Origin of the sequence: Sphingomonas sp. Leaf30 (assembly GCF_001422525.1) — a bacterium.
Classification (GTDB): domain Bacteria; phylum Pseudomonadota; class Alphaproteobacteria; order Sphingomonadales; family Sphingomonadaceae; genus Sphingomonas; species Sphingomonas aerolata.
This window is the reverse complement of the sequence record NZ_LMKZ01000001.1, coordinates 370,168-410,542: the sequence shown is the minus strand read 5'-3', so window position 1 is coordinate 410,542 and position 40,375 is coordinate 370,168. Positions and strand designations below refer to the sequence as shown.

The window sequence follows — 40,375 nt, the reverse complement described above, 5'->3', positions numbered from 1 at the left end:
GGGGGGGGGGCGAATCGGGGGCTTGCGAGAGGAGGAGGTGCCGATGGTGGGTCCGCCGGGGCTCGAACCCGGGACCTCTCGATTAAAAGTCGCTTGCTCTACCAACTGAGCTACGGACCCGTACATCGGCTGCGAGCCACTAGGGGCGCAGCCGCGGTCGGTCAACCTTGTGCGCGAGATGGCGGACGCTTTGCCCGGTCAGCGGGTCGCGCCAGCGCGGCGCGATACGCGCGAGCGGTGCCAGCACGAAGCCGCGGTCCCGATAGGCGGCGTGCGGCACGGTCAGCCCCGGCCCCCTCCAAGCACCCCCCGACCACAGGATGATGTCGAGGTCGATCACCCGCGATCCCCAGCGGCGCCCGCGACGCCGCCCGAACGCGGTCTCGATTCGCTTCAGCCGCGCGAGCAGCACGGGCGGCGAGTCGCGCGTCTCGATCAGCGCGACCGCATTGGCATAGCGCCGGATCGACGGCCCGAGCGGTGCGCTCGCGATGATCGGCGACACGGCGACGACACCGCCGACCGCGGCCAGCGCGGCGCGGATCGTCGCGGCGGGCGCGCCGTGGATCCCGCGCCGATTCGAGCCGAGCGCGATCGCATAGGTTGTCCGCTCCATCCGACCCGCCTAACGCACCGCGATGAACTTCGCACCCTCCCCGCTGCCCGAAACCGAGCCGCCGCACGACTGTCCCAATTGCCCGCGTCTCGTCGCCTTTCGCAACGAACTGCGCGCCGAATTCCCGACCTGGTGGAATGCCCCCGTCCCCGCCTTCGGCGATCCCGACGCGTGGCTCGGCATCATCGGCCTCGCCCCCGGCAAGCACGGCGCCAACCGCACCGGCCGCCCGTTCACCGGCGATTTCGCGGGGCAATTGCTCTACGATACGCTCGGCAAGTTCGGGCTGGCAGACGGCGTCTTCGCGGCGAAACCCGATGACGGGCTGAAGCTCAACGGCGCGATCATCATCAACGCGGTCAAGTGCCTGCCGCCGCAGAACAAGCCGACCCCGGAGGAAATCCGCACCTGCCGCCCGTTCGTCGAATCGCAGCTCGCCGAATTGCCCAAGGCACGGATCTTCATCGCGCTCGGCCAGATCGCGCACCAGACCAGCGTCAAGCTGCTCGGCGGACGCCTGCCCAAGGCGAAGTTCGGCCATCTCGCCGAGCATGTCATGCCCGACGGCCGCATCCTGATCGATAGCTACCACTGCTCACGCTACAACCAGAACACCCGCGTCCTGACCCCCGAGATGTTCGAAGCGGTCTTCGCACGGGCGCTGGAACTGCGGCGCAGCATCGCCGCAGCATAAGCTGCGTCAGACGTCCGCGACGAGCCGCCCGTAAAGATCGGGGCGGCGGTCGCGGAAGAAGCCGAACGCGGCGCGGTGGCGCTTGACGATGTCGAGGTCGATCGTCGCGGTGATCACGCCCTCGTCGTCGCGGCCGAGTTCGGCGAGGATATCGCCGCGCTCGTCGGCGATGAAGCTGGTGCCGTAGAAGGTCTGGCCATGCTCGACGCCGACGCGGTTGGCGGCGACGATCGGGACGACGTTGCTGACCGCATGCCCGACCATCGCACGCCGCCACAGCCGCGCGGTGTCGAGGCTGGTGTCGTGCGGCTCGCTGCCGATCGCGGTCGGGTAGAACAGGACTTCGGCGCCCATCAGCATCATCGCGCGCGCGGTCTCGGGATACCATTGGTCCCAGCAGACGCCGACGCCGAGCGTCGAGCGCCCCTGCGCGGCGGCATGCGGCCAGACCTTGAAGCCGGTATTGCCGGGGCGGAAATAGAATTTTTCCTCATAGCCCGGGCCGTCGGGGATGTGGCTCTTGCGATAGACGCCCTGCACCTCGCCGTCGGGACCGATCATCGCGAGGCTGTTATAGTGATGCGGGCCATCGGCCTCGAAGAAGCTGGTCGGGATCGTGACCTTGAGCGCCTCGGCGAGCGCCTGCATCGCGAGCACCGCCTTGTGCTCGCCGACGGGGGCGGCGTTGGCGAACAGGCCCTCGTCCTCGACACGGCAGAAATATTCGCCCTCGAACAATTCGGGCGGCAGGATCACCTGCGCGCCACGCGCCGCAGCTTCGCGGACCAGCCGCGAGACATTGGCGATGTTCTTGTCGATATCGGCAGTGAAACCGAGCTGGAGCGCGGCGACGGTGATCTCGGTCATGCGAATTCCTATAGCGTCACGCCGAAGCGCGCCGCGATTGCGACGACCGCGAGATAGAGAAGGATCGTCAGGACGCAACCGGCAGCGAGCGAAACCCAGAAGCCGACTCCGTGCCGCAACAGCGCCGGAATCAGCAGGAACATCGGCAGCGAGGGCAGCACGTACCAGAAGGTCGCCTCGGCATGCGCGGCCAGCCGGACGCGGTCGCCGGTGTCGTGCCACAGCCAGATCATGCCGAGCACCGACAGCAGCGGCAGCGACGCGACGAGCGCCCCTGCCGCCGGACTCCGCCGGGCGATGACCGCGATCAGCGCGATGATGATCCCGGACAGGACCGCGCGGACCGCGAAGGCGAGCATCAGCCGGGGATTTGCTGGCTGATGCAGTGGAAGCTGCCGCCGCCGGTCAGGATATGATCCGCACGCTGCCCGACGACCTGACGATCGGGGAAGATCGCCTGGATCGCCGCGACCGCGGCGTCGTCATTCTCCGCACCGTAGAGCGGCACGACGACGGCGGCATTGCCGATGTAGAAGTTCATGTAGCTGGCCGGGACGATCTCCTCGTCGCGCAGCACGCGGCCGGGCGACGGGATGCCGACCACCGTCAGGCCGGCACGTTCCGCATCGCGCTTCGCCAGCTGATAGACCTGCCAGTTGGGGTCGTTCTCGGCCGCCTCGGGGATCGCGACGCGGCCCTCGCCGACGAAGCGCGCGAGATTGTCGACATGGCCGTCGGTATGGTCGTTGACGAGCCCGTCGCCGAGCCACACGACCTGGCTGAAGCCGAGGTCGGACTTCAGCCGCGCCTCGATCCCCGCCTTGTCGAGGTCGGGGTTGCGGTTGCGGTTGAGCAGGCACTGCTCGGTCGTGACGACCACGCCGGTGCCGTCGCCATCGACCGCGCCGCCCTCGAGCACCCAGTCGAACGCCGCGAGCGTCTTGCCGCGGCTCTCGGCCAGACGGCGGCCGATCGTGTCGTCGCCGGGCAGGTCGTATTTGCCGCCCCAGCCGTTGAACACGAACTGGTGCGCGGTGCCGTCGCCGACGATGATCGGCGCGGTGTCGCGCAGCCAGATGTCGCCGAACGGCTCGACGACGACCTCGGCGAACGGCGCGAGCCGGCGCGCGGTGCCCGCCGACCCTTCGTCCGCGGCGACCAGGATCACCGTCTCGCCGCGGCCGTCGGCATGGACTGCGGACGCAAACGCGACGACCTCGTCACGCGCGGGTTCGAGATCGTCGAGCCACAGATCGGCATGGCTCGGAAAGCCGATCCACACGGCCTTGTGATGCGCCCATTCGGCGGGCGGGGGGAGTGTCGTCACTTACTTGGCTCCTGCGCGATCTTTGTCGCGGATGTTGCGAAATTCGGCGGTCTTGTACCAGTTGGGCCACAGCGCGGTGTCGTCGGCGAGCTTGCGGCCGAGCCCGTAATAGATCGTCAGATCCTCGACCGCACCCGACCAGTCCCATTTCGCGTCATATTCGTCCGCGGGCTTGTGATAGCGGTTGGCGACATAGTCCTCGCGCGCGGCATGGCCCGCCGCGGTGCCGCCGACGACGAGATCCTCGCCGCTGCCGCCGTCGAGCATCGGCACGCCGAGCTTGGCGAAGCTGAAATGGTCCGAGCGATAATAGCCGCCGCGTTCGGGGTTCGCCTCGACGCCGATCACGCGGCCCTGCTCAGCGACGAACGGCTTGACCAGATCCTCGATCTCCGACTTGCCCGCCCCCGTCAGCACGAAGTCCTTCACGCGGCCGTCGACGTTCAGCACGTCCATGTTCACGCCGCCGACCGTCCGCGCGAGCGGATAGACGGGATGCTCGGCATAATAACGCGAGCCGAGCAGCCCCGATTCCTCCGCGGTCACCGCGAGGAACGCGATCGAGCGCTTCGCCGGGCCGGCCTTCACATGCGCCTGTGCGAGCGCGATCAGCCCCGCGGTGCCCGTCGCATTGTCCGCCGCGCCATTGCAGATGTCGTCGCCACCCACCGCATCGCAGCGGCCGAGATGATCCCAGTGCGCCGAATACAGCACGTAATCGTTGGGTGCGGTCGTGCCCGGCAGCACGCCGATGACGTTCTTCGACGCCTGGCGCCGGATCGTGTTGGCAAAGCCGGTCGACAGCTTGATGCCGAGCGGTACCGCCCTGAAGCCCTTGACCTTGGCCGCCGCGGCGAGCGCGGCATAGTCCTTGCCCGCACTCGCAAAGACGCGTTCGGCGGCAGGCTTCTGCATCCAGCCGATGACCTGCGACTGGTCGAGATGATCGCCCTTCTCGTCGAGCTCGAGCTGCGGCCCGGTCCAGGACGACTGCACCACCGCCCAGGGATAGGCTGCGGGTTCGGTGTCATGGACGATGATCGCCGCGGCCGCGCCGTGCTTGGCCGCATTCTCGAACTTGTACGGCCAGCGGCCATACCAGGTCATTGCGCGGCCCTCGAAGGGCCCTTCGCGGCCCATTGTCTGCCAGTCGGCGTCGTTGATGAGGATGACGACGGTCTTCCCCTTCACGTCGACGCCCGCATAATCGTCCCAGCCCTTTTCGGGCGCGGTGATCCCGTAGCCGACGAACACGACGTCGCTGTTGGTCACGGTCGCGGTCGGCGCGACGCGGTAGGTGCCGGCGACCATGTCGGTACGATAGGCGAGGCTGACGGGGGCGGTACCGCCGGTGAAGACGAACGGCCGGACGTCCTTGGCGGTGATCTCGACCATCGGCACGTCCTGCGTCCAGCTGCCCTTGTTGCCGGGCTTCAGCCCCGCGGCCTTCATCTGCGCGACGAGATAGGCGACGGTCTTCGCCTCACCGGGCGTGGTCGGCGCGCGGCCTTCATAGGCGTCGGACGACAGCGTCTGGGTGACGGTCTTGAGCGTTTCGACCGAGATGGCGGGCGCGGTCTGCGCCGAGGCGGCGGTGCCGAGCAATAACAGAGACAGGATGGCAGCGCGCATAGGGATCTCCCGAGTGAATGCCGCGCGTTCTGGCAAAGCCGGACCGTGATGTCCACGCAACGAAAAAGGGCGGCCCCGGTGGGACCGCCCTTTCCTGTTCCGGACCGCGACAAGGCGGAGCCACGTCGTCGGACGTCGCCTGCGCGACGCCGGCCGGTCTCGCGTCGCTCGACTTAGCGCGAATAGAACTCGACGACGAGGTTGGGTTCCATCTTCACCGGGTAGGGCACTTCGTCGAGCGTCGGCACGCGCGTGAAGGTGACCTTGGCGGCGCCGTCGGTGGCGACATAGTCGGGGATCTCGCGCTCGGCGAGGGTCTGTGCTTCCATCACCAGCGCCATCTCCTGCGCCTTGGTGCCCAGCGTGATCTCGTCACCGACGAAGCAGCGACGCGATGCGACGTTGCACTTCACGCCGTTGACGCGGATGTGGCCGTGCGAAACGATCTGGCGGGCCGCGAAGATCGTCGGCGCGAACTTGGCGCGGTAGACGATCATGTCGAGGCGCTGCTCGAGCAGGCCGATCAGGTTCTGGCTGGTATCGCCCTTCATGCGCGCGGCTTCGAAATAGCAGGCGCGGAACTGCTTCTCGGTCACGTCACCGTAATAGCCCTTGAGCTTCTGCTTGGCGCGCAGCTGGATACCGAAGTCGCTGACCTTGCCCTTGCGGCGCTGGCCGTGCTGGCCGGGGCCGTATTCACGCTTGTTGACCGGCGACTTGGGGCGACCCCAGATGTTCTCGCCCATACGGCGATCGAGTTTGTACTTTGCGCTCTGACGCTTCGACATGATAAAACCTTTGCAAATGCAAACAACGTTGGTCCCGGTATCGCTCTGCTGGTCGTCATAGGACCCAAGGGTCCGGACAAGGCAGGGCCACCGCTTCACCGGGGTGCAGGGCCATTGCGAAGGCGGGCGCCTAGACGCCGCGCCTGCCAGAGTCAAGCTGGACAGCGTGCGGGCCGCTCGGCAAGAGGCGGCATGACTATCCTATCCGGCCCCGACTGTACCACCATGACCGAGGTCCGCGCGGGCGTCGACGCGCTCGACCGCGAGCTCGTCGCGCTGCTGGCCAGACGCTTTGCCTATATGGACGCCGCCGCGCGCATCAAGCCCGAGCGGGGGCATGTGCGCGACGAGGCGCGCAAGACGCAGGTGATCGACAATGCGCGGGCGGAGGCCGCGCGGCTGGGGCTGCCGGACGCGGCGATCGCGGATCTGTGGGAGGGGCTGGTCGAGGCGTCGATCGCGTATGAGCTGGCGGCGTTCGACCGGCGTTGAGTCTTCCCGTGCACGTCCTCTCCTACCCCGTTCGTGCTGAGCGTAGTCGAAGCACCTTCGTTTGGGGCATGCCCTTCGACTTCGCTCCGGGCGAACGGGGGGGCGGATGACCAACGGGGCCGAGGGCGATGCAACCGCCCCCTCCCCACCCCGTTCGTGCTGAGCGAAGTCGAAGCACCTTCGCGTGGGGCACACCCTTCGACTTCGCTCAGGGCGAACGGGGGGTTAGGAGAACGGGCCCGAACGAACCTCTCGCCCCCCGTCAGGCCCGCGGCTTCTTCCCCGCCAGCGACGAGAGCACGCCGCGCATCGTGCGGATTTCCTGGCTCGACCAGCCGGGCTTGGTCAGCAGCGTACGCAATGTCCGCCGGGTCGTCTGGATCTTGTCGGGCGGATAGAAGAAGCCCGCCCCCATCAGCATCGTGTCGAGCTGGCCGATCATCCCGTCGAGCTCCTCCTGCGGCGCGGGCGGCATGATCGGGTTGATCGAGGGCTGGCTGAGCTCGCGCTCCGCGGTCAGCCCCTTCGACCATTCATAGGCGACCAGGATCACCGCCTGGGCAAGGTTGAGCGAGCCGAATTCGGGGTTGATCGGCACGGTGATGATCGTCCGCGCGACCGCGACGTCGTCGGTTTCGAGGCCTGAGCGCTCGGGTCCGAACAGGATGGCGGAGCGGCCGGGCGCGGCGTGGATCTCGGTCGCGGCCTGTTCGGGGGCCACGACGGGTTTGGTGACGCCGCGCTTGCGGACCGTTGTCGCGAAGACCTGTGCGCAGTCGGCGGTGGCGGCGGCGACGCTGTCATAGACCTTGGCGTTCTGCAGGACGATGTCGGCGCCGCTCGCGGCGGGACCGGCCGACGGGTTGGGCCAGCCGTCGCGCGGGGATACGAGGCGCATCTCGACGAGCCCGAAGTTCAGCATCGCGCGCGCGGCCTTGCCGATGTTTTCGCCGAGCTGGGGGCGGACGAGGATTATGACGGGGGGCGGGGTGATTACACCATGTTCGACCGGCCGATCGGCGCGGTCTTCGGGGTCGGCTCGTCCTGGATCAATTCCTGCATCAATCATACTATTGTCCGTCACGTCGCCCAATCCACCTGTCTTATCCTGTCCCTGAAACTCGGTGCGCTCGCCCGCACCACCCCGTTCGTTCTGAGTAGGGGCTGAGCGTAGCCGAAGACCCGTATCGAAGGATTTGCGCGCGAGGAGGCGCACCGCGTCCCAGTCCCCTGCAGCAAGCGCTTCCTTCTTGGCGCGCGTCCACCCTTTCAGCTGTCGCTCAGCTTCCAAGGCTTCGCTCCGGCTAGGAAAATCCTGCGACCACATGAGCGTGACCGGGCGCCTGTTATGCGTGTAACCGGGAAGCTCGCCGCACTGGTGCTGCGCGATGCGAGGTTCGAGTTCATCGGTATGACCGATATAGTAACTGCCGTCAGAACAGCGGAGCATATAGGCGTAGAAGCTCAAACGACCTGTCCTTCGATACGGGCCTTCGCCGTGCTCAGTCCCTACTCAGGACGAACGGAAGGGAGGAGGACAGGTCGATAGGCTATAAGCGGCGTACGTTCCAGTATGCCCCACGGTGCGCGACGCAGTCCACGCGCCTATTCCGCCCGCCCGACCTCCTCGACACTCCCGGCAAACGCCTCGAAGTCCTTCGCCTCGCTGAAGTCGCGGTACACGCTGGCAAACCGGATATACGCGACCGAATCGAGCCCCTTGAGCCCGTCCATCACCATCTCGCCGATCCGCTTCGACGTGACGTCGTTCTCGCCGAGCGTCTCGAGCCGGCGCTGGATGCCGCTGACGAGCTTGTCGATCCGTCCCGGCTCGATCGCGCGTTTGCGCGTCGCGATCGAGAGCGAGCGGAGCAGCTTCTCGCGGTCGAATGGCTCCCTGCGCCCCTCGCTTTTCAGCACGAACAGTTCGCGCAGCTGGATGCGCTCGAACGTCGTGAAACGCGCGGCGCAGCCTTCGCACTGGCGCCGGCGCCGGATCGCCGCCCCGTCTTCGGTGGGGCGGCTGTCCTTGACCTGGCTGTCTTCATGTCCGCAAAAGGGGCAGCGCATTCAGACCTTCTTCTTGCCCTTGTAATAGGCATAGCCCGCACCCGCGAGCGCGCCGAAGATCGGGCCGATCACCGGCACCGGGATCGCGACGACCGCGCCGAGTGCGCTCCACTTGGCCATGCTCTTGCCGAGGCCGGGGGTCGCCTTGATGTCGTTCTGGATGTCATCGATCTTCGACATGCTCGTTATCCTTGATAGATGGGGAAGCGCGCGCACAGCGTGCGAACACGTGCCCGAACGTCCGCCTCGACCTGCGGGTCCCCATGCTCGCCCTTTTTCGCGAGCCCGTCCAGCACGTCGGCGACCATGTTGCCGATCTCGCGGAATTCGGCCGGACCGAAGCCGCGCGTGGTGCCGGCAGGGGTGCCGACGCGGATGCCGCTGGTCTTCATCGGCGGCAACGGGTCGTTGGGGATGCCGTTCTTGTTGCAGGTGATCCCTGCACGCTCGAGCGCCTCGTCCGCATCGCGACCGGTGATGCCGAGCGGGGTGAGGTCGATCAGCGCGAGATGCGTGTCGGTGCCGCCCGAGACGACGTCCGAGCCGCGCTCCTTGAGCGTCGCCGCCAGCACCTTCGCATTCTCGACGACCGCGGCGATATAGCTCTTGAAGTCGGGCTGCAGCGCCTCGCCGAACGCGACCGCCTTGGCTGCGATCACGTGCATCAGCGGCCCGCCCTGGAGCCCCGGGAACACCGCCGAGTTGATCTTCTTCGCGATGGCCTCGTCATTCGTCATGATCATGCCGCCGCGGGGTCCGCGCAGCGTCTTGTGCGTCGTGGTCGTCACGACATGCGCATGGCCGAACGGCGTCGGATGCAGCCCGGCGGCGACGATCCCGGCGAAATGCGCCATGTCGACCATGAAATAGGCGCCGACCTTGTCCGCGATCGCCCGGAAGCGCGCGAAGTCGATGACGCGCGGATAGGCCGAGCCGCCCGCGATGATCAGCTTCGGCTGATGCTCGACCGCCAGCGCCTCGACCTGGTCGTAATCGATCAGGTGCGTTGTCGCGTCGACGCCGTACTGGATCGCGTTGAACCACTTGCCCGACTGGGCGGGCTTGGCGCCGTGCGTCAGATGGCCGCCGGCGTCGAGGCTCATGCCGAGGATCGTGTCGCCGGGCTTGACCAAAGCGAGCATCACCGCGCCGTTCGCCTGCGCGCCCGAATGCGGCTGGACGTTGACGAAGCCGCAACCGAAGATCTGCTTGGCGCGCTCGATCGCGAGCGTCTCGACCGTGTCCGACGGCGCGCAGCCCTGGTAATAGCGCTTGCCCGGATAGCCTTCGGCATATTTGTTCGTGAAGACCGAACCCTGCGCCTCGAGCACCGCCTTGGAGACGATGTTCTCGCTCGCGATCAGCTCGATCTGGGTCTGCTCGCGCTCGAGCTCCGCCTCGACGCCTGCGAAGACGGCGGCATCGGCATCGGCGAGGCCGCGGGTGAAGAAGCCGTCCGGCTGGACGTCATGGAGCGTATTGGGCTGGGTGCTCATGCGGGGACCTTTGCGGAAGTCCGGTCGACGGCGGAGAGCTTGTCGACACGGTGTTGATGACGGCCGCCGGCGAAATCGGCGGACAGGAAGGCTTCGACGCACGCCTTTGCCATTTCCTCGCCGATCAGGCGGGCGCCCATCGCGATGGCATTGGCGTCGTTGTGGATCCGCGCGAGGCTCGCCGACAGCGGCTCGGAGACGAGCGCGCAGCGGCAGGCGGGATTGCGGTTGGCGGCGATCGAGATGCCGATGCCCGAGCCGCACAGCGCGATGCCGCGCTCGGCGCGACCGTCCTCGATCGCGGCGGCCAGCGCATAGCCGTAATCGGGATAATCGACGCTCGCGGTGCCCTCGGGCCCGAGATCGAGCACGTCGTGCCCGGCCTCGCGCAGCCACGCGGTCAGCACCGCTTTCAACGAAACGGCGGCGTGGTCGGACGCGATGGCGATGCGCACCTGGCGTATTCCTGTGATCGGGATCGGGTGCCCAGCCCTTTACCGAGCCGAGCCGGGATTTGCCACACCTGTTCGCGAAGGCGGCGCATAGAGCCTGACGATCCCCCGCCGCCAGGGGGGAGGATTGCAATGACCGCCCTGCCGCCTGCAAAGAGAACCCCATGAAAGCTCTCGCCCTAACCGCCGCCCTTGCCGCCTTCGCCCTCGCCGCCTGTTCCGGACCGGCGCCCGAGACGCGCGGTGACGCGAGCATGACGTCGGCGGGGGCGACCGAGACGACGCGCCCCGAAAAGGTCGTCGCAGAACCGACGCGTGACCTGTCGGGGCGGTGGATCGGCGTCGAGGGCATGATCCTCGACGTGACGCCGGCGGGCGAACCGGGGCAGTTCCGGCTCGCGATGCAGTGGGACCTCGACCACAAGGGGGTGTTCGACGCGCGCGCGGTGGGCGACACGATCGTCTTCACGCGCGACGGCGTGCGCGAGATCCTGCGGCCGACGAACGGCGACGCTACGGGTCTGAAATATCTGGCCGGCAAGACCGACTGCCTGACGGTCAAGACGGGCGAAGGCTATTGTCGCCGCGGATCAACGCGCTAGTGTCGGCCGCGTGACCCTGTCCAAGCCCCAGGCGGATGCCGCCCGCGCCCATCTCTCGAGTGTCCTGATCCGGACCGGCGAGGAAGACCGTGACGCCTTCCGCGAGCTCTATGCGCTGACCCAGGCGAAGCTTTTCGGGATCACCCTGCGTATCTGTGGCAATGCTCAAGCCGCGGAGGATGTGCTGCACGACGTCTATCTCACGATCTGGAAGCGCGCCGGCGGCTGGGAACCCGGGCGTGCGAGCCCGATCACCTGGCTGGCGACGATCGCGCGCAACCGTGCGATCGACTGGCAGCGCGCGCAGGGCGTCCGCCGCGCCTCTCCGATTGACGATGCGCCGGACATTGCCGACCCGCAGCCGAGCGCCGAGGCGCTGCTGCTCGACGACGAGGCGACGCGGCGGTTGCACACCTGCCTCGAGAGCCTCGAACAGCAGCAGCGCGACGTGATCCGGACCGCGTTTTTCGATGGCGTGACCTATGCCGAGCTCGCGCTGCGTCGCGCGGTGCCGCTCGGGACGATGAAGAGCTGGGTGCGGCGCGGGCTGGCCCGATTGAAGGATTGCCTCGGTGGCTGATCGTGATCCGCTTGCGGGCGAATTCGCCCTGGGCCTGCTCGAAGGCGACGAGCGGGCGGCGGCGGTGCGTCGCCTGCTCGCCGAACCCGGTTTCGCCGCCGATGTCGAATGGTGGCGCACACAGTTCGCGGCGCTGTTCGACCTGTGGCCCGAGCATGACGCGCCGCCGCAGCTCGCGGCGCGGGTCGAGACGAGCCTCGACGCCCTCACCCGCCAATCGGGTCGCGCGGCCGACGGCGTGACCACGCTCCGCAGCGGGGCGCGGTCGCCCTGGCCGTGGCTGGCGGCGGCGAGCAGCGCGGTCGCCGCCTGTCTGCTGCTGTTCATCGCGGTCGAGCCGCGGTCGGCGCCACCGGTGTCGCAGCCGATCCCGGCGGCGCGGCCGAGCAGCGTGCTGGTCGCGATGCTGGGCGATGCCAAGTCGCCCGTTGCCGCGGTCTACGACCCTGCGACCGGGGCGCTGCGCGTCGCGGCTGGCCCCGGCGTGCCCGATGCGCGTGTCGCGCAGCTCTGGGTGATCGGCGGCGACGGCGTGCCGCATTCGCTCGGGCTGCTTGCCGCGCGGCCGACGGTGCTGGCGCCGCGGGGCGCGGATCGCGGCCGGATCGCGCCGGGCGCGACGCTGGCGATCTCGATCGAACCGTTGGGCGGCTCGCCGACCGGGCTGCCGACCGGTCCGGTCGTCGCGACCGGCGTGGTCGCGCGGGTCTGATGGCACCCGCGCCCTCCGGTGGCATTCCGCCAATCGCGCGGCTGCTCGGGCTGTCGGGGCTGTTGCCGCAGATCGGCGCGGTCGCGCTGCTGCTCGGTAACGATCCTGCGAGCCGGTTTTCCGCGCTGGCGGTCGCCTATGCCTATGCCGCGCTAATCCTCAGCTTTCTCGGCGGGCTTTGGTGGGGGCTGGCCGCGCGTACCGAGGGGGCGCCGCGCTGGCTGTGGTTCGCGAGCGTGGCGCCGTCGCTGATCGCGCTGGTGACCGCCTGGCCGTGGATGGTCGGGCTGCGCTGGCCGGGGCCGTCGCTGGTGGTGCTCGGGATCAGCCTGATCTGCGCGCTGCTCGTCGACCGGGCGCTGGTCCGCGCGGGGATCGCGCCGCCGGGGTGGATGGCGCTGCGCGTGCCGCTGTCGCTGGGGCTCGGTGTCCTGACCCTCGCGGCGGCGGCACTATAGGGCGGTCCGGCTCAGGCGGCCTTGCGCAGGTCCAGACGGCTCCAGATCTCGACCAGCGCGTCGGTCAGTTCGCGCATCATCGCCTCGGTATGCGCGGGGCCGGGCGTGAAGCGCAGCCGCTCGGTACCGCGCGGCACGGTCGGATAGTTGATCGGCTGGACGTACACGCCGTATTCGGCGAGCAGCACGTCGCTGATCTTCTTCGCCTTGACCGGATCGCCGACCATCAGCGGCACGATATGCGTGTCGCCGATCATCACCGGCAGCCCGGCATCCTTCAGCATCGCCTTCAGCATCGCGGCCGACGCCTGCTGCCCGTCGCGCTCGACGCTCGACGCCTTCAGATGCCGCACGCTGGCGAGCACGCCCGCGACGAGCACGGGTGACAGCGAGGTCGTGAAGATGAACCCCGGCGCATAGCTGCGGATCACATCGACGATCGTGCGATCGGCGGCGATATAGCCCCCCATCACGCCGAACGCCTTGCCGAGCGTGCCCTCGAGGATCGTGATCCGATGCGCGACCTGGTCACGCTCCGAAATGCCGCCGCCGCGCGCGCCGTACATCCCGACCGCATGGACTTCGTCGCAATAGGTCAGCGCATTGTAGCGATCGGCGAGATCGCAGATCGCCGAGATCGGCGCGATGTCGCCTTCCATCGAATAGACGCTCTCGAACGCGATCAGCTTCGGCGCGCTCGGGTCCTCGGCGGCGAGCAGTTCCTCGAGATGCGCGAGGTCGTTGTGCCGGAACACGCGCTTCTCGCAGCCCGAATTGCGGATGCCCGCGATCATCGACGCGTGGTTCAGCTCGTCCGAAAAGATGATGCAGCCCGGCAGGACCTTGGCGAGCGTCGCCAGCGTCGCCTCGTTCGAGACATAGCCGCTGGTGAACAGAAGCGCCGCTTCCTTGCCGTGCAGGTCGGCGAGCTCGCCTTCCAGGTCGACATGGTAATGCGTGTTGCCGCCGATGTTGCGCGTGCCGCCGGAGCCGGCACCGACATCGTGCAGCGCCTCTTCCATCGCCGCGATCACCTTGGGATGCTGGCCCATGGCGAGATAATCGTTCGAGCACCAGACGGTGATCGGCTTGGGGCCGTTATGCCCGGCGAAGCAGCGCGCGTTCGGGAACGCGCCCTTGTTGCGCAGGATATCGATGAAGACGCGGTAGCGGCCCTCGGCATGGAGGCGGTCGATCGCCTGCGTGAAGACGCGCGAATAATCGACTCGTGGGCCCGCAATGCCGTCGGCCGTCGTGGAGACATCCGTAATCATGACCTGGGGCACTACGCCTCGCTTTCCGTCTAATCCAGCGCAATACCGTTGTTACGGTGATCGCTTTCCTCGTCCTTGTAGAACATTGCCATGCTGCGCGCATGACGCAAGCGGGCATATTGTCCCAAGCCTTGCGTCAGAGCTGCTCCATCCGGGTGAACCCGTGCCGGGCGAGTGCGGGGGCGAGCGCCTGTTCGTCGGGGCCGAGTCGCGTGAAGACCGCGACCCCTTCGCCGGCGCCGGCCCAGGACTCCCCTTGCATCAGGTGGACGATCCGGCGCGCGATGCCGGGGCCGCCATCGACGAAGCGGATGTCCCGCGTCCCGGCGGCGGCGGCCAGCTCGGGGGCGACCAGCGGAAAATGCGTGCAGGCGTTGACGATCACGTCGATCGCCTCGCCGCCGGGTTGCGCGAACAGGCCGTCGAGGACGGCGGCATAGCGGTCGGGCGCGACCGCGCGGCCGTGGAGCTTGGCCTCCGCCATCTCGACCAGCGCCGCCGAGCCGTGGCGCAGGACGGTGCAGTCGGCCGCGAACCGCGCCGCGAGATCGTCGACATAGGCCTGGCGCACCGTCGCCTCGGTGCCCAGCACGCCGATCGTCCGCGTCACCGACAGCGCGGCGGCGGGCTTGATCGCGGGGACCGTGCCGACCACCGGCAGATCGAGCGCGGCGCGCACCACCGGCAGCGCGATCGTCGACGCGGTGTTGCACGCGATCACGATCAGCCGCGGCCGATACCGTTCCGCCAGCCGCCCGAGCAGCACCGGCACGCGCGCGGCGATCTCCGCCTCGCTCTTGGTGCCATAGGGAAAGCCGGCCGAGTCGGCGGCATAGACGAACGGCGCGTCCGGCAGGGCAGCGCGCGCGGGGCCGACGATCGACAAGCCGCCGATGCCGGAATCGAAGAACAGGATGGGGCGAACGTCCATCACCGCGCCTTAGGCGGTATCGGTGGTGGGTGACAGCCTGGCGGGAGGGCCGAAGGTTGGCAGGGGTGTCGCCCGTCGCCCGCACGGCGCTTCCGCCGCCCGCGCCTTACGGTATCCGCCCCCTTCTTCCGTCATCCTGACGGAAGTCAGGATCCAGAGTTACGGGCGCCGTCCTACCTGGCTCTCGATCCTGACTTTCGTCAGGATGACGGGGTGGAGATGTCCGGGCGCGCCCCGCAACGCCCACGGACGCGGCATTTGCCGTCCGCCGCGGGTCGTTTATAGCGGGGCGGAACGGGGGAGCTTTCTTGCAGACGGACATATTCTGGGTCGCGCCGACGCTGTCGCTGGCGCTCAGCTACCTGCTGGGGTCGATCCCGTTCGGCGTCATCCTGACGCGGCTGGGCGGCGCGGGCGATCTGCGGACGATCGGATCGGGCAATATCGGCGCGACCAACGTGCTGCGGACCGGGCGCAAGGGCCTTGCCGCGGCGACACTGCTGCTCGACATGGCCAAGGGGCTGGTCGCGGTGCTGCTGGTCGCGCATCTGTTCCCCGGCAACGCGCTGCTCGCGGCGGCCGGCGCCTTTATCGGCCATTGCTACCCGGTCTGGCTGCGGTTCCGCGGCGGCAAGGGCGTCGCGACGCTGATGGGAATCGTCGTCGCGCTCCACTGGCCGCTCGGGCTGGTCTATGCGGTGGTGTGGCTCGGCCTGCTCGGCACGCTGCGGATCTCGTCGGTCGCGGGCATCGCCGCGGCGTTCAGCGCACCGCTCGCCGCCGCGCTGTTCGGGCGCACGGATCTGGTCCTGCTGCTCCTCGCGCTCGCGCTGATCGTCGGGTGGAAGCACCGCGAGAACGTCCAGCGGCTGCTCGCCGGGACCGAGCCGCGGATCGGTGGCACCAGCCGGCCGCGCGGTGGCTGACACCGCGGTCGCCAGACTTCGGCTCATCCGTACGACCGGGATCGGACCGGTCACCTATCGCCAGCTGATCGCGCGTTTCGGCAACGCGCAGGCCGCGATCGACGCGCTCCCGACGCTGGCCGCACGCGGCGGCGGGCGCGTCCCGCGGGTCGCGGACCGGACGCTGGTCGACCGCGAGATGGCGGCGACGGCGCGGCTCGGCGCCCGCTACCTCTTTGTCGACGACCCCGATTACCCCCGCCTGCTGGCCGAGACCGAGACCGCGCCGCCGGTGCTGATCCTGCGCGGCGACATCGCGCATGCGACACGGCCGTGCATCGCGATGGTCGGCGCGCGCAACGCGTCGGCCGCCGCCTGCCGCTTCGCGCGCGAACTCGCGCATGCGCTCGCCGAGGCGGGCACGACGGTCGTGTCGGGCGTCGCCCGCGGCATCGACACCGCCGCGCATGTCGGTGCGCTCGGGAAGAACGGCACGGGAACCGGATCCGGCGGCACGATCGGCGTGATCGCGAGCGGTATCGACATCGCCTATCCGCCCGACAACGCCGCGCTGCAGGACGCGATCGCCGCGCACGGCCTGTTGCTCGCCGAACAGCCGCCCGGGACCGAACCCAAGGCGCGCAACTTCCCGTCGCGCAACCGCATCATCGCAGGGCTCTCGATCGGGACGGTGGTGGTCGAGGCGGTGCCTAAATCGGGCTCGCTGATCACCGCGCGGCTCGCCGCCGAGCAGGGACGCGAGGTGATGGCAGTGCCCGGCAGCCCGCTCGATCCGCGGGCGCAGGGGTGCAATCTGCTGATCCGCGAGGGGGCGACGCTGGTCCAGTCGGCCGCGGATATTCTCGAACAGATCCGCCCGTTCGACAGCCGCTCGGTCCGCTCGCCCGTCGACGCCTATACAGGTCAGGACACCGGCGGCGGGTATCCGGACGATGCGAGCGAGGCCGACCGGCGCGCGGTCGCCGACCTGCTCGGCCCCGTCCCCGTCGGGATCGACGAACTCGTCCGCCAGTCGCACCGGGCGCCCGCGATCGTCCAGCTGATCCTGCTCGAGCTCGAACTGGCCGGCCGGCTGGAACGGCATGCGGGCGGGCGGGTCAGCCTGATCTGGGCCGGGCCCGCCGGCTAGGCGCAACGCCGGTCGTCGCCAGCGCCAGCGCGATCGCCGCACGCTGTTTCCGGGCGAGCGCGTCCGCATCGTCGCAGGCCTGCTCGATCGTCGCGATCAATCCGTCGAGCTCGCGCTGATCGTCCTCGATCAGCAGCGGCGTGGTCGTGCGCAGCGCGGCCCGGCGCAGCGTCGCGATCCGTCGCGCCAGCACCGCGCTTTTGCCTTGCGCGAGGACGAGTGCCGCGGGGGTCATGCGACGCCCGCCGGATCCAACCTGACACTGGTCAACGTCGCAGCGCGGCAGGACGCGCTTTCCCGGTCGGGGGCAGTACAGCGCGGCAGAGGGCCCTGATATGTCATGCAATCCGCCGAAATGAGCGCCGATCGATGCGATCTTACACCAACAATTAACCTGATTTGGATCAACTATCCAGCATATGCTCTATCGACATCACTTCGACCAGTCCCGGGCGGGGACGCCATCCGGCCTGCACGATCCGCGCCCGCGATCGCGCACCGCGATGCCGCCACCGCGCCCGCCCTGCCTCTGACAAACGGGCGCGGGCGCCCTATCTGGCGCACTCATGCCGACCAAGCGCCTGCTTGACGGCACCACCCGAACGCCGTCACCCTCGTACGCGTACACGTAAGGATCCCGGTTTCCCCATGCAGCTTGTCATCGTCGAATCGCCTGCCAAGGCCAAAACCATCGAGAAGTATCTCGGCAGCGACTATCGCGTGCTGGCCAGCTACGGCCATGTCCGCGACCTGCCGCCCAAGGACGGCTCGGTGGATCCCGACGATCAGTTCGCGATGACGTGGGAGAATTACGCCGACAAGTCGAAGCAGCTGAAAGCGATCACCGACCTCGCCAAGACCGCCGACCGCCTGATCCTCGCGACCGATCCGGATCGCGAGGGCGAGGCGATTTCGTGGCACGTCCGCGAAGTGCTGCGTGCGCGCAAGGCACTGCCGAAGGAGGTCGAGCGCGTCACCTTCAATGCGATCACCAAGGCGACCGTCACCGAGGCGATGAAGAACCCGCGCGAGCTCGACGATGATCTGATTGATGCGTACCGCGCCCGCCGTGCGCTCGATTACCTCGTGGGCTTCACGCTCTCGCCGGTGCTGTGGCGCAAGCTGCCCGGCGCCAAGTCCGCCGGCCGCGTCCAGTCGGTCTCGCTGCGCCTGATCGTCCAGCGCGAGCGCGAGATCGACGTCTTCAAGCCGCAGGAATATTGGTCGGTGACGGCCGAGATGGAGCATGACGGCACCGCGTTCCAGGCGCGCCTGACGCAGTTCGAGGGCAACAAGCTCGACCGGCTGTCGATCGGCAACGAGGGCGATGCGCTGCGTGCCAAGCAGGCGGTGCTCGACGGCAATTTCTCGGTCCAGACGGTCGAGACCAAGCCTGCCACGCGCAACCCGCCGCCGCCGTTCACGACCTCGACGCTGCAGCAGGAGGCGTCGCGCAAGCTCGGCTTCTCCGCCGATCACACGATGCGGATCGCGCAGGGTCTCTACGAGGACGGCGCGATCACCTATATGCGTACCGATGGCGTGCAGATGGACGGCAGCGCGATTTCAGCCGCACGCCTCGCGGTCGCGAACCGCTTCGACGCGAGCTACGTCCCCGACAAGCCGCGCCAGTACCAGTCGAAGGCGAAGAACGCGCAGGAAGCGCATGAGGCGATCCGTCCGACCGATTTCGGCAAGGACAAGGCCGGCGGCGGCGATCATGCGCGGCTCTACGACCTGATCTTCAAGCGCGCGCTTGCCAGCCAGATGGCGTCGGCGCGGATGGAACGCACGACGGTCGAGATGGCCGACGGCACGGGGCGCAACATCCTGCGCGCGACCGGTCAGGTCGTGCTCTTCCCCGGCTATCTCGCCTTGTACGAGGAAGGCGCCGACGACACGCAGGACGAGGACGCACGCCGCCTGCCGCGGATGAAGGAGGGCGATGCGCCGGCCAAGAAGAAGGTCGACGCCGAGCAGCACTTCACGCAGCCGCCGCCGCGTTTCTCGGAGGCCAGCCTCGTCAAGCGGATGGAAGAGCTCGGCATCGGTCGTCCGTCCACCTATGCGTCGATCATCAAGACGCTGAAGGACCGCGCCTATGTGCGGATCGAGAAGAACCGCTTCTTCGCCGAGGAGTCCGGGCGGCTCGTGACAGCGTTCCTCGAGCGCTTCTTCGAGAAATATGTCGGTTACGACTATACCGCGGAGCTCGAGGAGGAACTTGACGACGTGTCAGGCGGCCGCGCGCAGTGGCAGTCGGTGCTCGACGCGTTCTGGCGCGATTTCAAGCCGCGCACGTCCGAGGTGATGGAGCAGCAGCCCAGCGCGATCACCGCCGAACTCGACACCTTCCTCGCGCCCTATCTGTTCCCCGCCAAGGCGGACGGCGGCGATCCGCGGCTCTGCCCGAATTGCGGCGAGGGGCAGCTCGCGCTGCGTGGCGGCAAGTTCGGCGCGTTCATCGCCTGCTCCAACTATCCCGAGTGCAAATACACCCGCCGCTTCGCGCAGCCCGGCGGTGACGCCGAGGCGGATGCGGGTCCGTCGACGCTCGGCACGCATCCCGACACCGGCCAGCCGATCGAGCGCAAGTCGGGACGCTTCGGCCCGTATCTGCAGATCGGCGAGGGCGAGGATCGCAAGATGGCGTCGATCCCGAAGGATATCGGCGAGCTCAACCTCGAATGGGCGGTCAAGCTGCTCTCGCTCCCGCGGACGGTCGGCAACCATCCCGAGACCGGCGAGCCGATCATCGCGACGATCGGCAAGTTCGGGCCGTATCTGAAGCATCAGGGCAAATATGCGCGCCTCACCACGACCGCGGACGTGTTCGAGACGGGCATGAACGCGGCGGTCGTGAAGCTCGCCGAAGCCGCGGCCGGCGGTGGTCGCACCGCGCGCGGGGCGCAGGCGCCGCTGAAGATACTCGGCAACCATCCGCGTACCGAGGCGGAGATCAAGCTGATGGAGGGGCGTTACGGCCCCTATGTCACCGACGGCACGACGAATGCGACGCTGCCCAAGTCGATCGAGAAGGACCAGCTGACGCTGGAGGAAGCCGCCTCGCTGATCGACGCGCGGGCCGCGGCGGCGCCTGCGACGAAGAAGAAGAAGGCGCCCGCCAAGAAGCCCGCGGCGAAGAAGGCACCGGCCAAGGCCGCGGCAGCCAAGGACGGGGAGGCGAAGACGGCGCCGGTGAAGAAGGCGCCGGCAAAGAAGGCGCCGGCGAAAAAGGCCGCGCCCAAGAAGAAGGCCGCAGCGGAATGACGCCCTGATCCTCCCCCGTCAGGGGGAGGATACAGACAGAAGGCTTACGCCGCGCGGCGCTGCGTCAACTGCATCCAGTCGCGCGCGGCGCGCTGCGCCACCGCAATGTCGCGCGGGCTCATGTCCTCGGCGATCTGTGCGCGGCATTCCTGCGCCGCGTGATTGCCCGACACCGCCGCCAGGTTGAACCATTTATGCGCCTCGATCAGGTCGAGCACGACGCCCGCGGTGCCGGTCGAATACACCATCCCGAGTTCGTAAAAGGCGTGCCCGTCGCCGCGCGCGGCATCGGCGAGGCGCCGTTCGATCAGGAAATTCTTGGTCTTGAGCCTGCCAGCCATTGTCGGTCCCCGCTGTTCCTGCCGACAGACTGGACCGACTCGGCCTGCTCAATGGTTAACGGGGCATTCCGTAGGATTGCCTAGTCGACCGCGATATTGTCGATCAGCCGGGTCGTGCCCATCCGCGCCGCCGCCAGCAGGCGCCGCGGGCGGCCCGCGCCGGGCTGTTCCGCCCCCGTCTGCTCGACGAGAGTCTCGGCATCCGCGAGCGCGACATAGTCGATCGCGAAGCCCGCGCCGACCAGCGCGGTCCGGGCGTCGTCGAGCACGGCGGCGACATCCTCGCCGCGGGCGATCGCGCGCGCGGCGACGCCGAGCGCACGCGGCAGGGCGACCGCCTGTCGGCGCTGGTCGTCGTCGAGATAGATGTTGCGCGACGACATGGCGAGGCCGTCATCGTCGCGCTGCGTCGGGACGCCGACGATCTCGATCGCAAAGTCGAGATCTGTGACCATCCGGCGGATGACGGCGAGCTGCTGGAAGTCCTTTTCACCGAAATAGGCAGCATCCGCGCCGACCTGGTTGAACAGCTTGGCGACGACGGTCGCGACGCCATCGAAATGGCCGGGACGCGCGGCCCCGTCAAAGCCCTCGCTCACCCCGGCGACGCTGACGTTGGTGGCAAAGCCGTCGGGATACATGACCTCGACGCCCGGCGCCCAGAGCAGGTCGCAGCCGACCTCGGTCAGCAGCCTGATGTCCGCCATCTCGCGCCGCGGATAGCGCGCGAGATCCTCGTTCGGGCCGAACTGTTTGGGGTTCACGAAGATCGACGCGACGACCTTCGTTCCCGGGCGTTTCGCCGCCTCGATCAGCGCGACATGGCCGGCATGGAGCGCCCCCATCGTCGGGACGAGCGCGACGCGCTGGCCGGCCGCGCGGAACGCGGCGACGCTTTCGCGCAGCATATTCAGGTCCCTGACGGTGTCCACGTGAAACTCCCACTCGATAAGTACGGTCGCGGCTTCTATGAAGGGCGTCACTCACGATCAATAAGGAAACGCGCGTTGGCCACGGGCCCGGATTCCCCTCACGCTTCGACGCACGTCATCGTGTTCGCCAACGAGAAGGGCGGCACGGGCAAATCGACGACCGCGGTCCATGTCGCGATCGCGCTGGCCGCCAGGGGCGCGCGGGTCGCCTGTCTCGACCTGGACCACCGCCAGCGCACCGTCGGCCGCTATCTCGACAACCGCGCCGAGACGATCAAGCGCACCGGCTCCGCGCTGCCGATGCCGCGTCACGCGACGCTGTCGGCGCAGACCGAGGACCAGTTCGAGGATCTGTGGCATTCGCTGTGCGCGGACTCGGATTTCCTCGTCGTCGACACGCCCGGCCGCGACGATCCGTTTGCGCGCACCGCCGCCGCGCTCTCGAACACGCTGGTCACGCCGATGAACGACAGCTTCGTCGATTTCGATCTGATCGGGCAGGTCGATCCCGAAACCTTCCAGGTGACGCGGCCGAGTTTCTATTCCGAGCTGATCTGGGATGCGCGCAAGCAGCGCGCCCGCGCGGACGGGACGACGATCGACTGGGTCGTGCTGCGCAACCGCCTCCAGCATATCGAGGCGCGCAACATGCGTCGCGTCTCGGATGCGCTGGTCCAGCTGTCGAAGCGGGTCGGATTCCGGATCATCCCGGGGCTCGGCGAGCGCGTCATCTACCGCGAGATGTTCCCCGCCGGGCTGACGATGATCGATGCGAAGGAATTCGGCGGCATGGGGCTGGCACACGTCGCCGCGCGCCAGGAACTGCGCGAGATGATGGCGGCGCTGCAGCTGCCCGAGCTGGTCGCCGAAACCGCGCCGCGCGCCGCCGCGCCGTCGTCGCCCGGCCCCGTGTCGGATGTCGCTGCATGACGGACCGCACCACGGTCCGCCGCAGGGCCGCGGCGTGACGTGGATCGCCACCGCACTGCTGATCTGGCTGGCCTGGCGGTATCTGCGCCCCAAGCCGAAACAGCGCGTGGTGACCGACGAGGCGGAAGCGCGCGCGATCCTGGGGATCGACGCGTACGCGGACGCCGATGCGATCCGTGGCGCGCACCGGCGGCTGATCGCCTCGGTCCATCCCGACCGCGGCGGCTCGACCGACCTGACGCGGCGGGTGAACGCCGCGCGCGACCTGCTGCTCAAACGCACGCGATAAGCCGACACAGAGACGTATGACGCATCAGTTCGACCCCAGCGCGCTGCGCGAATATGACGTTCGCGGGATCGTCGGCAAAAGCCTTGGCCCCGCGGACGCCACCGCGATCGGCCGGGGGTTCGCGACGCGCGTGCGCGGCATCGGCGGCACCCGCGTGGCGGTCGGCTATGACGGTCGCCTGTCCTCCCCTGCGCTCGAGGCGGCGCTCGTCGCGGGGCTGGTCGCGGGCGGTGTCGACGTCGTCCGGATCGGTCTCGGCCCGTCGCCGATGCTCTATTATGTCGAGGCGACGCTAGAAGTGGATGGCGGCATCCACGTAACCGGCAGCCATAATCCCGCCGAGTATAACGGCTTCAAGATGGTATTGCGTCACGCCCCATTTTTCGGTGACGACATCCAGGATCTTGCCGCGCTTGCCGCGTCGGGCGCGTGGAGCGAAGGCGCCGGCGTGGTCACCACCGCCGACCTGCGCGACGCCTATGTCGGCCGGCTGATGGCGGGCTATGCCGGCGGCGCCTTCCGGATCGGCTGGGATACGGGCAACGGCGCCGCGGGCCCGGTGATCGAGGCGCTGGTCAAGCTCCTCCCGGGTGAGCATCATGTGATCTTCGCCGAAGTCGACGGCAATTTTCCCAATCATCATCCAGATCCTACCGAAGAATCGAACCTTGCCGATCTGAAACAGCTCGTCACGGAAAACAACCTCGACTTCGGACTGGCCTTTGACGGCGATGGCGACCGGATCGGCGCCGTCGATGCGCTGGGGCGGGTGATCTGGGGGGATCAGATCCTGTCCATCTTAATTGAGCCCGCGCTGCGCGAGCATCCCGGCGCAGCGATCGTCGCGGACGTGAAGTCATCCCAGGCGCTGTTCGACCGGATCACCGCGCTTGGCGGCAAGGCGGTGATGGCGCCGACCGGGCACAGCCTGATGAAGACCGCGATGACGCGCACCGGCGCCCCGCTCGGCGGCGAACTGAGCGGGCACCTGTTCTTCGCGGGCGACTATTACGGGTTCGACGACGCCGCCTATGCCGCGGTCCGCCTCATTCGCGCGGTGCATCTGTCGGGACAGTCGCTGACCGCGCTGCACGATGCGATGCCGGCGCTGGTCGCGACGCCCGATCTGCGCTTCCCGGTCGACGACGCGGAGAAGTTCGCGGTGGTGGACGCAGTCGTCGCACGGCTGGCGCGCGACGGCGCGGTGGTCGACCTGACCGATGGCGCGCGCGTCACCACGCCCGAGGGCTGGTGGCTGCTGCGCGCGTCGAACACGCAGGCGATGCTGACGGTGCGCGCCGAGGCACGCACCGCCGACGCGCTTGCCAGCCTGCTCGCGGCCGTCGACGCGCATCTCGCGGCCTGCGGCGTGACGCGGGCCTGATCCGCCTGCCACCCCGCGCGCGGCGATTGACTCGGGGCCGCGCTACCCTACCCTCCGCCAACATCCCAAGGAGTGCCGCGTGGAGCGACCCATCGACGAATTCCGGTCCAGCACGCGCCGCTGGCTGCTCGGCAGCTTTGCCGGCTGGGGAACGCTGCTGGCCTGCCTGGTCGGCGTGGGCTTCGTGCTGATCGGGCTGCGGTGGCTCCGGAACCGGAGCACGACCTTCGAGGTCACCGACCAGCGGCTGATCGTGAAGCGCGGCATCCTGTTCAAGACGATCGACGAGATCGAGCTCTACCGGATCAAGGACGTCCGGCTCGGCTATTCGCTGCTCAACCAGATGACCGACATCGGCACGATCGTGCTGACGTCGACCGATCGCACGACCGGCGGCGGCGAATTCGTCCTGCGCGACGTGCCGATGGCGCGCGACCGGCGCGAAGGGCTGCGCACGCTCGTCGACCGTGCGCGCCAGCGGCGCGGCGTGCGCGAGGTCGATATCGACCGGGATGGTGCATACGCGCTGGATTAGCCGCGCTTTTGTCCCCACATGGCAGTCATGGCGCCATCTTATGCAAAGCCCAAACCCCAGCCGCAGATGATCCGGGTCATCGACCTCGAGACCACCGGATCGGCTCCCCCCGCGCACGGCGTGTGCGAGATCGGCTGGCAGGACGTCGCGCTGGGCGAGGACGGGCGCTGGGAAATCTACGGCGAGGGCGGCAGTCTGCTGGTCAATCCGGGCCGGCTGATCCCGCCGGTGACGCAGGCGATCCACCATATTCTCGACGAGCATGTCGCCGATGCGCCCTGGTGGCATGATTGCGCGCGCCAAGTGCTCGATCCCTGGCCGCGACGGCTCGCGCTGGCCGCGCACCGTGCCGATTTCGAACAGAAATTCTGTACCCCCGCGCTGACCCGCGATGCCGAATGGATCTGTACCTGGAAATGCGCGCTGCGGCTGTGGCCCGATTCGCCGAGCTTCTCGAACCAGGTGCTGCGCTATTGGCGCAAGCCCGCGGGGATGGAGCATGAGCGCGGCCTGCCCGCGCATCGTGCCTTCCCCGACGCCTATGTCACCGCCTTCCATCTGCGCGACATGCTCAACGAGGCGAGCCTGGCGCAGCTGATCGAATGGTCGCGCGATCCCGGGCTCATCCCGCGCGTGCGCTATGGTCCCGACCGCGGCAAGGAATGGTCCGAACTGGATCACGAGACCCTGATGGCCTTCCTGACCGATCGCGATCCCGATATCCGCTTCACCGCCAATCATGAGATGGATCGGCGCAGTGGTGGCGGCCGTGTCGGCAAGGCAAGCGCGCAGGAACTGTTGCTTTAGAACCAATGACTTCGATAGCACCTAAGTCGTAGCGGCGTCGACGCAAGCGCTGGCCCGATCCTGCCGGGCCTGTCCCGTTGTCACCTGCCCGGTCGACAATGCCCTCAACGACTGCTCTATCCGGCCGCCGTCCGTCAGTATCGCTGGCGTAACGATAGGCGGTATCCTAGACGGGTCGCATATGGCGCGTATCAGCTTGAAACTTCCCCAGTCGGAAGGGCGCATCGCCCGCTGGCTGGTCGCGTTCATGACGCTCGGCTTCGTCGCGCTGGCCGCTGCCGCGGTCGCGATCGGCTGGATCACGGTGCGTAACGCGCGCTACACCGCCGATATTCTTCATACGCAGGACGTCCGCCAGGCGATCGCCACGTTGCAGGTCGAGATGGAGCAGTCGGAAACCGCGCGGCGCGGCTATCTTCTGACCGGCCTGCCCCTGTTCTCGACGGCCTATGAGACGACGGCCCAACGGCTCGCGCCGGCGCTGACGGCGCTGCGCTCCTCGACTCACGACAATCCACGCCAGACCGCGCGGCTCGACCTGATCGAACCGCGGGTGGGCCAGTTGCGCAGCCTGCGGACGCAGTCGATCGCGCTGGTCGACGCGGGCCGGATCGGCGAGGCGCAACGCCGGTTCGCGGTCGATGCGAGCGTCCCGCTGATGCGCAGCATCCGCTACCGGCTGCGGGCGATGGCGGCCGAGGAAGTTCGCCTGCTCGAGATCCGCAGTGACCGCCAGCAGCGGTCGAACATGCTGTTCCTGTCGGTGGCGGGCCTCGCGGCGTTGCTGCTGCTCGTCGTGGCGATCCTCGCGATCCTGGTGATCCGGCGCTACACCGCCGATCTCGGCGCGTCGCGCGACCGGCTGCATCTGCTGAACGAGACGCTCGAGGATCAGGTGGTCGAACGGACCGCGGATCTCAGCCGGGCGAATGACGAGATTCAGCGTTTCGCCTATATTGTCAGCCACGACCTGCGCTCGCCGCTCGTCAACGTGATGGGCTTCACCGCGGAGCTGGCCGAGGCCGCCGCACCGCTGGCGGCGCTGATCGATCGGGCGGAGGCGATCGCGCCGGAGATCGTCACGCCCGAGGCGCGGATCGCGGCGCGCGAGGACCTGCCCGAGGCGATCGGCTTCATCCGCGCCTCGACTCAGAAGATGGACCGGCTGATCAACGCGATCCTGAAGCTGTCGCGCGAGGGGCGGCGGTCGATCACCCCCGAACCGGTCGACCCGGCCGCCGTCGGCGACGCGATCGTCGCGTCGATTCAGCACCTGATCGACGATCGCGGCGCGACTGTGACGATCGACCGCCCCCTGCCCGCACTCGTCACCGACCGGCTCGCGCTCGAACAGATCCTGTCGAACCTGATCGAGAATGCGACCAAATATCTTCAGCCCGGACGGCCGGGCGTGATCCGGCTTGCCGGCACGCGCGAGCGCAATCGCGTGATCCTGTCGGTCATCGACAATGGCCGCGGGATCGCGCCGGGCGATCACCAGCGCGTCTTCGACCTGTTCCGCCGTGCCGGGCCGCAGGACCAGCCCGGCGAGGGCATCGGCCTCGCGCATGTCCGCGCGCTGGCTTATCGGCTGGGCGGAACGATCGACGTGGTCTCGACGCTCGGCGAAGGCGCGACCTTCCGGCTCAACCTTCCCTTCGACCTCAGGTTACAGGATCCCGTGGCATGAACGATCACAAATCCGTCGGCATCGTGATGATCGAGGACGACGAGGGCCATGCGCGCCTTATCGAGAAGAACATCCGTCGTGCGGGCATCCTCAACGATATCCGCCATTTCACCGATGGCACGACCGCGCTCGACTTCCTGTTCGATGCGGCCGACGGTCCGGCCAAGAGCGGCCCTGCGCTGATCCTGCTCGACCTCAACCTGCCCGACATGAGCGGCACCGACATCCTCGCGCGGATCAAGGCGGAGGGCAGCCCGCTCCGACGCGCGCCCGTCGTCGTGCTGACGACCACCGACGACAAGGTCGAGATCCAGCGCTGCTATGATCTCGGCTGCAACGTCTATATCACCAAGCCGGTGAATTATGAGAGCTTTGCCCAGGCGATCCGCCAGCTCGGCCTGTTCCTGTCGGTGATCCAGGTCCCCTCGGCCGAGAGTTGAATGACCGGCAAACGCGTTCTCTATATCGATGACGATGCGGGTATCCGGCGGCTGGTCGGGCGCGCGATGGAGCGTCGCGGGTATCATATGACGCTGGCCGAATCGGGCGCGGACGGCATCGCGATGGCGCGCGCCGAACCGTATGACCTGATCGCGGTCGATCATTACATGCCCGGGATGGACGGGCTCGAGACGCTGAACGTGCTGCGCGCGCTGCCCGATGCGCCGCCCGTCGTCTATGTCACCGGGTCAGACGAGGGACGGATCGCGGTCGCCGCGCTGAAGGCGGGCGCGGCCGACTATGTCGTGAAGACCGTCGGCGAGGAGTTTTTCGAGCTGCTCGATGCGGCGTTCGAACAGGTCGGCGCGCGATCGGTGCTGCAACAGGCCAAGGCCGTCGCCGAGGCCGATCTGCGCGCGACCAATGCGCGGCTCGAGGCGCTGCTCGGCGAGGTGAACCACCGCGTCGCCAATTCGCTGCAGCTGGTCTCGGCGATGGTCAGCCTGCAGGCTGGCGCGCTCACCGACCCGGCCGCGCGCGAGGCGCTTGAGGATACGCAGCGGCGGATCCAGGCGATCGCGCAGGTCCATCGCCGCCTGTATACGAGCAACGATGTCGAGAGCGTCGACATGCGCGAATATCTCGGCGCGCTGGTCGACGAACTGGCCGAGACCTGGTCGAGCGAGGCGCTGCCACGCGCGTTGCGGCTGGTCGCCGAACCGATCCGGCTGGCGACCGACCGTGCGGTGTCGCTGGGCGTCATCGTCACCGAACTGGTCACCAATGCCTGCAAATACGCCTATCCCGCGGGATCGGGCGAGGTCCGCGTGACGCTGTCGCAGACCGATGACGGCCAGTTCCTGCTGGCGGTCGAGGACGATGGCTGCGGCATGCCCGCCGATGCCACGCCCCGCGGTACGGGGCTCGGCACCAAGCTGATCCGCGCGATGGCGCAGAGCCTGCATTCGATCGTCGAATATGACCGCGCGCATCGCGGCGTGCGCGCGACGCTCCGCGCCGAGGTGCGCTGACCGCCGTCAGTTGCGAGCAGGATTGTCGATGCTGGTCCGAGCGGGCGGCTCTGGACAGCGGCGACCCGCGCTCCTATTTAGTTATCGCGATAAGCAAATAGGAGATTCAGCATGTCGGTCGATGTGAAATACAGCACCACGGCAACCGCCACTGGCGGTCGTGACGGTGAGGCACGGTCGGAGGACGGCCGGTTCGCGGTGGCCCTGTCGACGCCCAAGGAGCTTGGTGGCGCCGGTGGTGACGGAAGCAACCCGGAACAGCTATTCGCGGCGGGCTATTCGGCCTGCTTCATCGGCGCGCTGAAGGTCGCCGGACAGCAGCTGAAGGTGAAGCTGCCCGACGATGTGTCGGTGACCGCCAAGGTCGGCATCGGTCCGCGCAGTGCGGGCGGGTTCGGCATCACCACCGATCTGACCGTCGCGCTGCCGGGTCTCGACCGCGAGCAGGCGCAGAAGCTGGTCGATACCGCGCACCAGATCTGCCCCTATTCGAACGCCACGCGCGGCAATGTCGATGTCGGCCTGACGCTCGCCTGACCCACGGGGTGGCCGGCCGCGCGAGCGGCCGGCCGTTCCGTCACGCGCCTGCGGCGTCGACCTGGTCGAGATAGTCCGCATAACCCTCGGCTTCCATCGCGTCGCGCGGGACGAAGCGGAGTGCGGCCGAGTTGATGCAGTAGCGCAGCCCGCCGCGGTCGCGCGGCCCGTCCTCGAAGACATGCCCCAGATGGCTGTCCGCGCCTGCCGAGCGGACCTCGGTGCGGACCATGCCATGGCTGCGGTCATGCAGTTCGGCGACATGCGCGGGGGTGATCGGCTTGGTGAAGCTCGGCCAGCCGCAATGCGAATCAAACTTGTCGGCCGACGCGAACAGCGGTTCGCCCGAGACGATGTCGACATAGAGCCCGGGTTCGCGGGTGTTGAGATAGGATCCCGTCCCGGGCCGCTCGGTGCCGCTTTCCTGCGTGACGTAATATTGCTCGGGCGTCAGCTTGGCGAGCGCGGCGTCGGTCTTCTTATACTCTGTCATGCTGTCCTCTCACGCGGCGATCCGCGTCGGTTGGCCGGCCGGGATGCGCGAAAGCTGCGTCCGGTCAGCAGGGTGCCGACGGGATATAGGGGGCATTGGCGCTATAGGAATGGCCGCGCGACGGTGAAGGCCAGCCTGATGAGCCGGTGCCCGGGCCGCGATCTTCGCAATCCCGGGGCATGTGGCGCCCCTGCGCACGGCACGCCTTGCCAGCATTCAGCCTTTCATCTAGTATTAACCATCCAATCTCATTCCGTTTACCATGATGCGCCATGATGTACGGCGATGATCGACGACCATCCCAAGTCAAGAGCATGCATGTCCGCGTAGATCTACGTGGGAAATATTGTACATTTGTTCAGGTCTTCGCAATGCCATTGGCGTATAACTGCATCGATGAGGCGGCATGTTTTCAAGAAGCCTCTTGATGACAGATACGGCTTGACATGAGTGGCGCAAGGTATGTCCTGCTGCGCCCAGTCCTGGGAATTACCAATGGCTATCAACAACATGCGCGTCCAATTCGCGCTGGCGTCCGCGCTCGGCCTGACCGCTTTCGTCGGCCTTCCGGCATCGGCGCAGACCACCGGCACGACGATCGCCGCCAACGCTGAAGTCACCGAGAGCTGCGTGGTCACCTCGACCGCTCTGCAGTTCGGCGGCGCCGATGTGACCGATGGCGCCGCGCATGCGGGCACCGGTGGTCTGAACGTCATGTGCACGATGGACACAGGATGGACCGCAACGGCAGATATCGGCACCGGCACCGGCGCAACGATGGCCTTGCGCGGGATGACCTCGACCGCCGGGGGCGGCCAGCCGCTGAACTACGTCCTGTACAATGACAACACCACGACCAGCCCATGGGGTGATGGCACGGGCGGCACCTTGCCGATCACCGGCACCGGCGCCATTGTGCCGATCGTGCTGGCCGGCAGCATCCCGGCTGGCCAGACGGGCATACCAGCAGGAACCTATGCGGATGTCGTCCAGGTCACGGTTAACTACTAAGCTCTTCAAGCAATGCGCTTTATAAGCCTCTTGCAGACCGGTCGCCTCACGGCGGCCGGTCTTTGCATGGCCGCCGCCATCGCCCTGCCCGGCGATGCGGTCGCGAGCAACTTCCGCGTCAGCCCGGTCACGCTCACCCTGCCCGCCAACCGCCCGATCGGATCGCTGACCATCACCAATGGCGAGGATGTACCGGTATCGATCCGGGTGTCCGCCTTTCGCTGGACCCAGGTTGACGGCAAGGACGTCTATACGCCGACCGACGACCTGATCGCGTCGCCACCCATCTTCACCGCCGCGACGCGGGCGCCGCAACTCGTCCGCATCGGCGTGCGGCACCGCGTGCCCAATGCCGCCTATCGCGTGATGCTGCGGGAGATCCCCGGGCCGGCGACAGCGAACGGCGTGCGCATCGCGGTCAAGCTGAACCTGCCGCTCTATATCGTCGCCGATCCGGCCGCCAAGGCTGACGTCGCCTGGACCGCCTGGCGGCGTCCGGCCGGCGACATCGTGCTCGAGGCGCGCAACACCGGCGGCGCCATCGCGCAGGTCACCGGCATCGCACATCGGACGGGGACGGGGACGGGCGGCACATCGACCGTGTTGAGCAACGCGATGGGCGTCGTCCTGCCGCAGAGCATGCGCCAATGGGAGATCGGCAAGCACCCCGAACTCACGACCGGGACGCCGCTGACGCTCGCGATCCGCACCGCCGATGGCGAGCACGAAGTCACGGCGAATCTGGCCGCGCGCTAGTCTGGCAATCGTGCTTCTGGCCGCGGGTTCGCCCGGCATCGCTGCCGACCCCGCGCCCATCCCGGCTGCGGGGCAGGCCGCGGCGCCGGCGGACCTGCGTCTGGCGTTGCTCGCGATCCGGATCAACGGCATCGATCAGCCCGATCCGGTCTGGGTGCTGTACGATGCGGATGCGCTGTACGTCACCGGAGACGCGGCGCTCGCCTGGCGGCTGGTGCTGAAAGAGGACGATACGCGGCTGTTCGAGGGCGAGACCTATCTTCGGCTCGACACGGCGGAAGGACTCGTCGCCGGCCTCGACGATGCGACGCAGACGTTGTCGATCACCGCGCCGGCGCATTGTTCATGCCGTCGAGCGCGCTGCTGTCGGGCCGGACCGACGGGCCGATGACGCGCAGCGGGATCGGCGGCTTCCTCAATTACGACCTGTCCGCACAGACCGCGTCAGGCGCGTCCTCGCTCGACGGTCTGTTCGAGCTGGGCGCGTTCAGCGGCGCGGGGACGATGGGGACGGGCTTCATCGCTGGCACGGGGAATAGTGGCGACGGACGGCGCAGCCTCGTCAGGCTGGATACCAACTGGACGATCGACGACCCGGCGCGGCTGCGATCGCTGCGGATCGGCGACGGCGTGACGCGCGGCAGCACCGGAACCGGCGCGCTGCGGTTCGCGGGCCTTCAGCTCGCGACCAATTTCGCGACGCAGCCGGGCTATCTGACGATGGCGCTGCCGACGCTGAACGGCAGCGCGGCCGTCCCCTCGGTCGTCGACCTCTATGTCAACAACATCCTCCAGAACCGCCAGACGGTCGCGTCCGGACCGTTCGCGCTGACCGACGTCCCGGTGGTCAATGGCAGCGGCGATATCCAGCTGGTGGTGCGTGACGCGCTGGGTCGCGAGACGCGGGTGACGCAATCCTATTATGCCGCGCCGCAGATCCTCCGCCGGGGGCTGCATGATTTCTCGTACGAGATCGGCGTGTTGCGCCGCAATTTCACGCGGGCGAGCTTCGACTATGGCACGCCGATCCTGTCGGCGACGCATCGCTACGGCGTGACCGAGCGGCTGACGGTCGAGGCGCATGGCGAAACCACCCGCAAGATGCAGGCGACCAGCATGCAGGTCAGCGCCTTGTGGCCCGCGGTCGGGATCTTCTCGCTCTCGGCCGCGGGCAGCCATTCGGACCGAGGCGGCGGCGGCCTGTTCGGGATCGGGTTCGAACGCCAGACGCGCGGCCTGTCGCTGGGCGGCAATGGCGAGATCACCACCGCGGACTATGCGACGGTCGGCGATTCGACAGCCTATCGACGCGCGCGCAGCACGGTGACCGGCTTTATCGGCACGCCCACGCCCTATGGATCGGTCACCGCTTCGGTCCTGTGGCGCCGCAGCCGTGACCAGCGGGGCGATATCCTGTCGGGCAATGCCAATGCGTCGATGCGGCTCCGTCGGATCGGCGCGCTCAGCCTCAATGCGAGCCGGAGCTTTGCCGGCGCGCGCGACACGACGGTGCAGTTCCGCCTCACCGTCCCGTTCGGCCAGCGGACGAGCGCCACCGCCGGCGTGCAGCTGCGCGACGGCGAACTGGGCGCGACGACGACGCTGCAACGCAACCTCCCTTATGGAGACGGCGTCGGATACCGGCTGCAGGCGGAAACCGGGGCGATCGAGCGGCTTGATGCAGAGGTCAATGCCCAGAGCGGCATCGGCCGTATCGATGCGCAGGTGACCCGGCTGAACGGGGCGTCGGGCGGGCGGCTGCAGCTGGTCGGATCGGTCGCGACGGTCGATGGCGCGGTGTTCGCCGCACGCCGGATCGAGCAGAGCTTCGGGACCGTGCGTGTCGGCCCCTACGCCAATGTCCGCGTCTATTCGGACAACCAGCTGGTCGGCCGCACGAACGCGGCGGGCGTGCTGGTCATCCCGCGGCTGCTGCCGTTTCAGGACAATCATATCCGGATCGAGGCCGAGGACCTGCCGCTCGACGCGATCATCGACGAGACCAAGCGTACGGTGCGGCCCTATGATCGCAGCGGCGTCGCAGTACGGTTCGGCGCGCGCGCCGCAAGCGATGCGCGGCTCCGGGTGGTCGGTGCGGACGGCAACCCGCTTCCCGCCGGCACCGTGCTTCACCTGAACGGCGCGGGCGAAGCCTTTCTGCTGGCGCCCGGCGGCGACGCCTATCTGACCGGGCTGGCCACGCGCAATCGCGTATCCGCCACCTTTGCCGGCGGCGGGTGCGCTTTCGCCTTCGACTTCGTCCCCGCCGGACAGACCCAACCCGATCTCGGAACCTTCACATGCACCTCATGATCGGTCGCAGCGCGACCACCGTCGCGTTTGCGTTCCTGATACTGGCGGCGCCGGCATCGGCGGCCAGTTGCAGCGTCAGCCCGCAGCAACTGAGTCTGGGCCGCTATGATCCGTTCGCATCGGCGCCACAGGATGCCGTCACCAGCATCGCGATCAGCTGCGACGTCGAGACCAGCGTCGTCATCGCGATCGGCCCGGGCAATGGCGACTATGGCGCGCGGAGCATGACCGGCGGCGCCCAGGCGCTGCTCTACAATCTCTATATCGATCCTGCGCACTCCAGGGTCTGGGGCGACGGCACCAATGGCAGCAGCACCGTCAGCAGCACCGCGGTCGCGACCAGCACCGCGATTCCCGTCTATGCCCGCGCACCGGCCCGCCAGACGCAGCTGAAGCCGGGATCCTACAGCGACATCCTCTGGGTCAGCATCACCTATTGAACGCCCGCGACAGCCCCCTCGAACTCTTAAACTTTACCGTGTAACGCCGAATTTCATCGTCCCGGCCGCGGCACCATTTTCGGGCCCCTGGCACCGCCACCGACCGGAGCAGCCATGATCCTATACGTCATCGACGACGACAGCGGCACGCGGCGGCATCTGCAGGCCTGTCTGAAGCCGTCGGGCATCACGGTCTGGCCCTTTGCCCATGCCGACCTGTTCCTCGAGCAATTGCCGACGCTCAAGTCTGCGCCGATCCTGATCGAACTGCGGACGCCGCCGGCGCACGGCCTGGGGCTGCTCTCCGCGCTGGCGCTGCGCGACATCCGCTGGCCGGCGATCGCGATCACGGCGCGGACCGATGCGACGGTCACCGTCGAGGCGATGAAACTGGGCGCGACCGAGGTGCTCGACATGCCGCTCGAGCCCGAAACGCTGGCGGCGGCGCTGGACCGCGCGTTCGAACGGGTCGCGACGCTGGTGAACTGGACGCTGCAGCGCGGCGCGGCGCGCGCGCGTCTCGACCTGCTGACCGAGCGCGAGCGCAATGTCGTGCGCGCGATGATCGTCGGCCAGACGAACAAGGCGATCGCGCAGGCGATGGCGATCAGCCCGCGTACGGTCGAGGGGCATCGCGCGCAGGCGCTGCGCAAGCTGAACGTCAGCAGCGTGGCGGAGATGGTCTATGTCGCGGTCGATGGCGGGCTTGCCCCCCGCGAACGCTGGCTCGACACCCCCGAACTCGCGCGCAGCCTGCGTGAGGGGTCGCCGCTGGCGAACCACGTGCCACAGCTGCCCGACCCGGGCCGGTCCCGCTTCGACAATTTCGCCGCGACCTCTCCCGATGGCATTCTATGTGCGGATCATGACGGCCGGATCATCGTCTGGAACGCGGCGTGCGAGACGCTGTTCGGTTTCAGCACCGACCAGGCTCTGGGGCAGACGATCGCCATCATCGATCCGCGAGAACGGGGTAATGCCCTGAGCCTGCAGCAACTCGCGGCCCGCGGCGCGGCACATCTGGTCGGGACGACCGTCACCCTCGAGGCGACGCACCGCGGCGGGTCGAAACTGGCCGTCACCCTGTCGCTGTCGATGTGGCGCGAGGACGGCCAGACGCATTTCGGCGCGATCATCCGCAAGACCGACGCGCCACGCCTTGCCGAACCGGACTGACGCGCAGGGATCGGCCGATCCCTGCGCGTCGGTCCGGAGAAGCGAAACGCGCCCTAGACGTCGAGATTGGCGACGTTAAGCGCGTTGTCCTGGATGAACTCGCGCCGCGGTTCGACGACTTCGCCCATCAGCTGCGTGAAGATCTCGTTCGCGCTCTCGGCATTGACCGCGGTCACGCGCAGCATCGAGCGGACCGACGGATCGAGCGTGGTTTCCCACAGCTGTTCCGCGTTCATCTCGCCCAGCCCCTTGTAGCGCTGGATCGCGAGGCCCTTGCGGCCCGCGGCGAGGATCGCGTCGAGCAGATGGCTCGGGCGCGACACCTGCGTCGAGCCGCGCGTCGCGACCGCGGTGGCGGACCCGATCACGCCGGCACCGGTCTCTGCGGCGTCTTCCGCCTCGGGCTCGTCGGCGTGCGCCGCCTTGCTCGCGGGGACGAGGTTCGAGGTGCGCGCATAGCTGTCCGACTGCTCGGCCGACAAAGCGTGCAGCTTGCGCGCCTCGGCCGAAACGAGGAAGCTCGCCTCGATGATGTGGTGATCGGTCACCCCGCGCCACGCACGCTGGAAATGGATGCCGCCATCCTGCGTCAGCTCGGCGGTCCAGCGCGCATCGCCGTCGTCGAGTTCGAGGCGACGCGTGACGATCTCGAGCCGCGACGTGCGGTCCGCGACCGACGCCTCGGGATCGAACACGCCGCCCAGCGCCAGCGCCTCGATCATGCCCGCGTCATAGCGCTTGGGGACGTAGCGCATCAGCGTGCGCATGCGGCGCGCGTGATCGACCAGATCCTTCAGGTCGCGACCCGAGCGGGCGCCGCCGGGCCCTTCGAGGACCATCGATCCGACGCCTGCATCGACCAGATATTCGTCGAGCGCGGCATCGTCCTTCAGGTACATTTCGGAGCGGCCCTTGGTCGCCTTGTAGAGCGGCGGCTGCGCGATGTAGAGATAGCCGCCCTCGATGATCTTGGGCATGTGACGGTAGAACAGCGTCAGCAACAGCGTGCGGATGTGCGCGCCGTCGACGTCTGCGTCGGTCATGATGACGATCTTGTGATAGCGCAGCTTGTCCGCGTTGAAGTCGTCGCGGATGCCGGTGCCCATCGCGGTGATGAGCGTGCCGATCTCGCGGCTCGACAACATGCGATCCTCGCGCGCGCGCTCGGTGTTGAGGATCTTGCCGCGCAGGGGGAGGATCGCCTGGAAATGGCGATCGCGGCCCTGCTTGGCCGAACCGCCGGCCGAGTCACCCTCGACCAGGAACAGCTCGGACTTGGCGGGATCGCGCTCCTGGCAGTCGGCGAGCTTGCCGGGCAGCGAGGCGATGTCCATCACGCCCTTGCGGCGCGTCAGTTCGCGGGCGCGCTTGGCGGCTTCGCGCGCGGCGGCGGCGTCGATGATCTTGGCGACGATCGCCTTGCCGTGCGCGGGGTTCTCCTCGAGCCATTCGGCCATCTTGTCGGCCATCAGGCTTTCCAAGGGCTGGCGGACTTCGGACGAAACGAGCTTGTCCTTGGTCTGGCTGCTGAACTTCGGGTCGGGCAGCTTGACCGAGACGATCGCGGTGAGCCCCTCGCGCATGTCCTCGCCGGTGAGCTGGACCTTTTCCTTCTTCAACAGGCCCGACTTCTCGGCATAATTGTTGAGCGTGCGCGTCAGCGCGGCGCGGAACGCGGCCATGTGCGTGCCGCCGTCGCGCTGCGGAATGTTGTTCGTGAAGGCGAGGACGTTCTCGTAATAGGAGTCGTTCCACTGCAGCGCGACGTCCATCGTGACGTCGTCGCGCGTGCCCGAAATCGCGACCGGCTCGGGCATCAGCGGCAGCTTGGCGCGATCGAGATACTTCACGAACGCGGCGATCCCGCCTTCGTAATAGAGCTCGACGGTCTTCAGTTCCTCGTGCCGTGCGTCGGTCAGGAACAGGCGCACGCCCGAATTGAGGAAGGCGAGTTCGCGGTAGCGGTGCTCGAGCTTGTCGAAGTCGAAATCGGTGATCTTGAAGGTGGCGGGCGACGGGAAGAAGGTAACGCGCGTCCCCTTCTGGCCCTCGGCCGCGTCGCCGACGATCTTGAGCGGGAGCACCGCGTCGCCGAACGCGAAGCGCATGTAATGCTCCTTGCCGTCGCGCCAGATCGTCAGGTCAAGCCATTCGCTGAGCGCGTTGACGACCGAGACGCCGACGCCGTGCAGGCCGCCCGAGACCTTGTAGGCGTTCTCGTCGCTGGTGTTCTCGAATTTACCGCCGGCGTGGAGCTGGGTCATGATGACCTCGGCCGCCGACACGCCTTCCTCGGTGTGGATGCCGGTCGGGATGCCGCGGCCATTGTCGGTGACGCTGACCGAGCCGTCGGCGTTCAGGACGATGTCGATCCGATCGCAATGCCCGGCAAGCGCCTCGTCGATCGCGTTGTCGCTGACCTCGAACACCATGTGGTGGAGGCCCGATCCGTCGTCGGTGTCGCCGATATACATGCCGGGGCGCTTGCGGACCGCGTCGAGGCCCTTGAGGACCTTGATCGAGTCTGCGCCATAGTCGCCCTGGTTGGGCAGGTTGGGATTGTTGGATTCAGGGTTGGATGCCATGCCCAGCATATAGGCATCGCACGCCCGAAACGGAAGCGAAATGGCCTGTGGGGCCGGGGGTCGGGTCGTGAGGCGTAGGACCGCGTTCGGCTCTGGCCTTGCTCCAAACACGTCGCCTCCCCGGCGGAGGCCGGGGCCCAGTTGGAAAGGTGGTCGTAACGCAGCGACGCCTTCCGTCAGATGACGTCCCCCACCTGGGCCCCGGCCTTCGCCGGCGTGGTGGAGGCAGGCCTGCCCCTCTCCCCTCGGGGGAGAGGGAGTTGGTGGTCAGAAGCGGTCGGCGCGTTGGCCGAGCAGGGTCACTTCGACACGGCGGTTGAGTCGCATGCCGGCGGCGGTCGCGTTGGTCGCGACCGGCTGGCGCTCGCCATGGCCGACGACGCTGAAGCGTGCGCGGACGACATCCATGTCGTCGAACGCCTGGCGGACGCTCGCCGCGCGACGCTCGGACAGGTCCTGGTTGTGCGCATCGGACCCGCGCGAATCGGTGAATCCGTCGATTGCGACGCGGACCCCCGGATTGCCGCGCAGATAGCGCGCGAGCGGGCGCAGCTTCTCGATCGCCCCGGGGCGCAGCACCGCGCTGTCGGTGCGGAACAGCACGTCCTCCTGCAGGGTCAGCGTCGCGCCGCGTGGCGTCTGGCGGAAGCCGTAGTTGCGCATCGCGCCGCGGTCCCACGTCGTGGTGGTCTCGACCACAGTGGTGCCGCCGCCGCGGTCGCCGCGATAGCCTCCCGGGTCGCGGGCATAGGCGGCCCAGTCGAACCGGTCGCGACGCGGCCCGGCGATGCGGGCGAATTCGCGGTTGGCGTCACCGGCTTCCTGCCGGTTGATCCGGCCATCGCCGTTCGCGTCGAAATTGGGCATCACGAACGCACGGCCCCGCGCGGTATTGCGGAGTTCGGGAAACAGGATCGGCACGCCGGCGCCCGCCAGCCTGTAACCGGGGCGCGACCAGGGCGGGTTGCTCATGTCATAGCGCGCCTGCGCGAATGCCGGTGCGGTGGTTGCCGCGATCATGACCAGTCCGAATGCGGCGCGTGCGATAGTCGTCTTCATCATGTCTCTCCGTCGCCCCCGTGATGGACCGGGGCGCGATGGACCGGGATGTGCCCGCGCCCGCTTGAACCCCTCGTGACGCGCATCGACAGCGCGCGTTCAGCCAGGCCCGACCGCGATCCGCGTCGCCTGCGCGTCGATCGCATCGAACAGCGCATCCTCGGTGCCGGTCATCCACACCTGCCCGCGCCCCGCCAGCCGGTCGAACAGCGCCGCACGCCGCGCCGGATCGAGATGCGCCGCGACCTCGTCGAGCAGCAGGACCGGCGGCTGGCCAGTCCGCTCGGCGACCAGCTCGGCATGCGCGAGGACGATGCCGAGCAGCAGCGCCTTCTGCTCGCCGGTCGAGGCGAGCGACGCGGCGCGTGCCTTGTCGTGGTGCGTGACGATCAGGTCGACACGGTGCGGCCCGACCAGGGTCCGCCCGGCAGCGGCGTCACGCGCACGACCCTGGGCGAGCGCGACCGCGAGCGGCGCGGCATCGCCGGCCCAGCCGTCGAGCGCGAGCCCCGCCCGCGGAAATGCGCCGTCCGTCTCGCCCGCCAGCCGCGCGCCGAGCAGGTCGACCGTTTCGCGCCGCGCGGCATCAAGCGCGTCGCCATGCTCGGCCATCTGCGCCTCGAGCGCGGACAGCCAGTCGCCATCGGGACGGCCTTCGTCGCCGAGCAGCCGGTTGCGCGCGCGCATCGCCGCCTCGTAGCGCGCGGCATGATGCGCATGACCTGACGCGAGCGCGAGCGTCAGCCGGTCGAGAAAGCCGCGGCGTTCGCCCGCGGGGGCGACGAACAGCCGGTCCATCGCGGGGGTGAGCCACAACACCGTCAGCCATTCGGCGAGCGTATTGGCGGTGGTGGTCGCACCCTGGACGCGGACGATGCGGCGCTCAGGCGCCGAAGTCAGCGCGCCGGTCGCGATATCGACATCGCCGATGTGGCTACCAGCGTCGGCATATTGGTCACGTTCGGCCCCAGCTACGGACGTCTCACCTCGCGCGGAGGGGCAGAGCGTTGCTGCGACGCCGAAACCGCCCGCACCGCCCTGCCGCGCCATCTCGCCGAGCGCCGCCCGGCGCAGCCCCCGGCCGGGGGCGAGCAGCGAGACCGCCTCAAGGATATTGGTCTTGCCCGCGCCGTTCGCGCCGGTCAGCACCACGAACCCCGCCCCCGGCTGGAGCGTCAGGTCGGCATGATTGCGGAAATCGGTGAGGACGAGGCGCGACAGCATCGCACCGGCCTTAGCGGCAATCTAAGTGCGCTGTCAGCCTTCGCGTCAGGCGGCGATCCGCTCGGGCCCGGTGCCCGCTCCCGCC

General features: G+C 68.2%; 45 protein-coding genes and 1 tRNA gene (1 of these 46 cut by a window edge). 24 read left to right on the top strand and 22 right to left on the bottom strand.

All coding sequences use genetic code 11. The annotated features are described in order from the left end of the window. Nucleotides 1-44 precede the first annotated feature (44 nt). Both ASE89_RS01995 and folK read right to left on the bottom strand, forming a co-directional pair. Nucleotides 45-120 (bottom strand) — tRNA-Lys (locus ASE89_RS01995). Nucleotides 121-139: 19 nt separating this feature from the next. After that, on the bottom strand, nt 140-616 hold the full coding sequence (gene folK / locus ASE89_RS01990; protein ID WP_056406848.1) for a 2-amino-4-hydroxy-6-hydroxymethyldihydropteridine diphosphokinase: 477 nt from the start codon (nt 614-616) through the stop codon (nt 140-142). A 22-nt stretch (nt 617-638) separates the two neighbouring features. On the opposite strand from folK, the gene ASE89_RS01985 reads away from it, so the two are divergent. Then, entirely contained in the window at nt 639-1,310 is a 672-nt protein-coding gene (locus tag ASE89_RS01985; RefSeq protein ID WP_031441050.1) for a uracil-DNA glycosylase, read from the top strand. A 6-nt stretch (nt 1,311-1,316) separates the two neighbouring features. On the opposite strand, the gene aguB is transcribed toward ASE89_RS01985, so the two are convergent. From aguB to rpsD, 5 genes are all read right to left on the bottom strand, one after another. Beyond that, nucleotides 1,317-2,177 (bottom strand): N-carbamoylputrescine amidase, encoded by an 861-nt coding sequence (gene aguB / locus ASE89_RS01980; RefSeq protein ID WP_031395228.1) that lies wholly within the window; start codon nt 2,175-2,177, stop codon nt 1,317-1,319. 8 nt (nt 2,178-2,185) lie between these two features. Further along, a complete protein-coding gene (locus tag ASE89_RS01975; protein WP_056673554.1) occupies nt 2,186-2,536 on the bottom strand; it encodes a DUF3147 family protein in 351 nt (116 codons plus the stop codon). Beyond that, the gene (locus tag ASE89_RS01970) at nt 2,536-3,504 is read right to left on the bottom strand and encodes an agmatine deiminase family protein (protein WP_056673553.1); all 969 of its coding nucleotides are present in this window, start codon (nt 3,502-3,504) and stop codon (nt 2,536-2,538) included. The genes ASE89_RS01975 and ASE89_RS01970 overlap by 1 nt, the downstream gene beginning before the upstream one ends. Next, nucleotides 3,505-5,136, bottom strand: a complete 1,632-nt coding sequence (locus ASE89_RS01965; RefSeq protein WP_056673550.1) for a M28 family peptidase — start codon at nt 5,134-5,136, stop codon at nt 3,505-3,507. A 173-nt stretch (nt 5,137-5,309) separates the two neighbouring features. Further along, complete coding sequence (gene rpsD / locus ASE89_RS01960) at nt 5,310-5,924, bottom strand: 30S ribosomal protein S4 (protein WP_031394942.1); 615 nt, start codon at nt 5,922-5,924, stop codon at nt 5,310-5,312. 192 nt (nt 5,925-6,116) lie between these two features. Here rpsD and ASE89_RS01955 point away from each other — a divergent pair, with 192 nt between their 5' ends. Further along, complete coding sequence (locus ASE89_RS01955) at nt 6,117-6,416, top strand: chorismate mutase (RefSeq protein WP_056673548.1); 300 nt, start codon at nt 6,117-6,119, stop codon at nt 6,414-6,416. 262 nt (nt 6,417-6,678) lie between these two features. On the opposite strand, the gene ASE89_RS19535 is transcribed toward ASE89_RS01955, so the two are convergent. From ASE89_RS19535 to rpiB, 5 genes are all read right to left on the bottom strand, one after another. After that, nucleotides 6,679-7,884: a TrmH family RNA methyltransferase gene (locus ASE89_RS19535; RefSeq protein WP_236701588.1), complete on the bottom strand. Its 1,206-nt coding sequence runs from the start codon at nt 7,882-7,884 to the stop codon at nt 6,679-6,681. A gap of 137 nt (nt 7,885-8,021) precedes the next feature. Then, nucleotides 8,022-8,486, bottom strand: coding sequence for a transcriptional regulator NrdR (gene nrdR, locus ASE89_RS01945; protein WP_031394945.1), 465 nt, complete (start codon nt 8,484-8,486; stop codon nt 8,022-8,024). Further along, complete coding sequence (locus ASE89_RS01940; protein WP_031394946.1) at nt 8,487-8,666, bottom strand: hypothetical protein; 180 nt, start codon at nt 8,664-8,666, stop codon at nt 8,487-8,489. Between the two features lie 5 nt (nt 8,667-8,671). After that, entirely contained in the window at nt 8,672-9,982 is a 1,311-nt protein-coding gene (locus tag ASE89_RS01935) for a serine hydroxymethyltransferase (RefSeq protein WP_031441042.1), read from the bottom strand. Then, nucleotides 9,979-10,437 carry a ribose 5-phosphate isomerase B gene (rpiB, locus tag ASE89_RS01930; protein WP_037529906.1) on the bottom strand — a complete coding sequence of 153 codons (459 nt, stop codon included), beginning with the start codon at nt 10,435-10,437 and terminating at the stop codon, nt 9,979-9,981. Before rpiB ends, ASE89_RS01935 begins: the two co-directional genes overlap by 4 nt. Before the next feature lie 161 nt (nt 10,438-10,598). Here rpiB and ASE89_RS01925 point away from each other — a divergent pair, with 161 nt between their 5' ends. The 4 genes from ASE89_RS01925 to ASE89_RS01910 are packed head-to-tail and all read left to right on the top strand — an operon-like array spanning nt 10,599 to nt 12,786. Then, nucleotides 10,599-11,036 carry a hypothetical protein gene (locus tag ASE89_RS01925; RefSeq protein WP_056673544.1) on the top strand — a complete coding sequence of 146 codons (438 nt, stop codon included), beginning with the start codon at nt 10,599-10,601 and terminating at the stop codon, nt 11,034-11,036. Between the two features lie 10 nt (nt 11,037-11,046). Continuing rightward, nucleotides 11,047-11,616: a sigma-70 family RNA polymerase sigma factor gene (locus tag ASE89_RS01920; RefSeq protein ID WP_056673541.1), complete on the top strand. Its 570-nt coding sequence runs from the start codon at nt 11,047-11,049 to the stop codon at nt 11,614-11,616. Continuing rightward, nucleotides 11,609-12,328, top strand: a complete 720-nt coding sequence (locus tag ASE89_RS01915; RefSeq protein WP_236701587.1) for an anti-sigma factor — start codon at nt 11,609-11,611, stop codon at nt 12,326-12,328. Before ASE89_RS01920 ends, ASE89_RS01915 begins: the two co-directional genes overlap by 8 nt. Next, nucleotides 12,328-12,786 carry a DUF3429 domain-containing protein gene (locus tag ASE89_RS01910; RefSeq protein WP_056673536.1) on the top strand — a complete coding sequence of 153 codons (459 nt, stop codon included), beginning with the start codon at nt 12,328-12,330 and terminating at the stop codon, nt 12,784-12,786. The genes ASE89_RS01915 and ASE89_RS01910 overlap by 1 nt, the downstream gene beginning before the upstream one ends. Nucleotides 12,787-12,797: 11 nt before the next feature. Here ASE89_RS01910 and hemA read toward each other — a convergent pair whose 3' ends face one another. Both hemA and murI read right to left on the bottom strand, forming a co-directional pair. Continuing rightward, entirely contained in the window at nt 12,798-14,060 is a 1,263-nt protein-coding gene (hemA, locus tag ASE89_RS01905; protein ID WP_042466797.1) for a 5-aminolevulinate synthase, read from the bottom strand. A 136-nt stretch (nt 14,061-14,196) separates the two neighbouring features. Then, the gene (gene murI, locus ASE89_RS01900; RefSeq protein ID WP_056673533.1) at nt 14,197-14,991 is read right to left on the bottom strand and encodes a glutamate racemase; all 795 of its coding nucleotides are present in this window, start codon (nt 14,989-14,991) and stop codon (nt 14,197-14,199) included. Nucleotides 14,992-15,299: 308 nt separating this feature from the next. On the opposite strand from murI, the gene plsY reads away from it, so the two are divergent. Next, entirely contained in the window at nt 15,300-15,917 is a 618-nt protein-coding gene (plsY, locus tag ASE89_RS01895) for a glycerol-3-phosphate 1-O-acyltransferase PlsY (RefSeq protein WP_056673530.1), read from the top strand. Continuing rightward, nucleotides 15,910-17,046: a DNA-processing protein DprA gene (dprA, locus tag ASE89_RS01890; RefSeq protein ID WP_056675147.1), complete on the top strand. Its 1,137-nt coding sequence runs from the start codon at nt 15,910-15,912 to the stop codon at nt 17,044-17,046. The genes plsY and dprA overlap by 8 nt, the downstream gene beginning before the upstream one ends. Here the strand turns inward: dprA and ASE89_RS01885 are convergent. Beyond that, nucleotides 17,015-17,281 carry a hypothetical protein gene (locus tag ASE89_RS01885; RefSeq protein WP_056673527.1) on the bottom strand — a complete coding sequence of 89 codons (267 nt, stop codon included), beginning with the start codon at nt 17,279-17,281 and terminating at the stop codon, nt 17,015-17,017. The two genes, dprA and ASE89_RS01885, sit on opposite strands and share 32 nt — an antisense overlap. A gap of 413 nt (nt 17,282-17,694) precedes the next feature. Between ASE89_RS01885 and topA the strand changes: the two genes are divergently transcribed. Next, the gene (gene topA / locus ASE89_RS01880; protein WP_056673524.1) at nt 17,695-20,316 is read left to right on the top strand and encodes a type I DNA topoisomerase; all 2,622 of its coding nucleotides are present in this window, start codon (nt 17,695-17,697) and stop codon (nt 20,314-20,316) included. Nucleotides 20,317-20,360: 44 nt separating this feature from the next. Here topA and ASE89_RS01875 read toward each other — a convergent pair whose 3' ends face one another. Beyond that, nucleotides 20,361-20,657 (bottom strand): hypothetical protein, encoded by a 297-nt coding sequence (locus tag ASE89_RS01875; protein ID WP_056673520.1) that lies wholly within the window; start codon nt 20,655-20,657, stop codon nt 20,361-20,363. An 80-nt stretch (nt 20,658-20,737) separates the two neighbouring features. After that, on the bottom strand, nt 20,738-21,589 hold the full coding sequence (panC, locus tag ASE89_RS01870; RefSeq protein WP_056673517.1) for a pantoate--beta-alanine ligase: 852 nt from the start codon (nt 21,587-21,589) through the stop codon (nt 20,738-20,740). 75 nt (nt 21,590-21,664) lie between these two features. Between panC and ASE89_RS01865 the strand changes: the two genes are divergently transcribed. From ASE89_RS01865 to ASE89_RS01825, 9 genes are all read left to right on the top strand, one after another. Beyond that, the gene (locus ASE89_RS01865) at nt 21,665-22,519 is read left to right on the top strand and encodes a division plane positioning ATPase MipZ (RefSeq protein WP_056406822.1); all 855 of its coding nucleotides are present in this window, start codon (nt 21,665-21,667) and stop codon (nt 22,517-22,519) included. Nucleotides 22,520-22,553: 34 nt separating this feature from the next. Further along, nucleotides 22,554-22,808 carry a molecular chaperone DnaJ gene (locus ASE89_RS01860; RefSeq protein WP_056675144.1) on the top strand — a complete coding sequence of 85 codons (255 nt, stop codon included), beginning with the start codon at nt 22,554-22,556 and terminating at the stop codon, nt 22,806-22,808. A 16-nt stretch (nt 22,809-22,824) separates the two neighbouring features. Beyond that, nucleotides 22,825-24,192 carry a phosphoglucomutase/phosphomannomutase PgmG gene (gene pgmG / locus ASE89_RS01855; protein WP_056673515.1) on the top strand — a complete coding sequence of 456 codons (1,368 nt, stop codon included), beginning with the start codon at nt 22,825-22,827 and terminating at the stop codon, nt 24,190-24,192. Nucleotides 24,193-24,271: 79 nt separating this feature from the next. After that, nucleotides 24,272-24,727, top strand: coding sequence for a PH domain-containing protein (locus ASE89_RS01850; RefSeq protein WP_056673512.1), 456 nt, complete (start codon nt 24,272-24,274; stop codon nt 24,725-24,727). 27 nt (nt 24,728-24,754) lie between these two features. After that, nucleotides 24,755-25,534: an exonuclease domain-containing protein gene (locus ASE89_RS01845; RefSeq protein ID WP_042467016.1), complete on the top strand. Its 780-nt coding sequence runs from the start codon at nt 24,755-24,757 to the stop codon at nt 25,532-25,534. A gap of 181 nt (nt 25,535-25,715) precedes the next feature. Then, nucleotides 25,716-27,224, top strand: a complete 1,509-nt coding sequence (locus ASE89_RS01840) for a sensor histidine kinase (RefSeq protein ID WP_056673510.1) — start codon at nt 25,716-25,718, stop codon at nt 27,222-27,224. Beyond that, on the top strand, nt 27,221-27,664 hold the full coding sequence (locus tag ASE89_RS01835) for a response regulator (RefSeq protein ID WP_031394819.1): 444 nt from the start codon (nt 27,221-27,223) through the stop codon (nt 27,662-27,664). The genes ASE89_RS01840 and ASE89_RS01835 overlap by 4 nt, the downstream gene beginning before the upstream one ends. Beyond that, complete coding sequence (locus ASE89_RS01830) at nt 27,665-28,696, top strand: sensor histidine kinase (RefSeq protein WP_056673507.1); 1,032 nt, start codon at nt 27,665-27,667, stop codon at nt 28,694-28,696. It begins immediately after the preceding gene. Nucleotides 28,697-28,807: 111 nt separating this feature from the next. Further along, a complete protein-coding gene (locus ASE89_RS01825) occupies nt 28,808-29,233 on the top strand; it encodes an organic hydroperoxide resistance protein (protein ID WP_056673505.1) in 426 nt (141 codons plus the stop codon). A gap of 40 nt (nt 29,234-29,273) precedes the next feature. Here the strand turns inward: ASE89_RS01825 and msrB are convergent, their stop codons facing one another. Next, nucleotides 29,274-29,726 carry a peptide-methionine (R)-S-oxide reductase MsrB gene (gene msrB / locus ASE89_RS01820; RefSeq protein ID WP_031440471.1) on the bottom strand — a complete coding sequence of 151 codons (453 nt, stop codon included), beginning with the start codon at nt 29,724-29,726 and terminating at the stop codon, nt 29,274-29,276. A 495-nt stretch (nt 29,727-30,221) separates the two neighbouring features. Here msrB and ASE89_RS01815 point away from each other — a divergent pair, with 495 nt between their 5' ends. From ASE89_RS01815 to ASE89_RS01790, 6 genes are all read left to right on the top strand, one after another. After that, nucleotides 30,222-30,737, top strand: coding sequence for a Csu type fimbrial protein (locus tag ASE89_RS01815; RefSeq protein WP_056673502.1), 516 nt, complete (start codon nt 30,222-30,224; stop codon nt 30,735-30,737). Between the two features lie 66 nt (nt 30,738-30,803). Further along, on the top strand, nt 30,804-31,493 hold the full coding sequence (locus ASE89_RS01810) for a fimbrial biogenesis chaperone (protein WP_056673501.1): 690 nt from the start codon (nt 30,804-30,806) through the stop codon (nt 31,491-31,493). Between the two features lie 10 nt (nt 31,494-31,503). Continuing rightward, complete coding sequence (locus tag ASE89_RS01805; protein WP_056673498.1) at nt 31,504-31,884, top strand: hypothetical protein; 381 nt, start codon at nt 31,504-31,506, stop codon at nt 31,882-31,884. Then, nucleotides 31,839-33,806 (top strand): fimbria/pilus outer membrane usher protein, encoded by a 1,968-nt coding sequence (locus ASE89_RS01800; RefSeq protein WP_056673495.1) that lies wholly within the window; start codon nt 31,839-31,841, stop codon nt 33,804-33,806. Before ASE89_RS01805 ends, ASE89_RS01800 begins: the two co-directional genes overlap by 46 nt. Next, nucleotides 33,794-34,246: a Csu type fimbrial protein gene (locus tag ASE89_RS01795; RefSeq protein WP_082451185.1), complete on the top strand. Its 453-nt coding sequence runs from the start codon at nt 33,794-33,796 to the stop codon at nt 34,244-34,246. The genes ASE89_RS01800 and ASE89_RS01795 overlap by 13 nt, the downstream gene beginning before the upstream one ends. 114 nt (nt 34,247-34,360) lie before the next feature. Beyond that, nucleotides 34,361-35,422 carry a LuxR C-terminal-related transcriptional regulator gene (locus ASE89_RS01790; RefSeq protein ID WP_056673488.1) on the top strand — a complete coding sequence of 354 codons (1,062 nt, stop codon included), beginning with the start codon at nt 34,361-34,363 and terminating at the stop codon, nt 35,420-35,422. Between the two features lie 53 nt (nt 35,423-35,475). Here ASE89_RS01790 and gyrB read toward each other — a convergent pair whose 3' ends face one another. The 4 genes from gyrB to ASE89_RS01770 form a co-directional block, all read right to left on the bottom strand. After that, entirely contained in the window at nt 35,476-38,007 is a 2,532-nt protein-coding gene (gene gyrB / locus ASE89_RS01785; RefSeq protein ID WP_031440465.1) for a DNA topoisomerase (ATP-hydrolyzing) subunit B, read from the bottom strand. 267 nt (nt 38,008-38,274) lie between these two features. Next, a complete protein-coding gene (locus ASE89_RS01780) occupies nt 38,275-39,066 on the bottom strand; it encodes an OmpA family protein (protein WP_236701586.1) in 792 nt (263 codons plus the stop codon). A gap of 99 nt (nt 39,067-39,165) precedes the next feature. Continuing rightward, nucleotides 39,166-40,290, bottom strand: a complete 1,125-nt coding sequence (gene recF / locus ASE89_RS01775) for a DNA replication/repair protein RecF (protein WP_056673483.1) — start codon at nt 40,288-40,290, stop codon at nt 39,166-39,168. A gap of 45 nt (nt 40,291-40,335) precedes the next feature. Next, nucleotides 40,336-40,375, bottom strand: partial view of a Coq4 family protein gene (locus tag ASE89_RS01770; protein WP_056673480.1) — the end only. It continues 755 nt past the right edge of the window; 40 of the gene's 795 nt are visible here — the last part of the coding sequence; the start codon falls outside the window, past its right edge; the stop codon is at nt 40,336-40,338.

Excerpts from the sequence above, each read along its gene's own strand:
- folK (WP_056406848.1), bottom strand. The coding sequence starts at position 616 with ATGGAGCGGACAACCTATGCGATCGCGCTCGGCTCGAATCGGCGCGGG.
- ASE89_RS01985 (WP_031441050.1), top strand. The coding sequence starts at position 639 with ATGAACTTCGCACCCTCCCCGCTGCCCGAAACCGAGCCGCCGCACGAC.
- aguB (WP_031395228.1), bottom strand. The coding sequence starts at position 2,177 with ATGACCGAGATCACCGTCGCCGCGCTCCAGCTCGGTTTCACTGCCGAT.
- ASE89_RS01975 (WP_056673554.1), bottom strand. The coding sequence starts at position 2,536 with ATGCTCGCCTTCGCGGTCCGCGCGGTCCTGTCCGGGATCATCATCGCG.
- ASE89_RS01965 (WP_056673550.1), bottom strand. The coding sequence starts at position 5,136 with ATGCGCGCTGCCATCCTGTCTCTGTTATTGCTCGGCACCGCCGCCTCG.
- rpsD (WP_031394942.1), bottom strand. The coding sequence starts at position 5,924 with ATGTCGAAGCGTCAGAGCGCAAAGTACAAACTCGATCGCCGTATGGGC.
- ASE89_RS01955 (WP_056673548.1), top strand. The coding sequence starts at position 6,117 with ATGACTATCCTATCCGGCCCCGACTGTACCACCATGACCGAGGTCCGC.
- nrdR (WP_031394945.1), bottom strand. The coding sequence starts at position 8,486 with ATGCGCTGCCCCTTTTGCGGACATGAAGACAGCCAGGTCAAGGACAGC.
- ASE89_RS01940 (WP_031394946.1), bottom strand. The coding sequence starts at position 8,666 with ATGTCGAAGATCGATGACATCCAGAACGACATCAAGGCGACCCCCGGC.
- ASE89_RS01935 (WP_031441042.1), bottom strand. The coding sequence starts at position 9,982 with ATGAGCACCCAGCCCAATACGCTCCATGACGTCCAGCCGGACGGCTTC.
- ASE89_RS01925 (WP_056673544.1), top strand. The coding sequence starts at position 10,599 with ATGAAAGCTCTCGCCCTAACCGCCGCCCTTGCCGCCTTCGCCCTCGCC.
- ASE89_RS01910 (WP_056673536.1), top strand. The coding sequence starts at position 12,328 with ATGGCACCCGCGCCCTCCGGTGGCATTCCGCCAATCGCGCGGCTGCTC.
- hemA (WP_042466797.1), bottom strand. The coding sequence starts at position 14,060 with ATGATTACGGATGTCTCCACGACGGCCGACGGCATTGCGGGCCCACGA.
- murI (WP_056673533.1), bottom strand. The coding sequence starts at position 14,991 with ATGGACGTTCGCCCCATCCTGTTCTTCGATTCCGGCATCGGCGGCTTG.
- ASE89_RS01885 (WP_056673527.1), bottom strand. The coding sequence starts at position 17,281 with ATGACCCCCGCGGCACTCGTCCTCGCGCAAGGCAAAAGCGCGGTGCTG.
- topA (WP_056673524.1), top strand. The coding sequence starts at position 17,695 with ATGCAGCTTGTCATCGTCGAATCGCCTGCCAAGGCCAAAACCATCGAG.
- ASE89_RS01875 (WP_056673520.1), bottom strand. The coding sequence starts at position 20,657 with ATGGCTGGCAGGCTCAAGACCAAGAATTTCCTGATCGAACGGCGCCTC.
- pgmG (WP_056673515.1), top strand. The coding sequence starts at position 22,825 with ATGACGCATCAGTTCGACCCCAGCGCGCTGCGCGAATATGACGTTCGC.
- ASE89_RS01845 (WP_042467016.1), top strand. The coding sequence starts at position 24,755 with ATGGCGCCATCTTATGCAAAGCCCAAACCCCAGCCGCAGATGATCCGG.
- ASE89_RS01840 (WP_056673510.1), top strand. The coding sequence starts at position 25,716 with ATGGCGCGTATCAGCTTGAAACTTCCCCAGTCGGAAGGGCGCATCGCC.
- ASE89_RS01835 (WP_031394819.1), top strand. The coding sequence starts at position 27,221 with ATGAACGATCACAAATCCGTCGGCATCGTGATGATCGAGGACGACGAG.
- ASE89_RS01830 (WP_056673507.1), top strand. The coding sequence starts at position 27,665 with ATGACCGGCAAACGCGTTCTCTATATCGATGACGATGCGGGTATCCGG.
- ASE89_RS01825 (WP_056673505.1), top strand. The coding sequence starts at position 28,808 with ATGTCGGTCGATGTGAAATACAGCACCACGGCAACCGCCACTGGCGGT.
- msrB (WP_031440471.1), bottom strand. The coding sequence starts at position 29,726 with ATGACAGAGTATAAGAAGACCGACGCCGCGCTCGCCAAGCTGACGCCC.
- ASE89_RS01815 (WP_056673502.1), top strand. The coding sequence starts at position 30,222 with ATGGCTATCAACAACATGCGCGTCCAATTCGCGCTGGCGTCCGCGCTC.
- ASE89_RS01810 (WP_056673501.1), top strand. The coding sequence starts at position 30,804 with ATGGCCGCCGCCATCGCCCTGCCCGGCGATGCGGTCGCGAGCAACTTC.
- ASE89_RS01800 (WP_056673495.1), top strand. The coding sequence starts at position 31,839 with ATGCCGTCGAGCGCGCTGCTGTCGGGCCGGACCGACGGGCCGATGACG.
- ASE89_RS01795 (WP_082451185.1), top strand. The coding sequence starts at position 33,794 with ATGCACCTCATGATCGGTCGCAGCGCGACCACCGTCGCGTTTGCGTTC.
- ASE89_RS01790 (WP_056673488.1), top strand. The coding sequence starts at position 34,361 with ATGATCCTATACGTCATCGACGACGACAGCGGCACGCGGCGGCATCTG.
- gyrB (WP_031440465.1), bottom strand. The coding sequence starts at position 38,007 with ATGGCATCCAACCCTGAATCCAACAATCCCAACCTGCCCAACCAGGGC.
- ASE89_RS01780 (WP_236701586.1), bottom strand. The coding sequence starts at position 39,066 with ATGAAGACGACTATCGCACGCGCCGCATTCGGACTGGTCATGATCGCG.
- recF (WP_056673483.1), bottom strand. The coding sequence starts at position 40,290 with ATGCTGTCGCGCCTCGTCCTCACCGATTTCCGCAATCATGCCGACCTG.